The organism is Duganella dendranthematis, assembly GCF_012849375.1.
In the GTDB taxonomy this organism is placed as follows: Bacteria; Pseudomonadota; Gammaproteobacteria; order Burkholderiales; family Burkholderiaceae_D; genus Rugamonas; species Rugamonas dendranthematis.
This window is the reverse complement of sequence record NZ_CP051684.1, coordinates 6,168,019-6,225,689: the sequence shown is the minus strand read 5'-3', so window position 1 is coordinate 6,225,689 and position 57,671 is coordinate 6,168,019. Positions and strand designations below refer to the sequence as shown.

The window sequence follows — 57,671 nt, the reverse complement described above, 5'->3', positions numbered from 1 at the left end:
CGCAGCGAGTAGGCTGCACCCATGCCGGGACTCAGCTTCAGCACCTGCTCTGTATCGGCCATTACATGAGGGTAGTCGTGCTGCTCAAAGTAGGCATAGCTACGCTGCATGAGGGTGAAGGTGTGATCCGGTTCCAGTTGTAGCGAGCGGGTAAAGGCATCGACGGCTTCGGCGTACTGTTTGCGTTCGTAAGCCAGTGCGCCGCGCGCCCGGAACAGCAGAGGATTAGCGGCATTCAGCTCGGCCGACTGGTCGATATCCTGTTGCGCCAGTTTCAGTTCACCATTCCACGTGTAGGCAATAGCGCGCAGGCTATAGTTGTTGGCGTTTTTGGACTCCAGTTGCAGCGAGCGCGTCAGGTTATCAATGGCATCGCGTAGCTTGTGCTGGTCCAGTGCCGCCGCGCCGCGCTCGGCGTAGTCAGCAGCAGTGGGCGCAGGCGGTGGCGGCTTGCCTTTGGTGTCGGGATAAATGAGGCTGCCTAATATCATTGTGCCGATAAAAATCACCCAGATTAACGGCATCACGATACCGGTTGCAAAGTCCCGTTTGGCCAGTGAGACCATAAGAGGCAGCTTGCGCCAACCCGGCAACTGCGCATGGAGCGCGCGCCACTGCATGATGTTTGGCGCGCTGGCGACCATTGCCAGCCAAGTCGGGAAGCGTGCGATCAACTGCTCCAGCAGTGGCGTATCGTTAATTAACTCTCTGGTGCCGGGCGGTGAGCCGTCACGCAGCCGAAGCAGCAACTGGCGCTGTTCATAACGCACCTCCGGCGCCTGCTGGTCGAAGGTTGCGCGTTCGTTGATGGCGACATCCAGCATCGCGCCGGCCTGGCCGAGGCGGCGGACGCGGCGGCGGTCATCGCTCCAGCCGAAGATTGTGACGGCGGCGACCAGCAGGGCTTCGTGGCCAGGCTGCCAGCCGTCGGCCAACAGCGTGGCGATGTGATACTCGAACAGTTCCCGCGCGCTGATGCCTACCAGCCGCTCATCAGCCAGGCCGTGACGCAGCGCTTGCTGCCATGGGCAGTCGTCGTCGACCGGAAGGGCCGGCATGAGCTGCTGGAATTCGGAAAATACCACGCGGGCCTGTGTGGCCGGATCGTCTTGCTCGGGCGATGGCGATGGCGATGGCGCTTGCGGTTGCTCGTTGGCGATTGTGGTGACGGCATCTGGCGCATCAGCCACGATGGCAACTTCCTGCCCGGCGTCGCTGCGATGACGCACCCACAGCAGCGCGCTGTCGTAAGCCTCACGCAGAGACTGGAAGGCCGCAGGATCGGCTTCCTGGTCGATCTGTTTTAGCCGCGTGGCATAGGCGCGCCGGATTGCGCGCTCGTCGGCGTCCGGGGCCAGGCCCAGGAACTCCATAAAAATTAGCGTGTCGTGCATAAGGTTTACTGCTGCGTGTAGCTGGATTGCTCGACGTCGTCCAGCACGGTAATGAACTGATGGCGGATGCTGTCGATCTGATGTTTTTCCTGCGTCTCCAGCACTTGCTCGAATGCGCGGATATGCCCTCCCAGCCAGTCACGCTGGTGTCCGCGCAGCTGCTGGTACAGGCGTTCGGCGCGCGCCAGCAAAGTACGGTGTTCGAGCCGGTCGCGTGGATGGATTTTCAGCTCGGAGAGCAGGGCAAAGCGCGCAACAATATCGGCTTCGGACAACAGACCCGGGTTATCCTCGATGACCAGCGTGTGTTTTTCCTGCGACGCCAGGATGGTGGCCTCGACTTGCAGCAAGCCATTGATGTCGTAGGTGAAGCGGATATCGATGCCGCCCGCGTCTACGCTGGTGCCCGGCAGCGCGCAGTTCAACGTGCCCAGGCGGATATTGTCTTTCGCCAGGCGTGCTTCGCCTTGGTATATTTGCAGTTCCAGTTGCTTTTGCTTGTCGCTGACCGGGTAGTAGCGTTTCACACGGCTCACCGGCACCGGCGTGTTGCGTTCGATGATGGGATCGAAGTGGCCGCTGGAGTAGCTGCCGTCGCCCAACTGCATTGCCACGCTGATGCCCAGCGAGTAGGGCGAGACGTCGGTCATCACGACCTCGTCCAACGCCGCATCGCGCATTTTCAAGCCCACCTGCACGGCGGCGCCGAGCGCCACCACCTCGTCTGGACTGATTTCGGAGGATGGAAAACGGCCGAACATGCGCGCCACCAGCTTGCGCACCAGCGGCATCCGGGTGGCGCCGCCTGCCAGCACTACATTGTTTAGCTCGGCGCTGCGCAGGCCGGCATCACGCAGCGCGCGTTCCACCGGGCCGCGCAGACGTTGCAGCAAGCCAGCGCTGATGCGCTCCAGCGCCGCTTCATCCAGCTCCAGCACATAGTCGGCCTTTTGATGCTGGATGTGGATGCTGGCGTTGGGGGCGTCACTCAGCACGCGTTTGGCCGCCTCCGCCTGGAAGATCAAGCGCTGCATGAAATACGCATCGCTGCGCAGCGTCGCCGGCAGCGCGTGGTGGGCGAAGAAATGGTTGACCAGTGCGTGGACAAAGTCCTCGCCGCCAAGCGTGTTGTCGCCGGCCGAAGCCCGCACCTCCATCACCCCTTCGAACAGGTCCAGCACGGAAACGTCGAAGGTGCCGCCACCCAAATCGAACACCAGGAATTTTGTTTCACTGCCGCGCAGATGGATGCCATACGCCAGCGCGGCGGCGGTGGGTTCATTCAACAGCCGTTCGACCTTCAGGCCGGCCAACTGACCGGCGGCGCGCGTGGCCTTGCGCTGCGCATCGGAAAAATAGGCTGGCACCGTGATGATGGCTTCTGTGACAGGATGGCCCAGTGCCGCTTCGGCATCTTCTTTTAATGAGCGTAACACCAGCGCCGACAATTCTTCCGGGCGGAACTGGCGATGACCGAGCTGGATGGCTTTGTCGCTGCCCATGTAGCGCTTGAACACAGCGGCAGTACGGTCAGGATGGGTCTGCAACCGTTCGCGGGCGGCGCGGCCCACCAGGATGGTGCCGTCTTCGTCGAGACTGACGCACGATGGCGTCAATACTTCACCCAGGCTATTGGGCAGCAAGCGGGGCGCGCCGTTGTTCCATACGGCAATTAAACTATTGGTTGTACCAAGGTCGATCCCGACGATCATGTTGGCTTCCGGAAAAATTAGCAAGTTTATCACGGAAGGCCAGCATGTCCAGCCCTTAATTCAGATGAACCAGTCCGCGCTTGGCGGCCACCATGGCGGCCTCGGTGCGGGTGCAGACGTTGAGCTTCGACATGATGCTCTTGACGTGGAACTTGACGGTGCCGACGCCGATGCCGGCGGCGCGGGCGATGACCTTGTTGCTCATGCCGGTGGCCAGGTGCATCAGAATATCGCGCTCGCGCGGGGTTAGCTGGTTGCCGTGGATGCGGCTGGCCAGCTTGACGGCCAGTTCCGGCATCATGAATTTCTTGCCTTGCAGGACGGCGTGGATGCAGGTCATCAGATCGTCGAGCGGGGCGCTTTTCAGCATGTAGGCATGGGCGCCGGCGCGCATGCTGCGGTCGGCATCGTCTTCACCGTCGTGGCCGCTGAGGATGATGACCTTGGCGTCCGGATGCTGGGCACGGATGCGGCCGATGGCTTCGACGCCGTCGCAGCCCGGCATGTTCAGGTCCATCAGCAGCAGGTCGGGGTGCAGGCGGTCGCACATCTCCATGGCTTCCTTGCCATCGCAGGCCTGGCCCAGCAGCGTGAACTTGCCGTCGGACTCGATCAAGGCGGCCATGCCGGCGCGGATCAGCGGGTGGACGTCGGCAATGAGAACGGATGCGGTATTCATGGTCTGGATCTCCAGGTGAGGTTGATGAAGTCATTCTCGTCAACCTCGGCCGCGCCGTATAGTTATACGTTGGTATAGGCGGACCCGTCAGCGAATCTCCTTGGCTTGCGCAATCGCGTCACGCTCGCATTCCTCGGGCGTTTTGCTGCACGCGGCGAGCGCCTCGGTGTACTTGAGGGTCTGCTGCAGTGCAGTCAGGTCGTCGCGGAATTCGCGCGCGGAGCCAGGCTCTTTCTCCATTTGCCGGGTAAGGTCCGCCACATTGGCCTTTTGACGTTGGATGATGGCGGCGCGGATGCGCGCCAGTTCGGCCGCCGGCGGCGCCGGCATGGCAGCCATGTCATCCGACGCTGGCCGCTCGACGAGTTCGATCTTGCCATCCGCGCGCACCGCCACCGCGAGCTTGTCCGGCTTGTCGTACTTGGGCACCGGCAGCGTGACAGTCCTGGCTTTGCCTTCCGGCGGCGAGCGATATTCAACGTTGAGGCGCAGCGCGGCATGCCATTTTTGCGGCAGGTAGTAGCAGCAGCTTTGCAGGCTGGCCATGTAGGGCGCCAGCGGATCGGTATCGACCGCATTGTCCTTGTTGCGCGGGTCGCTGACGCCGACCTGCACCGCCTTCGCGCTGAAATTGAGCGTGGTGATCGTGACGCGTTGTTCGTTCGCGTTAGGCTTGTACTTGCTTTCGCCACGCTCGCCACGTTCCGGGCGGCCGGTCAGCACGGGCCGGCGCAGCAATTGCGGCGAACCCAGTTGCACCATGTGCGCCAGATATCCCGTATCGGAGCGCCCGGCAACAGAGAGTGCGCCGGGCGGAACCTGATAGATCGCACCCATTCTTTCGATCCACAGGGTGCGCACGCGCGGGTCCTGCGGGAACGGACCGGGCAGCGCTTCCTTGGCCGGCGGCGTGCCGACACTGCCGAAAGCCGGTCCGCTCCAGGCGCTGTTGTAATTGGTCAGGACGGTATAGTCGTCCACTCCTTTCCAGATTTTGAACATGTCCGTTTGCGCGCCGGTGCGCGGATCGACGATGGAATAGATACCTTCGAAGAGATCAGGTTCGGCGGCGTGCCCGCTTACTGGCAAGGCGAGGCTGAGGGCGAGCAGGGAAGTCAGGCGCATAGGTCTTTCAGCTGGTTGAGTTGAACAAGAAACCGCTCAGCGGCGAGGGCTGGCGGCCAGGGTTCCCACGGCGTGCCGCCGTAGATGGCGTGCAGTGGGTCGGCGTGCAGCGGTGGTACGGTGATTTTCAGCGTCTGCTGTACTTCCGTGGCGGACCAGCCGGCGATGTGGACCGCTTCGCTGGCGGCGGCCAGGCGGTCGGCGAGCTTGTGGGCGGCGTGTTCTTTTGCTGTCCAGCCGGGCAGACCGTAGCGCAGGAAGACGGCGGCGTCGAGTTTCTGCGACAGGGTCTTGAAGGCCTCGCCCAGAAACGGCTTGAGCGGCGAGATGCAGTCGAAGCCCAGCAGGCCTTCTTCGGCATCGTGCAGCAGTTCGCGCAGCGCCGCCAGCGGCGGCAGCGTCAGGCCGGCTGCGGTGCAGGCGGCGGTGCGCACATGCATCACCGTCAACGAGTGTTGCGCCACCGATAGCGGCAACGGCCACGCGGAATGGCCGCCCCAGCGATACGTGCGCGCCAGCCCCAACGCCAGGTCGCTATCGTCCCAGTCGAAGGGCGTGGGGTCGAGTAAATCGAGGCGCCGTCCGGACGGCATGCGCACCCAGGCGCGCTGTTCTTGATGATCTTTGGCCATGGCAAATTCTACAATGAAAGCCACAATTTATTTTTGGCAATAGTATTGGATCTGAAATACACTTGACCGTTATTGACCTTTCTTTTTCCTCGGCCATGGCGACCAGACCCAACTACATTTACCAGGGCGGATCGGTGATGATGCATTCACCGCTGCAATTGAAAAACGCAGACATGTACGGCTTCTTCGTCAGGGGCGACCTGGCGAAATTGCAGGCCACGCTGGACGGCACGCTGAACGCGGTGGCCGGCGCGCGCATGCGCTTCAAGGCGATTTCGCCGTATGTGCTGATCACCTTCACCCAGGTCAACCACGCCGATTCGGCGGCGCCGGTCGATCACGCCAAGGGCTGGATCACGGAGATCGATATCGTCACCTGGATCATGGTCGGCGCCATGGATGACGAGGGCGAACTGGCGCACATTTACTATTACCCGGCGCACATCTTCGTTGACGATGCGATGGCGCTGATTAACGGCCGTGAGCTGTTCGGCTATCCCAAGTATTTGTGCGAATACGAAATCGGCGCGCAGCGCTGCGCCTTGTCGGCCAAGGGCTTCCATCCGTTTTCGCCGGAGACCAAAATCGCGCTGCATCCGCTGCTGGAGGTGAACGCCACGCAGGCCAACGGCGACGAGCGGGAAATCAGCAGCCTGCTGGAGTTGATCGAGCAGGCGATAGAACTGTTCGCGTCCATTCCCGATTTCTTCAACATGGATATCGCCGGCTGGGAGGACATCATCTCCCTGCTGCGTAATCCGCGCATCGATCAGATCTTCCTCAAGCAGTTCCCGGACAGCTTTGGCCTGAAGGCGGTGTACCAGGCCATTCTGGCGGCGCCGGCGACCATCGACAAGATCCACGGCGGCAAACTGCTGGGCCATGATTACGAAGCGGTGCTGCACGCCTTCGACAGCTTCCCGCTCAACGATACGCTGGGTCTTCAACTTGGCGCGCAGCAGGCCATCCTGCCGTACTACCTGAATTTCGATTTCACCGCGCAGCCGGGCGAAGAGCTGGTGGATAACTCGTCGGTCGCACCGCAGAAGATTGCGATCCTCGGCGGCGGCGTCAGCGCCATGACCACGGCCTACTATCTGACCGATCAACCGGGCTGGCAGAACAACTACGACATCACGCTTTACCAGCAAGGCTGGCGATTGGGCGGCAAAGGCGCCAGTGGACGCAATGCTGCGTACGGCCAGCGCATCGAGGAACATGGGCTGCACATCTGGTTCGGCTTTTACTCCAACGCGTTCAGGATGATCAAGGCCGCTTATGCGCAATTGGATCGTCCGCCCGGCGCGCCGCTGGCCACTTGGCGCGACGCCTTCAAGCAGCAGGATTACGTGGCCTTGTCCGAGAAAGTCGGCGAGCAGTGGCACAACTGGTCGATCACGTTCCCGACGCTGCCGGGCGAACCGGGTGAGGGCGACCAGAAGATCACGCTGTGGCAGATGGCCGTGGCCATGGTGAGCTGGATCGAACAGTGGATACGCAGCCTGGATCATCTCACCAAGGAGATGGAACTGGCGCCCCATCCCCACCATACCGGCATCATTCCTGACTGGCTGTATCACCTGGCCGAAGGCGTGACATCGTCGGCGTCAGAGTTGATGGATGATGTGTCGCTGCTGGCGGGCGCCTTGTCCGGCATGGTGTTCAACATGGCGGAAGATGCGGGCAAGGGCCAGCATCTGGCGCTGGCAGGCGCCATGGCGGGCGTGCGCAGCAAGCTGCATTCGCGCTACGCCAAACTGATTGCGGGCGCCGATGGCAATGTGGGCGATGAGATCCGCCGGCTGTTTATCTGCCTGGATCTCGGCATGACGATCATGAAGGGCGTGTTTGAAGATGGCGTGATACGCAACGGCTTCGATGTGATCAACGATATCGATTTCCGCGACTGGCTGCGCAAGCATGGCGGCGATGAGCAACTGGCCGTGAATTCTGCGCCGGTGCGCGGTTTCTATGACCTGATCTTCGCATACGAAGGCGGTCATTTCGACAAGCCGAACGCGGAAGCCGGCACCATGCTGCGCTCCATGGCGCGCATCGGCCTGGCCTACAAGGGCGGCATCATGTTCAAGATGCAGGCGGGGATGGGCGATACCATCTTTACGCCGCTGTATCAGGCGCTGTTGAAGCGCGGCGTGAAGTTCAAGTTCTTCCACAAGGTGGAGGAGCTGGTGCCGGACGGCGCGCAGATCGGCAGTATCCGCATGACGCAGCAGGTTCAGCTAGCCGGCGCCGATTACGATCCGCTGGTGCCTGTAAAGGGGCTGGATTGCTGGCCGGGCGCACCGCTATATCCGCAGATTGACGAGCTGCAGGCGCAACTGCTGCAAGCGAAGGAAATCAACCTGGAGTCGCATTGGACCGACTGGCCGGAGGTGTACCGCGAAGCTTTCGGCAAGGAGCTGCCAACGGTAACGCTGAAGCGCGGCGTGGATTTCGATCAGGTGGTGTTCGGGATTTCGATTGGTTCCTTACCGGTGCTATGCCCGCAGTTGCTGGCGCAAAGCCCGGCGCTGCTGACGACCACGGAGAAGGTGCAGACGGTGGCCACGCAAGCCTATCAGGTCTGGCTCAACAAGGATCTGACGCAGATGGGCTGGGCGCATCAGCCGGGCGGCCAGCAGCCGGTGTTGAGCGGTTTCACCGAACCGTTTGATACCTGGGCGCCTATGGATCAGTTGCTGGAGCGCGAGGACTGGCCGGCGCCGCTCGATCCGCGCAATGTGTCGTACTTCTGTAGCGCGCTCACGGTGGACAGCTATCCGCCCGCCAGCGTGCATGGCTTCCCGGCGCAAATGGCCGAAATCGCGAAACAGGGTGCGATCAATCAGTTGAGCAAGGAGATTGCGTCGCTATGGTCGGCGGCCGGGCCGGCGGGCGCATTCCCGTGGCAATGGCTGGTGGATGGTAGCGAGGCCACCGGCGTGCAGCGCTTCGATGCGCAGTACTGGCGGGCGAATGTCGATCCGTCCGAGCGCTATGTGATGTCGGTGGTCGGTTCGACCAGGTATCGCCTGCGCACCGACCAATCGGGCTTCTCGAATCTGTTCCTGACGGGAGACTGGATCAAGACCGGCATCAATGCCGGTTGCGTCGAGGCAGCGGTGATGGCGGGCATGCAGGCCTCGCGCGCGATCAGCGGTTATCCTGTGGTGATCGAAGGCGAATCGGACTTTTAACGCGACTTTTAGATCTGCTTGTGGAAGAAGGTGGTGCCGCAGTAGGCGCCATCCGGCATCAACGCGAAGTTAGGCACGCTGCCGACGGCCTGCCAGCCTGCGCGCTGGTACAGGCGCTCGGCATCGCCACCGGTGACGGTGTCCAGTACCAGCACAGTCTTGGCTTCGTCGCGCGCGGCCTGTTCGACGGCGGCCATCAACTGGGCGGCGAGGCCGCGGCGGCGGGCGTCGCGATGTACCAGCATTTTGGCGACATCGGCGCGGTGCGGCTGGTTGTCCGGCTGCGCGGTGATCAGCTGGACGGTGCCGAGGATGCGGCCCGCTGTGGTTTCCGCCACCAGCAGCACGCGCTCCTTGCGGGCAGCGGCTTGCAGCACGCCGTGCCAGAAATCCAGCGCTTTCTCGCGCGCGAGCGGCAGCATGAAGCTGACCGAGGCGCCGCCTTTCACGCAATCGATCAAGACGTCGGCCAATGCGTTTGCCAGCGGGGCTACGCGTTCACGCGCTTCGTCGGTGCTGATGCGGCGGACGACGATATCGGCGTCGATGGCGGTCATGGATTTCTCCGGGTAGTGGCTTGCGTGGCCAGCGCCACCAGGTAGCGTGCCGGCTTGTCGGAAGGGTTGTGATAGACGATGTGACGGTCGAGGCGCATGGCCAGCGTGTCGCCGGCTTTCAGGCGCCATTGCTGGTCGCCGGCGCTGATGTCCATCGCACCTTCGATCATCCATACCTGCTGGTGGATGTCGGCGTTGTGCGGCACGCTGTCGTAGGCTACCCGTTGGCCTGCTGGGAAGACCACATCCACTAATTGGAGCGGCGACGGCGCGGACGGCGACAGGCTGCGGCGCGTATAGCCAGAGCCTGGGTCGGTCCATACCGGTTGCTCGGCAACGCGGGCGACCGGCGACGGCTCGCTGTCTTCGCTTTTGTCTTCAAACAGGGTGGCCAGCGATACGCCTAATGCGCTGGCGAGTTTGTCCAGTACCGCTGCGGTAGGGCTGCTCTCGCCGCGTTCAATCAGCGAGATGTTGGAGCGGCTGACGCCACTGCGGGTCGCCAGCGCGTCCAGCGACAGCCCTTGGGCGTCGCGCAGTTCCCGCAGACGGCGGGCAATGAGAAGGTTGATGTCCATGGATTTCCATTTTACAGGAAATCCATGTCCAGTAAACTGGAATTATGAGTCTTTGCTGACGTTAGTGTGGCTGGAATCGTCGCCGCGCGCGCCGGCATTTTTGTCGCGGTGGGAGGCGGCGGTGGCCGCAGCGGAGGCGCTCTGCTGATTGCGCTGATCTTCGCGGTTGTGGTTATCCTGGCGCAGCGCGCGTTCGGAGACTTCCTTCGGATCGTGCTGGAGGTTGCCGGCAGGCGTGTCGTTGCCTGGATGGCCGGTGGCGTGATTGCCGCTCTCGGACATGCCTTGCGTATTAGGATCGTAGCCGTCCTGCGGCATATTGGCGCCGGGTTTAAAACCGCGTGGGTCTGGTTTGTTTGGTTGGCTCATGATGGGTCTCCTGTGATGTCTAAGGGTGTAGCGCTATGCTAAGCCCGCCGTTTGGTGCGGTGCGTAGGTGCACACGCCGTGGCCGTGTAGGAGCGTGCGTGAGCGAACGGAGCAACGTACGGCTGCGTGCCAAGCTTGTTTTACACAAGGAGGTCACATGCCGGAAGTAAGACAAGGACAGGCGCCAGAAAAGCTGGAGCGCAAGGAGTTTCGTTTGCAGTTCATGCGGTCGTTCGTTGATCCGAGGTTTGAGCAGGCCGCGGACGCGCTGGCGCAGGTGGAGGAAATCGCCTGGCGTAATTATGATGAGGGACGCAAGGCGCCGATCACGCAGAAGGCCGGTAGTGAGTTCGCCGATCCTGACTACGATATGTCGGTGGAGTGGAAGGCGACGCGCGACCGGCTGCTGGCGGCTGAGCAGCGGCAGAAGGATGCGTCGACGCAGTCGCGCGTGTTGCTGATCATTGGCGCGGCGCGCAATGACGGCAGCTGTCCCGGGGAGATATCCAAGACGTATCGCATGAGCTTATGGGCGAAGGAGGTGCTGACCGCTGCGGATATCGAGGTCGATATATTGGATCTGAGTTTGCTGACGTCGGCCTATGATCAGCATATCCATCCGTGCAAGGGCTGCGTGTCGACTGCCATGCCGTTGTGTCATTGGCCATGCAGCTGTTATCCAAATCACGGTGAGCGCCAGGTGAATGACTGGATGGCGGAGATCTACGAGAAGTGGGTGGCCGCGCATGGCGTCATTATTCTGACGCCTACCTACTGGTATCAGGCGCCGTCTGTGCTCAAGCTGATGATCGACCGGCTGGTGTGTGCGGATGGCGGCAATCCAGATCCGACCACCACGCATGGCAAAAAGGCTGCCGAGGCCAAGGCGCTGGAGCTGGCCGGGTGGGATTATCCGAAGCACCTCGCCGGACGCGCGTACGGCCTGGTGGTGCATGGCGACGTGGCCGGCATTGAAGGGCTGCGGCGTGGCCTGGCCGACTGGCTGGACTGGATGGGATTGATCGATGCGGGCAAGCAGTCGGCGTTGGATCGGTATGTCGGCTATTACGAATCTTATGCCGACAGCCACGCGACGCTGGATAAAGACGAGGCGTTTCAGGAAGAGGTGCGCAATGTGGCGCGCTCGGTCGCGGTGGCGGTGGAACAGCTGCGCCGCGGTGCATTGCACAAGGCGGACGAAGATATCAAGCCGGCGCGGCCAAAGTAAGGGGCCAGCCAGCGATGAGACGCGGCCGGCGCGAGGTGGCAGCCCGCGTTCAGCTTAGCGCTTGCGCGCCAGCGTCACGCCGTCGCTGATCGGCAGCATCGACAGATCGATGCGCTGATCTTCGCGTAGTTTGATGTTGAGCGCTTGCAGCGCGGCGGTGTCCGGATCTTCGGCGCGGGCGGCGACGCGGCCGTCGCGCAGCGTGTTATCAAGTACCATCAGGCCGCCAGGACGCAGCAACTGCAGGCAGCTTTCGTAATAACCGTCGTAGCCCACCTTGTCGGCGTCGATGAAAGCAAAGTCGTATAGCCCGGCCTCGCCGTCGTTCAGCAATGCCTGCAACGTGTCCTGCGCTGGCGCTAGTCGCAGGTCGATCTTGTCGGCCACGCCGGCTTGCTGCCAGAACGGCTTGGCGACACTGGTGTATTCATCGCTGATGTCACAGGCGATCAAGCGGCCTTCCGGAGGCAGCGCCAGCGCCACCGACAGCGCGCTGTAGCCGGTGAACACGCCGACTTCAATCGCATTGCGCGCACCCATCAGCTTGACCAGCAGCGCCATGAACTGGCCTTGCTCCGGCGAGATTTGCATGCTGGCGCGTTCATGCCCGCGCGTGGCGGCGCGCAGCGCGGTTTGCGCCGGATGCTCGCGCAGCGAATGCGCAAGGACGTAGTCATACAATGTATCGGTCAAATTTAATGTGCGGTTGGACATGCTGGTAGCTCCCTGAATATGTGAGCCAGAGTGTAGCAGCGTCCGCGCCAACACGGCTCACGCTTGATCAGTTGCCTGCGTTACCACCAGCCGCGAGAAGCTGGCCACGCAACCGACCGCCGCAAACGCCGCTGCCAGCATCAGCGCATACGACGTGCCGCGCAAAGGCGACAGTGTGAAGCAGTACGCCACCAGCGCCGCACCCGTCGCCTGGCCGATCAGCCGCGCAGTGGCGACAATGCCGCTGGCGCCACCCGCGCGCGACGGCGGCGCGCTGCCCATGATCGCTTTCAGGTTCGGCGCCTGAAAGAAGCCGAAGCCGATACCGCACCACGCCATGCGCCAGCCGATATCGAACACGGTTGGATTCGCCGGCAGCATCACCATCGCCACCAGCCCGGACGACAATAAGGCGGTACCGATGCCACCCAGCGCGCCGGGCGGATAACGGTCGCTCAGGCGGCCGGCGATCGGCGCCATCACCGCCACCAGCACCGCCCATGGCGTCAGCAGAAAACCGGTTTCAATCGGCGAGCGGCCCAGCGTATGCTCAAAATAAAACGGCAGCGAAACGAATGCCAGTCCTTGCGCGGCGAAGGTGCACACCGCCGTCAACGCCGACAGCGCGAACAGCGGTCGTTTGAACAAATCCACCGGCAGCATCGGCGCCGCATGGCCGGCCTGGCGGCGCAAGAGCAGCACAAACAGCACCAGCGTGGCGATCACTTCCGGCAGCAGTCGTTGCCAGCCTTCCTGGTGCGCGGCGTCGCCGAAGGTGAGGATCAGCAGGCCGAAGGCAAACACGTTGAGGATGGCGGTGGGCGCGTCGATCTTGTGGCTGGCGCGGTGCGTGTGCGGCAGCGCGCGGCGGCCCAGCAGCACGGCGATCACGCCCAGCGGCACGTTGATGGCGAACAGCCATGGCCACGAGGAGACCGCCAGGATCAGCGACGCGGCGGTCGGGCCGACCGCAAAGCCCACCGCCACCACCAGCGAATTGAGGCCGAAGCCGCGTCCGTGCAGTTTGGCGGGGAAGATGGAACGCACCAGCGCGGTGTTCACGCCCATCATCGCGGCGCCGCCTATCCCCTGGAACAGCCGCGCCACCACCAGCGACGGCAGCGACCACGCCAGCGCGCAGGCCAGCGAGGCGGCGGTGAAGAGCGTCAGGCCAATCAGGCACACGCGCCGGTAGCCGATCACTTCACCCAGTGCGGCAAACGGCAGCAGTGTGGCGACCATGGCCAATTGATAAACGTTGACGATCCAGACCGAGGCAGCGGGCGTGGTAAGCAACTGGTCGGCGATGGCGGGTAGGGCGGTGTTGGCGATTGCGGTATCGAGCGCGGACATGCCGACGCCGATGGCAACCGACAGCATGGCAAGCCAGCGCGCATCGGGCGGCAGGCCGTCGCGCGCAGCCAGCGCGCTATCTTGAGGGTTCATGGAAAATCCGATGCAAGGTGAACTAAGCCTCTCATTGTCGCGGAAAACGCGAAACTTTGCTGGACCCTGCTCAGGTGCTGGTGCAGGCGTTGCGCAGATCGGCGCAGGCTTTGTCCAGCGCCGCTTCGACGTCCGGCAGCATGTCGATGACCTCCACCAGGTCGCCGGCGCTGGCGGCGGCTTCCATTTCGTGGCACAGCGAATGCAGGTGCGTGGAGTTGAGGTAGCCGGCGCTGCCCTTCAACGCGTGGATGGCCGCCGCAGCGGCGTTGCTGTTGCCGGCGACGACTGCCGCCCGTGCCGTCTCCAGCCGGCGCGGCGCCTCGTCCAGGAAGGCCTGGGTGATGCGCTGCATATGCTTGTGCGACAGGCCGGCCAGCGGCATGATTTGCACCGTGTCCGGCGGGGCCTCCGCTTGCTCGATGCCGAACTGCTCGTCCAGCGACGCGGTGCGCTCGGCCGCCAGTTGCATCGCATCGGTGGGCCGCAATGGCCGGCCGCGGCTCAAGTGCTGAGCGATGACTTTTTCCACCTGATCGTATAGCAGGCGTTCGTCAACCGGCTTGCTGAGGAAGCCGTCCATGCCACCGGCCAGATAGCGCGCGCGGTCATGGTCGCTGGCGTTGGCGGTAAGCGCGATGATCGGAATGGCCGGATCGAGCACGCGATAGTCTTCGCTGCCGCCGGCGCGGATCAGGCGCGTGGCCTGTTCGCCGTCCATCATCGGCATGCGGCCGTCCATCAGCACCAGATCGTAGGCGGCGGTGCTCAGCGCGTGCAGCGCCTGCAGGCCGTTTTCCACGATGCGGATGTCGTGCCCCATGCCCTCGAGCAGCGTGCTGACGATGATCTGGTTGGTGCGCACGTCTTCCGCGCACAGCACGCGCAGGCGGTAGGCGTGGTGCTCCTTGCGCGGCGCGGTGGCGGGGTCGATGGCCGGTGCAGCCCCCAACGCCAGCGGCAGCGTGAAAGTGAAGGTGGAGCCGGCGCCGACGCGGCTCTCGGCCATGATTGAACCACCCATCAGTTCCACCAGTTCCTTGCAGATCGCCAGGCCAAGGCCGGTGCCGCCGTAGCGGCGCGTGGTCGAATGGTCGGCCTGCTCGAATTTCTGGAACAGGCGTGGCAGCGTGTCCGGCGGGATGCCGGGGCCGGTGTCGCTGACATCGAAACTCACGCTGGCGCGGCCGTCGGCCAACTGCAGCGCCGAGGCGTCCAGCCGCACTTCGCCGCGGTCGGTGAATTTGATGGCGTTGCCCAGCAGGTTAAGCAGGATCTGGCGCAGGCGCGTCGGGTCGCCGCGCACGTAGCGCGGCAGGTCAAGTGCCAGGTCGGAGCGCAGCAGCAGGCTCTTGGCGTCGGCCTGCTGTTGCAGGATGCCGAGGGCGTCGTCGATCAGCGCGATCAGGTCGAAGTCCACCGTTTCGATGGACAGGCGGCCAGCGTCGATCTTGGAGAAGTCGAGGATGTCGTTGAGGATGGCCAGCAGCGATTCGCTGTTCTGCAAGCCGATACGCAGATACTCTTCGGTCCTGCCGCGCACCGACTGGTCGCGCATTGCGAATTTGATCATGCCGATCACGCCGGCCAGCGGCGTGCGAATGTCGTGGCTCATCGCCGACAGGAAGTCGATGCGGTGGCGGCTGACCACTTCCGCATGTTCCTTGGCCTCGGTCAGCTGGGCCGTGCGTTCGTTGACGCGCTGTTCCAGGTTGTTGCGCAGAAGGCGAATCTGGTCAGCCAGCGCAAACGCCAGCAGCACGCCGTCCAGCGTACCGCCGAGGAGCGTGAACAGCTGCGCATTGCTGACCAGCGCCGGGATCAGGCCGACGTTGGCCGGCAGGATGAACAGGCCAGGCACCATCAGCGCCACGAAACCGAACACGAAGAAGCGCGCCGGATAATAACCGCTGCGCCAGACGATGATGCCGGTGGTGAGCGCCATGGTCATCCAGATGGTGATGACGATGGTGGCGATGGTGTGAGCGTAGCTCAGCGCCAGGAAGCAGCTCGGCAGCGTCACCAGTGGCAGCACGATGTTGATGCGGCTCAGCGCATACAGGCGCGGCGCGGTTTCCTTCAGCCGCAGGAAGGTGGTGTAGAACAGCGTGCTCAGTACCGGCAGCAGGAAGAAGGGCACGTAATGCCAGTGCAGGTTATGCCAGCCGAACAAATCGGCCGACATGTGGAAGGTCATGCCCCACGCCACCGCGTAGCACAGCACATACAGCGAGTAGTACAGCGACGAGCGGTCGCGCGTGATCGAGTAGATAAAGAAGTTGAACACGGTGAGCGCCAGCAGCGCACCGATCGCGCCGATAATCAGCACGTTTTCCTTGGCCACCAGCTGCTGGTAGTCGGTGCGCGGCAGCACCGAGAATACCGGCGTGCGCGCGTAATAAGGGCTGGAGAATCGGATCAGCACCTGGTAGCGCTGGCCCGGCTGCAGGTCGATGTCCTTGCCATAGTGGAGCAGGTAGGCATGCGGCTGGCGGTAGCCGGTCATCATCTGGTGGATGCTGCCGTCTTCGTTGTATATCTGGATGTCGACCAGGTCGATCAGCGTGTCGTTCGGATCGATTACCCAGTGCTGCTGGCGGCTGTCGTTGCGCAGCTCTGCATACAGCCAGTAGCCGCCGCCCAGCAGATTGACCTTGGACGCCGCTGTGAGCTTGGCCAGCATGGCGGGCAGGCCGGCAGCGGTGACGGGATAAGGTTCGCCATTGTCGGCATACAGTTGACCGGCCTTGGCCAGATCGATGCTGGTGCTGGTCAGTGCGATGGGAGCGGCGGTGGCGCTGGCATGAGCGCACATCGCCAGCAGCAGGAGCAGGGCATAGCGGCGCAGGTACGCGGTGAAGCTGACTATCTTGCTCGCTTTGCTCATTCGTGGTCCGTGCGCCGGCTGTCCATGGTAGGTGGTGGTGTCATTTTAAACGAGAACTTAACGCTTTGGTATGATGACGGCTTTGCTCATCGGGACTATATCTTGTTTATTTCACCAGAACAGTTCATCGGATTCCTCGGCGCGGCGCTGCTAATTACCATTTCGCCGGGGCCGGATAACCTGATGGTGCTCAGCGTTGGCATGACGCGCGGACGTCGCCAGGGCATGGTATTTGGCCTGGGTTGCGCGCTGGGATGCCTGAGCCACACGTTGCTGGCAGCGCTGGGCGTGAGCGCCTTGATCAAGGCGTCGCCGCTGGCGTTTGGCGCGTTGAAGCTGCTGGGTGGCGGCTATCTGATCTGGCTCGGTTACGGCGCCCTGCGCAGCCGTGGCGGCGCGCGGGTGGACGGCGCCGGATTGCCTGATGAAAGTCTGCGCAAACTGTTCACCAAGGGGCTGTTCGCCAATATGATCAATCCGAAGGTGGTGCTGTTCTTCCTGTCGTTCTTACCGCAGTTTGTGGTGGCCTCGCGCGGCGACGCGGCGTGGCAGACGGCGCAACTGGGCCTGCTGTTCACGGCGCAGGCGGTGGTGCTGTTTGGATTGCTGGGCTATTTTTCCGGCGCGGTGGGGGCGTGGATCAATCGCACGCCGAGCGCCGGCAAGTGGATGGACCGGGTGGCTGGCGCGATTTTCGTCGGCCTCGGTTTACGCTTGATTATCGCCCGCTAAAAAAACTTTGATCGGGACGGCGTGATGTCATCAGGGCGTCATGCATGGCTGAGATACTGGCTTTGCTCTTTCAAGTCTCTCCCGATTTGAAACTTTCGGCCCGCGCCTCGCGAAGTGCGCGGGCTTTTTTTTATCTGGCTGTCAAGTCGAAGCGCAGTTCCATCGGATCCAGCACGGACATGGCGCCGCCCATGACGGAAAACGGCGTCAGGCCGAAATCGGTTTGCTTTAACTGGACCGTACCTTTGACGTTGATGACGCCATTTTCTTCACGCAGTTCGACCGGAATCGCCAACGTGCGCGTGACGCCGTGCAGTGTGATGGCCACTTGCAGCGGCTGGCCGGCGGTGCTGCGTTCCACGTGCACGGTGACCAGCGGATAGCGATCCGCGTCCAGCACTTTGGTCAGCATATTGTGGCGCGTGCCTTCGATGGCGTCGGCGGATGGCTGCTTTTCCAGGCCGGCGATGCGGCGCAGGTCTGCTTCATCTATTTTCATGTCATCGAGACGAAACTGGAAATCCGCTACATTGCGCGATGGCGAAACCGTGCCAGTCACCGTATGGCTTGCGACCACGTGGTCATGGCCGAGGCGCGCCAGTATACCGCCGCGCCGCACAGTGACGGCGATCAGCGATTGGGCGGTGTCGATGTGCAGTAGTGGGCCGGCGTCCCGCAGTGCCGGTGTGGCAGGCGGGGTGACAGAGGGCGGCGTTTCGGCGACAGCACGCGCGGTTGCGGGCGCCCTAGTTGGTGGCGGCAACTGCGTGCAAGCGCTCAGCGCACAGAGTGCTGCAAATACTGCATAGGTTAATAATTTAGTGTGCGTCATTTGGCCGTCATATTGTCCAATTATTATCGCTCCCGCTGGTGAACGCTTGCACCGTCCGACCCCGTGCCCAAGATGGCGTGGATGCTCTCGGTGCATGGCTCAGCAGGCTGGCCGGTGGCCTCAAACACCGGCACCATCCCCCATCTTTTGTACCTTAATGAAGTTCTAAGCCTGCGTTTTGCGATCGGTGGCAAAGTAGAACCCATAGCGCGAGGTTAAGCCCAGCGCCAGGTTGCCGGACCTATAACGCCCGGCACAATTTTAGTCCAGACGACACCATAGTCGGCGGACAACCCGACATCCCCACGCTTTCGAGCGTTTTGCGACCAGCACCGTCTCACGACGATGCTGGTTTTTTTTGCCTTTAGCCGGCGTGCTGCTTCAACCACGCGTCAATCTGCGGCAGACGCTTGGTGCGCACCTTGATGCGGTACTCGATCGCCGCAATCGCCTGCTTGGTATCGCCTTGCGCATCGGCCGGCAGGTACTGCTTGGCGTAAGCCTGCAGCTTGCCGATCATGGCCGGATCGGCCGAACGTCCGCCCAGACCAGGGAAGTAGCGGCTGCGCGAGGCGCCATCGACGATCTTGTCGATCTGGTCGCGGTGCGAGATGGCGAAGTCGAACGCCAGGTCCGGGTGGTTGCCGGCCACGTGGCTGATGATCGACGCGCCGGCGGTGGCGCCCGGTTCATCGGTCAGTGCCAGGTCCAGCGCGCGCTGCGCCTGGGCTTTGTCGTTGCTGGCGCCCAGCAGGTCATACAGCTGCGCCTTGATCATGTTCGATTGCTCGGCCTTGGCGGCGGCGCGCATCTGATCCCAGGTGGCGGCATCGGCACTGGTGGCGATCACGCTGAGGATAGGACGACGCAGCGCGGCCGGCATGGCCGACTTGTCGGTGGAGGAAGCGGCATAACGGCGGCGCGCTTCGGCGATCACGCTTTCGTCACCCACTTCGCCCAGCACGCGGATCAGCGTGTCGCGCAGGTTGGCTACAGGTGCTGCTTCATCCTTGGCGGCGGTCCAGCCAATGCGGGCAAACACTGGCGCCAGGCGCGCACGCGCAAAGCGGTCCAGCGCCGCACGCTGTTCCGGCTTGCCTTCGTAGCTGTCGTGCAGGCCGGCCAGTACGCCGGCGATCTTCTGCCACACCTGCGGCGCCGCGTCCACCGGCGCGCTGTTGGCCAGGTCGAGGAAGCTGGAGGCCGGCATCAAGCCGGCCATGCCCAGCGCCCAGCTATCCGACAGCAGGCCCAGTTGGTCGATGGTCGGCATGGTGGCGAAGCCCTTCGCCAGCGCGCCAAAGGCCTTGTCGGTGTACAGCGTGCGGTAGTAGCCACTCTGGCCGGCATTCACCAGTACCGCGCCGCAACCAGGCAGCGTCATGCTGGCCTTGCCGCCGCTGACCACCGTGCGCACGGTGGCGCCGCCGACGGTCTGGGCGATCACCGGCACGCGCCAGCTCAGTGGCTTCTTGTTTTCCTTGTCCTTGCTGAATTCACCCTGCGTCAGCTGGATGGTGGTCTTGCCATCCTTGCACACGGCATCGGCCACGCGGATCAGCGGCACGCCCGGTTGCAGCGTGAAGTCGTGGGCAATCGCGGTCACCGGCTTGTGCGCTGCCTTTTCCACTTCGCGCCACAGGTCGTCGGACACCGTGTTGCCGTAGGCGTGCTTGGCGATATAGCTGCGCACGCCGGCGCGCCAGCCTTCTTCGCCCACATAGTTTTCCAGCATGCGGATGACCGATTCGCCCTTGCTGTAGGTGATGTTGTCGAATGCCTGGCTGGCTTGTTCGACGGTGGCAATGTGCTGCACGATCGGGTGGGTGGTGGCCAGCGCGTCCTGCTCCATCGCGCCTTCGCGGGTGCCGACTGCGCGCAGTTCCCAGTTCCATTCAGGGTGCAAGCGGGTGGTGGTGCGCGATTCCATCCACGAGGCGAAGCCCTCGTTGAGCCACAGATCGTCCCACCATGCCATGGTCACCAGGTCGCCGAACCACTGGTGCGCCATTTCGTGCGCGGCCACCAGGAACGATACTTCCTTGTCCGACTGCGTGGCGACGCGCGGATCGAGCAGAATCGAATTCTCAAAGGTGAAGATAGCGCCCCAGTTTTCCATCGCGCTGAAAAACTGGCTGCGGCCTGGCGCGGCGATGTTGTCCAGCTTAGGCAGCGGATATTTGACGCCGAAGTAGTCGTTATACTCTTTCAGCACATCGCGCGACGAGTCCAGCGCAAACTGGGCCTGGCCCAGCGAACCCTTTTGCGTAATCACGCCCAGCTCCACGCCTTGCTCCATGGCGGTGGCGCGCTCAAATTCGCCCAGGCCGAAGAACAGCAGGTAGGTCGACATTTTTGGCGTGGTGGCAAACCGCACCAGTTCACGGCCGTCGGCCAGCTTGGTGGTGGAAGTCGCCGGCATATTGGACACGGCCATCTGGCCGGCAGGGACAATGGCCTCCAGCGCGAAGGTGGCCTTGTAGAACGGCTCGTCCCACGATGGGATCATGCGGCGCGCGTCGGAGTTTTCAAACTGGGTGTACAGGGCGCGCTTTTTGGCGCCGCCGTTGTCGTAGTCGAGCGAGAACAGGCCGGAGGCCTGGGTGCCGATCACACCCGTGTAGTCCAGCTTAAGCTGGTAGCTGCCCGGCTTCAGGGTATCGGCGAAATGGAAGGTGACGGTCTGCTTGTCGGCGTCGATATCGGTCTTGCTGGCGGCTTGCTGCGATTTGCCTGGGCCGGCGCTGATGGTGGCGGCGCTGAATTTCAGGTCGGCGGCGTTCAGGGTCAGGCTGCTGGTGGCTTGTTTGACATCGAGCGCGATCGTCACGCTGGCGCTAAAGCTGCTGTTGGCGGCATCCGGTGTCAGCGACACGGCGTAGTGCGTCGGGACGGCGGTGCGGGGAAGCTGGGTAGTGACCTGCGTAACTTTGGCGGCAGGGGCAGCGGCGACCAGGGTAGGGGCGCCGGCGGACAATCCCAGCAGCGCCATGACGGCGAGCGAAATCAAACTGCGTTGCATGCTTTTCCTTTGTAATGTGAGCCTTTTGGGCAAGCAAGCAATCTACGGCGAAGTGCGGACGCTGTCAAATCCCAAATAGGATTATGATCTTGCTACGTTCACTTTGGCATAAGGCACAGACATGATCGATTTGTACACGGCCGCGACTCCCAACGGCCATAAAGTCTCCATCGCGCTGGAAGAGCTGGAACTGACCTACACGCTGCATGCGCTGGACCTGATGGCCGGCGAACAGAAAGAACCCTGGTTCCTGGCGATTAATCCGAACGGCCGCATCCCGGCCATCGTCGACCGTGCCGAGGACAATTTTGCGGTGTTCGAGTCCGGCGCCATCCTGATTTATCTGGCCGAGAAAACCGGCGAATTGATGCCCACAGATTTCAAGGGCCGCTCGCAGGTGCTGCAATGGCTGATGTTCCAGATGGGCGGCATCGGCCCGATGATGGGGCAGGCCAATGTGTTCCACCGCTACTTCCCGGAGAAGATACAGCCGGCCATCGACCGCTATCAGGGCGAGAGCAAGCGCCTGTTCCGCGTGCTGGACGCGCACCTGGCGCAGCACGAATACCTGGCCGGCGATTATTCGATCGCCGACATCGCCAACTGGGCGTGGGTGCATACGCACAACTGGTCGGGCGTGACGGTGGATGACCTGCCGCACCTGCAACGCTGGTTGGCCGCGATTGCCGCGCGGCCGGCGGTGCAGCGCGGGATCATGCTGCCGCCGCGTGTGGAGCGCACCGATCCCACTACAGTAGGCACGATGTTGGAAAAGGGGCAATCGCGATGAAGCTCTATACCTCCGCCCGCGCGCCCAATCCGCGCCGCGTCGCCATGTTCATCGCCGAGAAAGGGCTGACCGGCATTGAACCGGTGCAGATCGATATCGGCGCCGGCCAGCACCGCAGCGCCGAATACCTGGCGCTTAACCCGTTCGGACGGGTGCCGGCGCTGGAGCTGGACGACGGCCGCGTGCTGTGCGAGACGCGCGCCATCTGCTCCTGGCTGGAAGGCTACGCACCCGAGCCTAATCTGATGGGCGAGGGCTTTGACGAGCGGGCCTTCATCGAGATGACGGACCGCCGCGTGGAACTGCATCTGTTCCTTGGAGCCGCCAACTGCATCCGTCACACGCATCCAGGCCTGGCGGCGCTGGAGCAGCCGCAGTTTCCGGATTACGGCGCGGCGCAGGCCGAGAAGATGCGCGAAACGGCGCGCTGGCTGGATGCAACCCTGGCTGGCCAGCCCTTTGTGGCCGGGCAGCGCTTCACCATCGCCGATATTACCGCGTTCTGCGCCTTGGAGTTTGCGCGTGGACTGATGAAATTCCGGCCGGGGCAGGAGGGATTGGCCCACCTTCAGGCATGGCGCGACCGCATTGCCGAGCGTCCCAGCGCGGGTGCGCTGGGCTAAGCGGTTTAAGCGACGCGTTTATACCAGGACTGATTGGCCAGCAGCGGCTTGTAGTGGCGCGACAGCGGGTCGTGATCGTCCAGCGGCCGGTCCAGCGCGAGCGTGCCGAATGGCGCCAGGCTGCCGTCGAATAGCTGCAACACGCGCTTGCGCAGCGCAGGCCCAAAGTCCGGCAGCGCGCGCTGGCCGAGGATCATCTGAAACTCATTGAACGAGGCGTCGGTCACCAGATTGTATTGCGCCCACGTGATGCGCCCGGCCAGTTGCGGCTTCAGCGTCGCATGCAGCCCGTCGGCATCGATATCGAAATAATCAATCAGCTTGCCGACGCCGCCGCTGCGCGCGTAGTTCGCTTGCAGCTCATCCAGCCGAGCCATCGGCAGGCTGGCGTGCTGCGCGTCGGCCAGCATGGTGTCGCTGGCGACGGTGGCGTAGATTTCTGTGCGCGGCGCCAGCTGCTCCTGTTCCAGCAGGATGGCCAGCGTCCAGGCCTGCTGCGGGCTGGCGCAATCGGCCAGCCACACGCGCGGCAGCGCGGCCCCGTGCAGGCTCACGCCCAGGGACCGCCGCAACATCGACACTTCCAGCGGATCGTCAAACATCAGCGCAGGCGCCACGTACAGCGCCCGCAGCAGGGTGTTGTACGTTTCGCCATCGTGCAGCACGCGCGATTGCAGCGCCGAGATGGTGGCCAGGCCGAGACGCAGCCGCAGCGCCTGAACCTTGCCCGCAACCATCGCCCGGTCGTACCCGCGAAAGTCGTAGCCATGGCATTGGTACAGCGCTTGCAGCAGCAGCTCCAGTTCCAGCTCCTCCACCGAGGAAGCAAGCAGCGATGGCATTAGTGCAGCCATACGCGCATCAGCGACAGCAACTGTGCCACATCCACCGGCTTGGTGATGTAGTCCGACGCGCCGGCAGCGATACACTTGTCGCGGTCGCCCTTCATCGCCTTGGCCGTCAGTGTAATGATCGGCAGCGATTTGAATTTAGGGATGCGGCGGATCGCGCGCATGGTGTCGTAACCGTCCATCTCCGGCATCATGATGTCCATCAGGACGATCTCGATGGTCGGATCGCGCTCCAGCACCTCGATGCCATCGCGGCCGTTTTCGGCGAATAGCACATGCATCTGCTGGCGTTCCAGCAGCGATGACAGCGCGAAGATGTTGCGCAAGTCATCATCGACAATCAGCACCTTGCGGCCCGCCAGGCCGCCTTCCGCCGCGTGGATCTCTTCCAGCATCTTGCGTTGCGCTTCCGGCAGGCTGGCCTGAGAGCGGTGCAGGAACAGTGCCGTCTCATCCAGCAGCCGCTCCGGCGAACGTGCATCCTTGATCACAATGGTCTTGGCGTAGCGTTTGAGCTTGGCCACTTCCTTGCGGTTCAGGTCTTTGGCGGTGTTGATCACCACCGGCAGATCGCGCAGCGATTCGTTCTTGCCGATGATGTCCAGCAGGTCGAAGCCGCTGATGTCGGGCAGCGTCAGGTCCAGCACCATGCAGTCGAAGTGCTGCTCGCGCAGCGCGTCCAGCGCCGCCTGGCCGGTTTCCACCGCGACGATGTGGATGTCGGAATCGCCGATCAGCGCCACGATGGAGTCGCGCTGCGCCGGTTCGTCGTCCACCACCAGCAGGCTGCGTTTGCCGCCCAGCAGGAACTTCTGGATGCGCGTGAATTCTTCCTGCAAGGCCTCCTTGCTGACCGGTTTATTCAGGTAGGAGATGGCGCCCAGCCGCAGCGCGCGTTCACGTTCGCGCAAGCTGGACATCACATGCACCGGAATATGCCGGGTACTCGGATCGCGCTTCAGGCGGTCCAGCACCGTAAAGCCGTCGATGTCCGGCAGGTCCAGGTCCAGCAGGATGGCCGATGGCAGGTAGTCACGCGCCAGGCTCAGTGCGGAGTCACCCTGCATGGTTACGACGCCCTTGAAGTTCTTCTCGCGTGCGAAGCCCAGCACGATCTGCGAGAAGCGCTCGTCGTCCTCGATGATCAGCACTGACGGGTCGCCTGGCGCGACCAGGCCGCGGTCATCGCTTCCGCTGTACTGGTCCATGTCGGCGTCCTGCTCATGACTGCCGCTGTGGTCCGCCAGCGCCAGTTCGGTCTGTGCCGGCAGCGTGTAGACTACCTGCGGCGACGGCGTCGGCAGGCGCACCTGCGGCTGGCGGTTGATGTCGTAGTTGATGAAGCCCGCGCGGTTATACGGCAGGAATAGTGTGAAGGTGGAGCCGCTGCCGACCACCGACTCGACACGGATCTCGCCGCCCAGCAGGCGCGCCAGCTCGCGCGAAATCGACAGGCCAAGGCCGGTGCCGCCGTACTTGCGGGCGGTGGAACCGTCGGCCTGCTGGAACGCCTCGAAGATCAGCTGCAGTTTGTCCGAGGCAATGCCGACGCCGGTGTCGGTCACCGCGAACGACAGCACGGCGTCCGCATGCAGCAAATTCGGGTGGTCGCTGGTGAAGCCGCTGTTGACCAGACTGATTTCCAGCGACACCTGGCCGTGCGTGGTGAACTTGAAGGCGTTCGACAACAGGTTTTTCAGCACCTGCTGCAGGCGCGTGGTGTCGGTCATCATGGCGGTCGGCAGGCTTTCCTTCAGTTCCACCGAGAAGCCGAGGTGCTTGGCTTCGGCCATGTGACGGAAGGTACGGTCGACGTAATTGCGCAGATTCTGGAAGCGGTACTCCGACACGTCCAGCGTGACCGTGCCCGACTCGATCTTCGACAGGTCCAGAATATCGTTGATCAGCGTCAGAAGGTCGGAGCCGGATCCGTGAATGGTCTTGGCGAATTCCACCTGCTTGCCGGACAGGTTGCCGTCCGGGTTATCGCCCAGCTGCTGCGCCAGAATCAGCAGCGAATTCAATGGTGTGCGCAGCTCGTGCGACATATTCGCCAGGAATTCGGATTTGTACTTCGACGACAGCGCCAGCTGGGTGGCTTTCTCTTCCAGCGCCAGTTTGGCTTGCTCCACCTCCCGGTTCTTGCGTTCCACCTCGATATTCTGCTCGGACAGCAGGCGGGCTTTTTCGGCTAGCTCCTGGTTGGTCTGTTGCAGTTCCTGCGCCAGCGACTGCGATTGGGTCAGCAGCGATTCGGTGCGGCTGTTCGCCTCGATGGTGTTCAGCACCACGCCGATCGATTCCATCAGCTGGTCGAGGAAGGACAGGTGGGTTTCGGTGAAGCGGTCCAGCGACGCGATTTCGATCACCGCCTTGACCTGCTGCTCGAACAGGATAGGCAGCACCACGATATTGGTGGGCGGAGCCGCACCAAGGCCGGACGACACCACGATGTAATCGCGCGGCACGTCGGTCAGCCAGATCCGCACTTTCTCCAGCGCGCACTGGCCTACCAGGCCTTCGCCCGGCAGGAATGAGGTTGGCAGCTTGCGGCTGGAGCGGTAGCCATAGCTTGCGATCATGCGCAGGCGCGCATCGCTGTCACCGGAATCCATCATATAGAACACGCCATGGTGGGCCGACACCAGCGGCGCCAGCTCGGACAGAATCAGCTTAGTCACGGCCTGCAAGTCGCGCTGGCCTTGCAGCAAGCGGGTGAAGCGCGCCAGATTGGTCTTCAGCCAATCCTGCTGCGCGTTCTTCAGCGTGGTGTCTTTCAGGTTACGGATCATTTCATTGATGTTGTCCTTCAGGTAGGACACCTCGCCGCGCGCTTCCACCTGAATGGAACGCGACAAGTCGCCACGGGTCACGGCGGTTGCCACCTCCGCAATCGCGCGCACCTGGTTGGTCAGATTCGCCGCCAACTGGTTGACGTTCTCGGTCAAGTCCTTCCAGGTGCCGGCCACGCCGGACACGTTGGCCTGTCCGCCCAGCTTACCTTCCGTACCCACCTCACGCGCCACGCGGGTCACCTCGGAAGCGAAGGAGGACAATTGGTCCACCATCACGTTGATGGTGTCTTTCAGTTCCAGGATCTCACCCTTGACGTCCACCGTAATTTTTTTCGACAAGTCGCCGCGCGCCACGGCCGTGGTCACCGCCGCGATGTTACGCACCTGGCCCGTCAAGTTGGACGCCATGAAGTTGACGTTGTCGGTCAAGTCTTTCCACGTCCCGCCGACGCCCGGCACGTATGCCTGTCCGCCCAGCTTACCCTCGGTGCCCACCTCGCGCGCCACGCGCGTCACCTCGGAAGCGAAGGAGGACAACTGGTCGACCATCACGTTGATGGTGTTCTTCAGTTCAAGAATCTCACCCTTGACGTCCACCGTGATTTTCTTCGACAGGTCGCCATTGGCCACTGCGGTGGTCACGTCGGCGATATTACGCACCTGGCCCGTCAAGTTACCCGCCATCGAGTTCACGCCGTCGGTCAAGTCCTTCCAGGTGCCGGCCACGCCGGGCACGTTGGCCTGACCGCCCAGCTTACCTTCGGTACCCACCTCGCGCGCCACCCGCGTCACTTCCGATGCGAAGGAGTTCAACTGGTCGACCATCACGTTGATGGTGTTTTTCAGCTCGAGAATCTCGCCCTTGACGTCTACCGTGATTTTCTTCGACAAGTCGCCATTCGCCACGGCGGTGGTTACGTCGGCGATGTTACGCACCTGGCCCGTCAAGTTACCCGCCATCGAGTTGACCGAGTCGGTCAAGTCCTTCCAGGTGCCGGCCACGCCCTTCACCTGCGCCTGGCCGCCCAGCTTACCTTCCGTACCCACCTCGCGCGCCACCCGCGTCACCTCGGAAGCGAAGGAGGATAGCTGGTCCACCATCACGTTAATGGTGTTTTTCAGTTCGAGAATCTCGCCCTTGACGTCCACCGTAATCTTTTTCGACAAGTCGCCATTCGCCACCGCCGTCGTCACCGCCGCGATGTTACGCACCTGGCCCGTCAAGTTGGACGCCATGAAGTTGACGTTATCGGTCAAGTCCTTCCAGGTGCCGCCGACGCCCGGTACGTAGGCCTGGCCACCCAGCTTACCCTCGGTACCCACCTCGCGCGCCACCCGCGTCACTTCGGAAGCGAAGGAACGCAGCTGGTCCACCATCACGTTGATGGTGTCCTTCAGCTGCAGGATCTCGCCGCGCACGTCCACCGTGATCTTTTTGGACAAGTCGCCGTTGGCCACAGCGGTGGTCACCTCGGCGATGTTACGCACCTGCGAGGTCAGGTTACCCGCCATCGAGTTCACCGAGTCGGTCAAGTCCTTCCAGGTACCGGCCACGCCTTTGACCTGCGCCTGGCCTCCCAGCTTACCCTCCGTGCCCACCTCACGCGCCACCCGCGTTACTTCGGACGAGAAGGACGACAGCTGTTCCACCATCGTATTTGCGGTCATCGCCGCGCGCAGGTACTGGCCTTTCAGCGGGTGACCGTCCACCTCCAGCGCCATGGTCTGCGACAGGTCGCCTTTTGCCACGGCGCCGATCACGCGCGCCATTTCGGAGGTCGGCCGCACCAGATCGTCGATCAGCGTATTGACGGAGCTGAGGATGGTGGCCCAGCCGCCGGTGGTGTTGGTCATCTCGGCGCGCTGCGTCAAGCGGCCTTCGCGGCCTACCACCCGGCTTACCTCCGTCACTTCGCGCACCATGCGCGATTTGGTGTCGATGATGTCGTTCAGCGTATCGGCGATCTTGCCGGCCATGCCTATCCAGTCGGTTGGCATGCGCACTGAAAAGTCTCCTTTTTTCAGTGCCATTAGCGTGGAAAGCAAAACCTTTGCGTCCAGCTGTTCGCCCAAGTCGGTCATATTATTCATGTCTTATTCCTCGTTGCTTAGGAGGGTAGGTGAGTTGATGTTATTGATATCGCCGGTTTGTTCCAGCAGGCCTGCCGCCGTCAACGGCGGATAAAACAGCTCGCCCTGGCAGATATGGCAGCCCATGTGCTGCAGCACTTCCATCTGCAGGCGCGTCTCGACGCCCAGTGCGATCACGCGCATCGACAGCGCTTTCGCCAGATGCACCACGGCCGCCACGATGTCGGTGCCGCCTTCGTCATTGCCGATGCCGTGCACGAAGCTACGGTCGATCTTCAGCGCGTTGAGCTGCCAGCGCTTGCACGCGGCCAGCGACGAACGCGCGCTGCCGAAATCGTCCAGCGCCGTGCGCACGCCGGCGCTTTGCAGCTGCATCAGCAATTGCGCCAGCGGCTCGGTGGGGCCGAGCAGCAGCTTTTCATTCAGTTCGATGCCCATGCTGCCCGGCGTCAGGCCGTGCTTGCGCATCGCCGGCAGCAGCGCGTGCAGCAGGTCCGCGTGCAACTGCGGCGTCGCCAGATTGAGCCAGATGCACAGCGGCGGCCCTTGCACGCCATTCGCGCTGCCGCTCAGGCTTTGCCACAGCGACGCCTGCGCACAGCTTTGCGCGATGACCCACGCGTCGATGCGGTCGAGCAGCGTGCGCTCCTGTACCTGCGGCAGGAATTGCGCCGCTTCCAGCAGCCCATGCACCGGATGGTGCCAGGTCAGCAGCGCTTCTGCGGCGATCACGCGGCCGCTGCGCAGGTCGACCTGCGGCTGGTAGCGCAGCTCCAACTGATTGGCCGCCAGCGCCTTGCGCAGGTCGAGCGTCCACTGTTCCCGTTCGCGCTCGCGTACATTTAGCTGTTCGTGGAAGAACTGCACTGGCGCGGCGGTGTTCTGTTTGGCGTGATACATCGCGGTGTCGGCGTTCTTCATCAGCGCTTGCGCGTTGGCGCCGTCTTCGGGATATAGCGCGATGCCGATGCTGGCCGCCGTTTTCAAGCGATTGCTGCCGATGTCGAAGGGCAGGGCGCAGGCCAGTTCGATCTTGCGGCCGACGCGCGCGGCGTTGGCGGAAGCGGATTTACCTTCGATCAGCACCACGAATTCGTCACCGCCCAGACGGGCGACGATGTCGGCCACCCGCACCGCCGCCGACAGTCGCGCCGCCACCTGGCGCAGCAATTCGTCGCCCGCTTCGTGGCCGTAGTTGTCGTTAATCTGCTTGAACTTGTCGAGGTCGAGGAATAGCAGCGCGAAGCCGACGCCGCTGCGATCGGCCGTGGCGACGGCGTGCTCCAGCTGCTGGATCAGCGCGCGGCGGTTGAGCAGGTTGGTCAGCGCGTCGCGCGTGGACAGGTCATGCGCGCGCTGTTCCGCCTGTTTGCGTTCCTTGATTTCCAGTTCCAGTTCGGCGTTGATGCGCTCCAGATCCTGCAGGCGCTGGACGCGCAAGTCCTGGTTGAGGCGCGCCAGTTCGTCGCTCTTGATGCGCAGTTGCAGATTCTTGGCCGCCATCTCGACAAACACCGCCACCTTGGCTTGCAGGATTTGTGGAATAACCGGCGTGAACAGATAATCGGCCGCGCCTTTCTGGTACGCCTTCAGGCGGTTCATCTCGTCCGCGTAGTGGGCGGTGATGAAGATGATCGGTGTGCCGGCCGAGCGCGGATGCGAATGAATCGCTTCGGCGGTCTCAAAGCCATCCATGTTCGGCATGCTGACGTCCAGCAGGATCACTGCGAACTCATGCAACAGCACTTGGCGCAGCGCTTCCTTGCCCGAACTGGCGGTGATCAGCTCGTACAAATGCTGATCGGCCGCATCCAGCAGCAGGCTCTCCAGCGCATACAAGCTGGCTGGATCGTCGTTGACAAGAAGAACTTTAGGAATATGCACGGCTGGGCTGGTTTTAGACTATCGCTTTGGAAGGTAAAAGATACTCTTGTGGAGTGCGGAGTCAAGCAATTTTGTGCGCTGCCGCACCATAACGGCAGGCACCATTTTATCGTTTTAATAACTGTGATTCCAGCTTTTCTAGCAAGAAAAATATTAATGGAATTAAATTTTCTACTGCGCACGATTGGCTGGTGATCAGGGCGACAATTGCGTCACCCAGACAGGCGCGCTCCACAGCATTTTTCCGTCATCCTGCGTGACTCTTGCGTAATAAAAGTGTTCGCCGGGTAACGGCGCGAAAGTGCGTTTGCTCTTCGTGCTGATGGCGGCGACCTTGCCATTGCGGCCGGGGACGCCGTGGAAGATGCTGAACGCGGCGATGCTGCGGCCGGCGGTGCTGGCGTAGTCCGCTTTCAGCGTCAATTTGCCGCGATTCTGGAAGCTTTCGCCCATCATGTGGCCGTTGGCGGTGAAGATCAGCTGGCTGTGTTTGTCCATCGTGGCGTAAGTGCGGCGGGCTCGCAAGGCATCCAGCAGGCCGGCTTGTGTGAGCGGCGTGCTGCGGGGCAGCAGCACGGCCGTTCGGTTTGAGTACGCCGCACCCCAGTTGGCACAGTGATTGTCCTGGTTGCTGCTGAAGGCGAGGTGGTAGCCGGCCTCCAGCAGCGCGTTGCAGCCGGTTTCGAAATTGCTGCGGCGTGGCTCGTTTTCGTCAGTGCTGGTTGAGTAGGCGCTGCTGTTCATGACTTCGCACAGCAGCATGCTGGCGTCGCCGGCGGCGCTCCAGGCCAGCGGCTGGCCGTTGATGGCGAACTGGTCGCGTTGCGGATGATTGAACTGGCCGAACCAGTGATGTTGGCGCAGATGCTGGTACAGCGTCTGGTAGTCGCTCCTGGGCGTTTCTTCGTCGGCCAGCAGTTCGCCCTGGGCGTTGCGCTCCCAGCCGAGCAGGGCGTCGGCGTTGAGGATGTTGATGTGACCACCGTGGCTGATCACGCCCCATTCCTGGCCGTACAGCGCGAGGAATGGTGTGTGATCGGTGCGCCATTGCGCGGCCTGGCGCAGGCCGTCCTGAAACAGGGCGTGGACGGCGCTGGCGGCGGCGGCCCGGTTGGTGCCGTCAGAGCCGTCGAACATGTGATTGTGCTCGGAGGTCATCAGGAAGTCGAGGCCGTGTTGCTGGGCGTAAGCGTAGGCGTCGGACGGGCCGAAGGCGCCGTGCTGCGGTTCCTGCGCGCCGGTGCACTGATCGAGCACGCCGCCACCGTCGCTGTGGTTGGTCTGGCTGTGCAGGTTGCCGAGATAGATGTCGTACAACTCGGCGGATGCCGTCGCCGTCGCCGTCGCACGCGAATGCGCCGCACCGTCGGCCATCGATGCCGCCAATGCAGTCGCCACATCAGCCGCCGCCCCGGTCGCCGCGCCAGCGCGTGCTCTCGCCGCAGTCCTCGTAGCGGGCTGGCGGACGGTAGACGCGCCAACCGCCACCGGCCAGCTCTGCTCGATCTCGCCGCCGCCGTCCAGACTTGCCGACAACCTCATCCTGTAGACGCCTTTGGGCACGTCCTCCCGCCAGCGTACAGTCACCTCCACCGGTTCGCCGGCGACCGTCCGCGTGCCCTGCCAGCTGTGCACCGCTGTTTCATCATGCCGGGGCAGTAGCGTGAGTCGCCAGCGCAATGAGCGCACCTCTGCCGGCGCCGTGAAGTGCAGCGTCATCACCCGCTCGCCCCGCTCATCTGCGTGAAACGGAACTTGTAACACGGCATCAAACTCATGCCGTTCCTCATCCGCATGAAGCGAACGTAAGATCGTCGCTAGCACGATGCATGTAATGGATTTGCGCAGCATAATTGCCTCCATGAGACAGCCTCATCTCTTAGAGACATCCTTGCTGCATATGGTTCCGTTTGAAATGCGTTAATTCTCACCAATTCTTTCACTGGTTCCAATTCCGCATTGATAGTATGCTGCTGTGATGCAAATAATTTTCTACCAGATGCATGTTTAAATCGGCCAACAACCGCCAAGCAGTGCGCAGCACACGCCTCATGTTCTGGGGAGTGGGATTTGTCTTGGCCAGCGCCATGGGCACCATCCTGTACGGCGCCGCGAGCCGCACGGTTGATGACGATGCGGCACAGAGTTTCGAGCATCTCGCGCGCAGCACCCAGTACAGCATCTCGGCCCGCATCAAATCCTATGCCGACCTGACGCGCGGCCTGGCCGCGCTGTTCCAGACCTCGGACAACATCAGCCGCACCGAATTCCGCCAGTACGTCACCAGCCTCGATATCCCGCGCAACTTCCCGGCGATCGAAGTGCTGACCTGGGCGCCGCTGATCGAGGACGCGCAGCGCGAGCAATTCGTCGCCGGCGTGCGCGCCGAAGGTTATGCGGACTTCGACATCAGCCCGCCCGGACGCCGCCCGAACTACGAGGTGTTGAACTATTTCGAGCCGGCCTTCCTGCCGCAGCGCTTTGGCCTCGACATCAGCGCCATCCCGCTCATTTCCGATTCGCTAGCGGCGGCGCGCGATAGCGGTGACATCGCCGCCACGCGCTACCCGATCCTGCTCAACACGCCGAAGACGCAATTCGTCCAGGGTGTGCGGCTGCCGGTGTATCGCCGCAACCAGCCGCTGTCGACGCTCGACCAGCGCCGCGCCGCCTATCTGGGATCGGTCGGCGCGGGCTTCAGCATTGCCCGGCTGGTGCAGGGCGCCATCGACGAAATGACAGTGCGCCAGGTGCACCTGACCTTGTACGCCGACGGCAGCCCCAATGTCGAACATCGCCGGCTGGTCATCGAGCGCGGCGACCGACTGCTGTATAGCGACACCGGCGCCACAGCGCCGACGCCACTGTCCCCCGGCCTGCGCGAGGAATACCTGGAGACCGTGCTGCCGATCGACTTCAATGGCAGCTTGTGGAAGGCGCAGTTCCGGGTCCGCAAGGACGCGATGCTGACCGGCTTCGACCTGTACTTCCCATGGATCGCTGCGCTGACCGGCTTTGCCGGCATGCTGCTGTTGTACAGCTACGTGTTTGTGCTGTATGCGTCGCGCCGGCGCGCCATCAAGCAGGGCGTGCTGCTGGATACGGTGCTGAACCACGTCGACGCCCACGTTTATATGAAGGACCAGAGCCGCCGCTATATCTACGTCAACGCGCGCATGGCCGAGTGCATGGGTATGGAGGTGCGTGACATCGTCGGCAAGCTGGATCGGGATTTGAAGCCGGACGCCGAAGCGGATGCCGAATGGGCACTCGAACGGCCGGTGTTTGCCGACGGCGTCAAGCGCTCGGGCGAGGTGCAGTTTGTTGGCAAGGACGGCGTGGTGCAGCATCTGTGGACGGTCAAGGTGCCGGTGGAACTAGGCCGTTCGTATTCGGCGGTGATCGGCTTGTCGACCGACGTCACGGCGCTGCACCAGTTGAAGGAAGAAGCGGATATCGCCAACCAGGCCAAGAGCGACTTCCTGTCGAATATGAGCCACGAGATCCGCACGCCGATGAACTCCATCATCGGCATGGCGCACCTGGCGCTGAAGTCCGTCACGCATCCCAAGCAGCGCGACTATCTGCAAAAGATTTATCACTCCGGCCAGCACCTGCTGGGCATCATCAATGACATCCTCGACTTCTCCAAGATCGAAGCCGGCAAGATGGATCTGGAGGTGCTGGACTTTACGCTGGATGCGCTGCTGGCCAATATCTCCAGCCAGCTGGGCGAAAGCGCGCAGGCGCGCGGGCTGGAACTGGTGTATGAGATTTGGCCCGGCCTGTCGCATCAGCTGCGCGGCGATCCGCTGCGGCTGGAACAGGTGCTGTTGAACTTCACCAGCAACGCCATCAAGTTCTCCGAAAACGGCAAGGTGGTCGTGCGCGCGCGGCCGGTGGAGGAGCGCGACAATCACATCATGGTGCGCTTTGAAGTGGTGGACCACGGCATCGGCATGTCGCCGGAGCAGGTGGAGCAACTGTTCCAGTCCTTCCACCAGGGCGACACCTCCACCACGCGGCGCTACGGCGGCACCGGACTGGGTCTGGTGATCAGCAAACAGCTGGCGGAGCTGATGGGCGGCGGGGTTGGCGTCGACAGCACGCCGGGCGAGGGCAGCACCTTCTGGTTCACGGCGCGGCTGGCCAAGGGCGTGCACTTCCTGGCGCCAAGCGACGAATCGGTGCAGCCGGATGTGCTGGATAATATACGCGGCGCCTCGATCCTGCTGGTGGAGGACAATATCTTCAGCCAGCAGGTGGGGCAGGAGCTGCTGGAGGATGCCGGCGCCACGGTGTGCGTCGCCAACAATGGCAAGGAGGCGATCGATCTGCTGCTCAAGGAGCGCTTCGATTGCGTACTGATGGACGTGCAGATGCCGGTAATGGACGGCTACGAAGCCACGCGCCTGATCCGCGCGCATCCCAAACTGGCCGCCACGCTGATTATCGCGATGACGGCCAACGCCGGCCGCGACGACCAGCAGCGCTGCCTGGACGCCGGCATGGACGAATTTGTGACCAAGCCGATCGCGCCTAAGCTGCTGTTCAATATGCTGTCCAAGTGGATGAGTCAACGCGCCAGGGTGGCCGCCAGCGCGATGCGCAAACCGGCGCCACCGCCGCCGTCGTACTTCTCGATGCCGGAGGGATCGCCGGTGCTGGCGCCGCCGCTGTTCGTGCCGCGCCAGGTGGCGCCATCGTCGGAGCCGGCGCCGGCGTCGATTCCGCCGCCTGCCGCCGCGCCGGCTCCGGAACCCGAGCCGCTGGCCGAGCTGTTTGACATGGACGCGCTGGCCCAGACCTTTGGCGGCAAACCGGACATGATGCGCAAGTACGCGCTGCTGTTCCTGACCTCTGCCCGCGACGGCCTGCAGGAGATGGACGATGCGCTGGCGATGGAAGACCTGGCGCATCTGGCGGAGCTGGGACATCGCATCAAATCGTCGGCGCGCGCGGTGGGCGCCATGCAGTTCGGGAACCTGTGCTACGCGCTGGAGCAGCTGCGCCACGACAGCGACATGGACAAGGCCCGGCGCCTGGTGCAGGAGCTGTACGCCATGCTGACTGTGCTCGATCAACATATCGAGCAGGAGCTGCTGGCATACGATCCGGGATAGAGCGATAATAGCGGGTCAAACCCACTAAAGAGCCCTATGCACTCTGGCATCACCCCCGGCCTGCTGATTTTGCACGGCAATCAGATGGAACAGTTGCGCGCCGCCGTCTTCCAATGGCTGCGTAACCACCCGCTCGGGGCGCTGGAGTCGGAAATCTTCCTGGTGCAGTCCAACGGCGTGGCCGAATGGCTGAAGATCGCGCTGGCCGAGGAAATCGGCATCTGCGCCGCCTCGCGCGTGGCGCTGCCGGCGCGCTTCCTGTGGGACGCTTACCGGGGCATGTTGGGGCGCGACCGCGTGCCGCCCATCTCCGCTTTCGACAAAGGTCCGTTGACGTGGCGCTTGATGCGTCTCCTGCCTACGCTGCTGGCCGATCCTGTATTCGCGCCGCTGCGCCACTTCCTGTCCGATGGCGAAGCCGAACGCCGGCTGCAACTGGCCGAACGGCTGGCCGACTTGTTCGACCAATACCAGGTCTATCGCGCCGATTGGCTGGATGACTGGGCCGCAGGCCGTGACCAGCTGCGCAGCGCGCGCGGCGATGTCACGCCGCTGCCGGAAGACCAGCGCTGGCAAGGCCAGTTGTGGCGCGCCGTGATCGCCGACGTCGAGCCGCATGAGCGCGACCTTGGCCGCGCCACCGTCCACACCGAATTCGTGCGCGCCAGCGCCGCTGGTGAAGAACCGCTGGGCCGACTGCCGCGCCGCGTGGTGATCTTTGGCGTCTCGGCGCTGCCGTTCCAGACCTTGCAGGCGCTGGCCTCCATCGCCCGCTACACGCAGGTGCTGCTGGCCGTGCCCAATCCATGCCAGTACTACTGGGGCGACATCATCGAAGGCCGCGATCTGCTGCGCAGCGCGCACCGCCGCCAGCAACTGCGTAATGGGCAGGACCTGGGCCAGATTCCGCTGGAAGAACTGCATGCGCACAGCCATCCGCTGCTGGCCAGCTGGGGACGCCAAGGCCGCGACTTCGTGCGTATGCTGGACGAATTTGACGAAGCCGCGCAAGCCAGTGCGGCAGAAAACGACGATGTGGCGCCAATGCGGGTCGACCTGTTTAGCGACGGCGACGGCGACACCTTGCTGACGCAGGTGCAGGCCGCCGTGCGCGAGATGTTGCCGCTGTCCGAGCATCCCCACGTTCCGCCGGCGGAGGACGACCGCTCGATCGAATTCCATGTCACCCACAGCGTGCAGCGTGAAGTGGAAGTGCTGCACGACCAGTTGTTGCAGATGTTCGCCGACGCGGAATATAGCGGCCGGCCGCTGCGTCCGCGTGATGTGGTGGTCATGGTGCCGGATATCGACACCTTCTCGGCCGCCATCCACGCCGTCTTCGCCCAGCACCGCCGCAGCGATGCGCGCTACATCCCGTTCGAGATCGGCGATGTCAATGACCGCAGTGTCAATCCACTGCTGGTGGCGCTGGAGTGGCTGCTGCGATTGCCGCAGCAGCGCTGCCGCCAGAGCGAAGTGCGCGACCTGCTGGACGTGCCGGCGCTGGCCGGACGTTTCGGCCTGCACGACGATGACCTGCCGACACTGGGCCGCTGGATCGAAGGCTCGGGCGTCCGTTGGGGCCTGGATCAGCAGCACCGCAATGGTTTGGGACTCGGTCCTGCCGGAGAGCAGAATGCCTGGATCTTCGGCGTTCGCCGCATGCTGCTGGGCTACGCCAGCGGCGCCGGAGATAGCTTTGCCGGTATCGAGCCATATGGCGAAATCGGCGGCCTGGATGCTGCGCTGGCCGGATCGCTGGCGCAGCTGGTGGAAGCGCTGCTGCACTGGCGCGCCGTGTTGGCCCAATCGCGTTCGCCGGTCGAGTGGGGCGTGCAGGCGCGCGCGCTGCTGGCCACCTTCTTCAACACCAAGGAAGAAACCGACCGCCTGACGCTGGCGCAGCTGGACGACGCCCTGAAAAAATGGCTGGACACCTGCGAAGGCGCGTCCTACGACGAATCCGTGCCGCTGGCCGTGCTGCGCGAAGCCTGGCTCGGACTGATGGACGAGCCGACGTTGAATCACCAATTCGTCTCCGGCGGCGTGACCTTTTGCACGCTGATGCCGATGCGCGCCGTGCCGTTCCGCGTGGTCTGCCTGCTCGGCATGAACGATGGCGACTTCCCGCGCCGCGCACCCAAGGCCGACTTCGACCTGCTGGCGCAACCGGGCATGGCGCGGCCCGGTGACCGCTCGCGCCGCGACGACGACCGCTACCTGATGCTGGAAGCGGTGCTGGCCGCGCGCGACAAGCTGTATATCAGCTGGGTGGGGCGCAATGTGCGAGACAACAGCGAACAGCCGCCGTCGGTGCTGGTGTCGCAGCTGCGCGATTACCTGATTAACGGCTGGGACATGAGTAAAGAGGATATGCACGCGCGCACCACGGAGCACGCCTTGCAGCCGTTCAGCCGCCGCTACTTTGAAGCCGGCGGCCTGTTGACCTACGCGCGCGAGTGGCGCGAGGCGCATGGCGAGGAAATCGCGGAAGACGAGGCGACCGAACTGCCGCCGTTCGATATCGACGACAAATTCCGCCTCAAACTGGGCAGCCTGCACAACTTCCTGCGCCAGCCGGTGCGCTTCTTCTTCCGCCAGCGCCTGGGCGTGATGTTCGGCGAAGCGGCGTTGGTTGGCGAGGATGAAGAACCGTTTTCGCTCAACGCGCTGGAACGCTATCTGCTCGAAGACACCTTGCTCGACGACGCCGAAACGCCGGAAGAAATCGACCAGGTCTACGACAAGCTGACGCAGCGCGCCGAACGGCTGGCGCGCGAAGGCGTGCTGCCGATTGGCCTGATCGGCCAGCAGTATCAGCATCAACTGGTGCAGGCGCTGGTGCCGGTGCGCTGCGCGTGGCTCACGCTGCGCCAGCATTACGAACTCGCCGCGCCGAAGGTGGCGCTAAATCTGGTGCTGGCCGGCGTGCCGCTGGACGACTGGATCGACCAACTGCGCAGCAACGGCAGCGAAACCGTGTGGCTGGCGCAGATGTCGTCGCGCGTGGCCGACAAGCAGGGCAAACCGCGCGGCGACAAGCTGATTGCCATGTGGCTGCGCCAGCTGGCGATATCTGCGGCCGGCATGCAGGTCACCGGCCACCTGGTGGCGCGCGACGCTATCGTCACCATGCAGCCGCTGGATCCCGAGCAGGCGATGGAAGCCTTGCGGGAACTGGTCTGCCTGTGGCGGGACGGCATGAACCGTCCGCTGCCCACCGCCTGCAAGACGGCGCTGGCGCTGGTGCAGGAGGGCGATCCGCGCGCAGTGTACGACGGCGGCTTCGACATCGGCGGCGAAAACGAAGACTTGTGCCTCAAGCGCATGTGGCCCGACTTCAGCGCCTTGAGCGCCGAGCCGGATTTCGACGATGTCTCGCGCGCGCTGTATGGCCCGCTGGCCGACTGGATGGAACAATGCATCACCATAGAAAAGATTGAAGGCGAGGACGCAGCATGAGTAACATCGCCAACCAGCTCGCGCCGCTGACTTTCCCGCTGCACGGTTCGCGCCTTATCGAGGCCAGCGCCGGCACCGGCAAGACCTGGACCATCGCCGCGCTGTACGTGCGGCTGGTGCTGGGCCACGGCGGCGACCACGCCTTCCCGCGCCCGCTACTGCCGGCCGATATCCTGGTGATGACCTTCACCCGCGCCGCCACGCGCGAACTGTCCAACCGCGTGCGCGAACGGCTGGTGGAGGCGGCGGCGTATTTCCGCGAACCGGCGCCACGCCAAAGGCCGGACGAGTACCTGGAGCAGATTCTCGAATCCTATCCCGACCACGGCGCGCAGCAGCAGGCCGCGCACCGCCTGCAACTGGCGGCGGAAACGATGGACGAAGCGGCCATCTTCACCATCGACGCCTGGTGCCAGCGCATGCTGCGCGAACATGCGTTCGACAGCGGGAGCCTGTTTGACGAAGAACTGGTCAGCGACGAGCAGGCGCTGTTCGAGGATGCGGCGCATGATTACTGGCGCCAGCAGGTCTATCCGCTCAACGAAGTCTCCCTGGAGGCGCTGCTGTCCTGCTGGGGCGACGTTGGCGCGTTGAAGAAATCGATCCGTGAACTGGTCAAGCGCGCCGACATCATTGGCGATGCGGCTGGCCGTGGTGAATCGCTGGGCGTGTTGATCGCCACCGTGCAGCGCGCGCAGCAGGCGCAACTCGCGCAACTGAAGGCCGGCTGGTACGAGCGCGCCGACCGCATGGAGCAGTGGATCGCATCGCACCGCGCGGTCGATCCCAAGTGCTTCAACGGGAACAAGATGCGGCCGGATTCGCTGGTCACCTGGTTCAACGGCCTGCGCGAGTGGGCGCAGAATCCGGCCAGCGTCAAGCCGGATATTTTGGACACGGCCTGGAACCGCCTCACGCCGGAAGGGCTGGAAGATGCTTTCGCCAAGAACTTCAGCACCGCGATCCCGGACGATTTCGACGCCACGCAGCCGCTGAAAATCGCGCTGGCCGAGATCGAGCCGCTGTCGCATGCGCTGTATCGCCACGCGGCGGCGGCGGTGGCCGACCGCATGGCGGAGCTGAAAAAACGCAGCCGCCAGTTCGGCTTTGCCGACATGCTGGACCGCCTGAACGCAGCGCTGCAAGGCGAAAATGGCGCCGCGCTGCGCAAGCGCATCACCGACCAGTATCCGGTGGCGATGGTTGATGAATTTCAGGATACGGCGCCGAATCAGTACCAGATCTTCAACGAACTGTATCGCGTGGCCGACAACGATCCGCAAACGGGCCTCTTCCTGATCGGTGATCCGAAACAGTCGATTTACGGCTTCCGCGGCGCCGATATCCACAGCTACCTGTCGGCGCGGCTGGCCACCACTGGGCGGCACTACCAGCTGATGACCAACTTCCGCTCGACCAAGCCGGTGGTGGATGCGGTCAACCATCTGTTCCTGCATGCCGAAGGCCGCACAAAAGAAGAGGGCTTCGCGCGCGGCGCGTTCCGCTTCCGCGACCCGGTCACGCGCGATAATCCGCTGCCGTTCGACGCGGTAGGCGCCAAGGGCCGCAAGGAGCGCCTGGTGGATGCGGACGGCGACGTGCCCGCGCTGGTGATCGCGTGCAGCGCCACACAGGATCTCAAGGCCGAGCGTTACCGCGAATTCTTCGCCAGCCACTGCGCGGAAGATATCGTCGCCAAGCTGAATGATGTGCGCGCGGAATTCTTCGGTGGTGACGACGGCCCGCAACGCCTCAAGCCCGCCGACATCGCGGTGCTGGTGCGCGACCGCAAGGAGGCCGGCGCCATCCGCCGCTCATTGCAGCGGCGCGGCGTGCCGAGCGTCTACCTGTCGGACAAGGATTCGGTGACCGACAGCGAGGAAGCAGCCGACGTGCTGCGCTGGCTGTCGGCGGTCGCCAATCCGCTCGACGGCGCGCTGGCGCGGGCCGCTTTCGCCACGCGTACCGCCGGTCTGCCGCTGGCTGAGCTGGCGCGTTTGTCCTCGGACGAACTGGCGTGGGAGGAGCGCGTCGAACAACTGAAGGCGCTGCACATCATCTGGCAGCGGCAGGGCGTGCTGGCCATGCTGCGCCGCTTCATCCACGAACTGCAACTGCCGGCCGCCTTGCTGCAACAGGTGGGCGGGGAGCGTCGCCTGACTAATCTGCTGCACCTGGCGGAACTGCTGCAATCGGCCAGCCGCCAGCTGGATGGCGAGCAGGCACTGATCCGCTGGCTGGCGGAGCAGATCGAAGGCGGCGAAGGCGCCGGCGACGAGCGCGTGCTGCGTCTGGAGAGCGATGCGGAACTGGTCAAGGTGGTCACGGTGCACAAGTCGAAAGGCCTGGAATATCCGCTGGTGTACCTGCCATTTGCCGTCACCGCGCGCAAGGTCGAGCGCCGCAACCGCAGTTTCTTCGAATTCAGCGACGACGACGGTATCCGCCGCATCGACATGGCGCTGACCGAGACCGCGCTGGAACTGGTGGAACGCGCGCGCTTGCAGGAAGACCTGCGGCTGATGTACGTGGCGCTGACGCGCGCGCGCCACTTCCTGTGGCTGGGCGTGACCGCGCTGTCGGCGCGCAAGGCCGGCGACAACACGCTGCACGATTCCGCGCTGGGCTACCTGCTGACCGGTGGCGCGCCGCTGCCGTCCGACCTGATGATGGAGCGCTGGGAGCATGCCTGCAAGGGCTGCGACGATATCAGCATCGCCACGCTGGCGATGGACGACAAACAGATTACCCGCCTGACCCGCGTCGAGCATCGCCAGCCCTTGCTGGAACCGCAGCAGTACGGCGGCCATTTCGAGCGCGATTGGTCGGTGGGCAGTTTCAGTTCGCTGGCGCGGCGCACAGGCCCGACCGGCACCATTAGCGCCGACGGTCCGGTGCCGCGCGACGCCTTGCAGGAAAAGCTGCTGGAAGACGGCGACCAGCCGGCCATGACGCAGTCCACGCGGGTGGAAGACACGCCATGGCATCGCTTCCCGCGCGGCTCCGTGCCCGGTAACTTCCTGCACGAGCAGCTGGAGTGGATGGGGCAGGAGGGCTTTGCCGTCGTCGAACAGGAGACGTTTGAAGCGCGCCTGACGCGCCGGGTGGAGCGCGCCGGCTGGGGCAACCGACTGGAGGACACGCTGGCCTGGCTGCGCGAAATCGCCGTCACGCCGCTGCCGCATCTGGATGCGCCGCTCAGCGCCATCGTCGCGCCGCTGCCGGAGATGGAGTTCTGGTTCCCGAGCGAGCGTCTGGCCACCGGTGCGCTGGACCGCCTATGCGCCACGCATCTGCTGGGCGGCGCAGTGCGGCCGGCGCTGCCGGAGCGCGAGCTGCATGGCATGCTGAAAGGCTTCTGCGACCTGGTGTTCGAGCACCAAGGCCGTTACTGGATCCTCGATTACAAATCCAATGCGCTGGGCGGCAACGACGCCAGCTACCACGAGCCGGCGCTGATCAACGCCATGGCCGATCACCGTTACGACATTCAGGGTGCGATCTACATGCTGGCGCTGCACCGGCTGCTGCAAAGCCGCCTGGGTGACGCATACGATCCCGCCGAGCAGCTGGGCGGCGCGATCTTCATGTTCTTGCGCGGCATAGGCAATGCGCAGACGCGCGGCTGTTACTGGATCGCGCCGGACGCCGAATTGTTGGACGGGCTGGATAATCTGCTGGGTGCAAGTCATGAATGATGAATTTTTCGCGCAGGTTGATGCGCTGACCGAAGCCGGCCAGCTGCGCCGCCTGAGTGGCGCGTTTGCGCGCTTTATCGCCTCGGTCGGCGACAGTTCGCCGCAGCTGATGGCGGCTTGCGTGCTGCTGTCCGAGCTGGAAGGCCGTGGCCACAGCTGTTTGATGCTCGATGAGCTGAACGACGATCCGGCCGCGCTGCTGGGCTGGAGCGACGACGAGTGGAGCGCGCTGCACGCCGCAGCCGGCGACTGGCCGGCCGACACCGACGCCTGGTGCGACCTGCTGGCGCGCTGCACGCAAGTGTGGCCGGTGGGCGGCGATCAGTGGAATCAGCCGTTGGTGTTGGATGGCGAGCGCCTGTACCTGCGCCGCTATTGGCTGGACGAGCGGCATGTGGCCGAATCGGTGCGCAGCCGCGCGTTGGGCGGCGTGCTGGCGGCCGATGACGACGCGCGCACAGATGACATCCGCCGCTGGCTGGACAACCTGTTCCCGCACGCGCCGCGCGGCGGTGTCGATTGGCAGAAGATCGCCTGCGCGGTGGCCATGCGCGGCAAGTTGGGCATCATCACCGGCGGGCCGGGTACCGGCAAGACCTACACGGTGGCGCGTTTGCTGGCGCTGTTGTTTGCGACGGCGGGTGAGCGTCAGGCTGGCTTGCGCGTGGCATTGGCCGCACCGACCGGCAAGGCGGCGGCGCGGCTGAAGCAGTCGATTGATACGGCGCTGGACGAGCTGGCCGAAAAGGTGGGCGACGAGCTGCCGCTGCGCGAACTGGCGGCCCGCATGGGCGCCGCGCGCACACTGCACAGCTTGCTCGGTGCGCGGCCGGACACGCGGGCGTTCCAGCACCACGCCGGCAATCAGCTGGAAGTCGATGTGCTGATTGTGGATGAAGCGTCCATGATTCACCTGGAAATGATGTCGGCGCTGCTGGCGGCGTTGCCGGACACCGCCACCTTGATTCTGCTGGGCGACAAGGATCAGCTGGCGTCGGTGGAGGCGGGGGCGGTGTTGGGCGACTTGTGCCACAACGCCGAAGCTGGTGAGTATCTGCCGGAAACCTTGTCGTATGTGCACGCCGCGACCGGACAGCAGGTGCCGGCCCGCTTTGAAGGCCATGGCGGACCGATTGCCCAGCAGACCGTGATGTTGCGCGAGAGCCGGCGTTTCGGCGGCCCGATCGGCGCGCTGGCGCTGGCGGTGAATGCCGGTGACGCGGCGGCAGCCGTCAATGTGCTGCGACAGGGCGAGGGCGGCAAGGTGACGTGGACCGATTCTGCACAGTCGGCGGATCTGCTGCAGCTGGCGTTGGATGGCTACCGGCCCTATTTGCAGCTGATTAAAAGCGCGCCAGCCGGGGCCGAGGGCTGGGAGAGCTCTGTCCTGAAGAGCTTTGAACGCTTCCGGATCTTGTGTGCGGTGCGCGAAGGCGAGTGGGGCGTGTCCGGTTTGAACGACAGCATCGAGCAACGATTGCAGTCGGCGGGCTTGCTCAAGCGGACTGGCGAATGGTATATCGGGCGGCCGGTGATGGTGACGCGTAATGACTATGCGACCGGTGTTTTCAACGGCGACATTGGTTTGACGTTGCCCGATCCGGCGCGGCCGGGAGCGTTGCGGGTGTATTTCTCGGAAGGCGAAACGGTGCGCAGCGTGCTGGCCACCAGGCTCAGAAATGTGGAGACGGCGTTTGCGATGACGGTGCACAAATCGCAGGGATCGGAGTTCGCGCACACGGCGATGGTGCTGCCGAAAGACGGCGGCGGCATGCTGGCGCGGGAGTTGATTTACACCGGCATCACGCGGGCGCGCGACTACTTTACGTTACTCACTCCAAACGGTCAGGTGCTGCTGGATGCGATTGCTCAGCGCACCCAAAGGGCGAGCGGCTTGCGCTTGCAGCTGGCCGGTTAAGCCAACACTTGGCGTGATGGCGCCAGATTTTAGCGCTACCCCATATGCGTTTGCTTCGACGCCAGCCTTACCGCTGAGGGGTTTGACCCCGTACGGGGTCAAACCCCGCGTGGCCGTGCGGGTCAGGCGGTAATCACATCGCGCGGCGGTTGCGCTTGCTGCGTTTGACGGCTTTCTTCTTGGTCGTGACCGATGCCTTCATGACTTTTGGTCGTGGCTCATCCGGTCCGGCGATCAGGCGGCGAATCTTGATCGCATCCATATTGCGCACCGAGTTGGCGCCGGCGTTCAGCAGCACCAGAGTGTTGTTCTTGCCACCCGATTTGAAGCGCATCACCAGGCAACGGCCGGCCTCTTCGGTGTAGCCGGTCTTTGACAGGCCAACATCCCAACCCTTGGCGCCGACCAGGCGGTTGGTGTTGTGATATTCGACCTTGCGGCCCTTGATGTTGATGATGTCCTTGGTATCGGTGGTAATCCGGCGAATGTCCGGATAGGCCGACGCCGCCGTCGCGATCTTCACCAGATCGCTGGCAGTCGACATATTGTGCGGCGACAAACCAGTTGGTTCTTCGATCACGGTCTGGCTCAAACCCAGCGCCTTGATCTTGGCGCGCACCGCCATGCGGAAGGCCGGCAGGCCGCCCGGATAGGTACGGCCCAGCGATGCAGCGGCGCGGTTGTCTGACGACATCAGCGCCAATTGCAGCACATCCGAGCGCGACAGCTCGGCGCCGACCGGCACGCGCGAGGCGCTATGCTTGAGCATATCGACGTCGGCGCGGTCGATTTCGATCATTTCGTCCATGTTCGGCTTGGAATCCAGCACCACCATGGCGGTCATCAGCTTGGTCAGCGACGCGATCGGCACCTGGGTGTCGGCGTTCTTTTCCAGCAGGACTTTGCCGGTGCCGTCTTCAACGACCAGCACCGACTGCGAGCCGAGCGGTACGGCGGCAAAAGTTGCCGCAGTAAACGAACTCAGCAATACAGCAACAATTTTCTTCAGCATATAAGTATTCGGGAATAGGGAGTCTATCGGACACGTCTGGGCGACGCGGCGCGCGTAAAAGGTATGGCTATACGGCAATATTCTCTAGGGATAGACAATATCATTAAAGTGGCTTCTCGTCTATTGTGTCTAAGTCCCGGATTCTTATATTTTTTTTAGGCTTTAAGACAGTTAAGCCAGCTTTAAGCAAAAAAGCCCTGAGACGGGAGCGCTCAGGGCTTTTTTCCGATTTCCGGCCACGGCGGCAGCCGGGGCGGGGTGTTGCTAATTGCCGATCTTGGCGATGGAAACTTCGGTCGATTTCACCAGCGCGATGACTTCGCTGCCGACTTTCAGGTCCAGGTCGTGGATCGAGCGCGAGGTGATCACCGAGGTGACGATGCCGTGCTGGGTTTCCACATCGACTTCCGAAACGACGGGGCCAAAGATGATTTCCTTGATCTTGCCCCGGAATTGATTGCGTACGTTAATTTCAGAAATGGCCATCGCGCTTCCTTTGTCTGGTTGATTTTACTACGCTTCCAGATTACGGGGCGGACGGCCATTTGCAAACGAATCTATCCGAATAATCTTATTTGCGGATTATTTGTTATAGATTTTGTCGAACTCGCCGCCGTCGTCAAAGTGCTTTTTCTGTGCTGCTTTCCAGCCGCCAAACACGTCGTCGATGGTGAACAGCGTGACCTGGCGGAAGTTGGCGTTGTACTTCTTGAAGGCTTTCTCCGAGCGCGGGCGCAGCGAGTGCTTGGCGATGATTTCCTGGCCTTCCTCGCTGTACAGGAAGTTGATGTAGCCGGTGGCCTGCTTGCGCAAGTTGCGCTTGTCGACCACGCGATCCACCACCGCCACCGGCGATTCAGCCAGGATGGAGATCGACGGGTAGACCACGTCGAACTTGTCGCCGAACTCTTCGCGCACCAGGTTCACTTCGTTTTCAAAGGTGACCAGCACGTCGCCGATTTCACGCTGAGTGAAGGTGGTGGTGGCGCCACGGCCGCCGGCGTCCAGTACCGGCACGTTCTGGAAGATCTTGCCAACCAGGTCGCGCGCCTGCGCTTCTGTGCCGCCTTTTTTGATCACGGCGCCCCAGGCGGCCAGATAGGTGTAGCGGCCGTTGCCAGAGGTTTTAGGATGCGGAATGATGACTTTCACGCCCGGCTTGGCCAGGTCGGCCCAGTCCTTGATCTGCTTCGGATTGCCCTTGCGCACCAGGTACACCATGGTGGAATAGAACGGGGATGCATTATTAGGGAATTTCTTGGCCCAGTCCGGCGCCACCGCACCGCGTTCGACCAGGATGTCGATATCGTTGGCCTGGTTCATGGTGACCACCGAGGCTTCCAAGCCGTCCGCGACCGAGCGCGCCTGCTTGGACGAGCCGCCGTGCGACTGGTTGACACTGACGGTCTCGCCGGTGGTTTTCTTCCAGTCGGCGCTGAAGGCCGGGTTGATCTCTTTAAAGAGCTCGCGGGTGACGTCGTACGCGGCGTTCAATATCACAGTATCAGCAGCTTGCGCTTGAGGCAGACCAAACAAGGTGGCGGAAGCGGCCAGGAATGAGGATAAGACGAAGCGGCGCGTGGTTTTTTTAGTAGTCATAATGAGCTTTCGTAATATAGAACGTCCATGGTGTAAAATTTCGCCGCGAAAAGATACGAATTTTTCGTTATATGCTTATCTTTGGACTAAAAACCGCATATGGATTTTTGAAATCATTCGTGGGCAAAGGCGGGTTCACCCTCTAGTCTGGCAGTGTCCGACGGCCTTACTCAGCTTGGTGTATAGTCGTTACCAGCACTAAAAGTAATGTTTTGTGAGCGTACATGATTCTTGAAATTCGTATTGCTGCTTCGTCAGATGCGGAGGCAGCGTGCAATGTATTGCGCCGTTCTATCCGGGAATGCTGCGAACTGGATCATAAAAACGATCCCGCCATCCTTGATGCCTGGCTAGGCAATAAAACTCCGCAGATGGTGGCGAACTGGTTCAGTTCGCCCACGAATTTTTCGCTGGTGGCTGTCAGCGAAGGTACAGTCGTCGGCGTCGCCTTGCTGACCGGGGCCGGCAAGCTCGCCTTGTGTTATTTGCTGCCGGAAGCGCGCGGCCAGGGCGCCGGCAAGGCGCTGCTCAAGCGGATGGAACAGCAGGCCTGCGACTGGGGCGTCAAAGCGCTTCAGCTGCACAGCACGGCCACCGGCCAGCAATTCTTCGCCCAGCAGGGCTATACCGACGCCGGCAAGGTGCGCTCGCCGTATGGCGTGGAAACCGTCTTCTTCTGGAAACAGCTGGATGAGGAGGCGACCTGTCCGAACGCCCCCAAGCGCAAACGCTTCTGTAACTGTAATACCGCTTGATCTCCTCCGCCGGGCAGCGTCCGATTCAATTGGATCACTCTTGCCCTAAAAATAATTATCGGGTTAAATGCGCGTTGCTAAATACTAATTTTTAGTATTCGATATCACCACGCGACCGATAAATTACCCATGCCAGCCTCGCTCGAAAGTTTCTTCCAGGACAGCCGCTTATTGCGGCTGAGTACGCCTTTGGGGCCGAATAAGCTGGTGGCGGAGTGCTTGCGCGGAAGCGAAGCGGTGGGCGAGTGCTACGTGCTGAACATGACCGCCGTGTCGTCCGATCCGGCGATCGCGCTGAAGTCGCTGATTGGCCAGCCGGTGCTGGTGGAATTGCAGACGGTGGGCGGCGATGGCTGGCGGCCATTTCACGGCCATGTCACCGCAGCAGAGTGTCTGGGCGCCGACGGTGCGCTGGCCCGCTACAGCCTGACCGTCGGCCCATGGTATGCGTTCACCGCCATCGGCCGCGACAGCCGCGTGTTCCAGGACAAGACGGTGCTGGAGATCCTTGATGCGATTTTCGGCGGATGGCAAGCGCTGGGTACGTTGGCGCCGGCCTGGCGCTTCGATGTGCGCGACCCGGAGGCGTATCCACGCCGTTCGCTGACTTGCCAGTACCAGGAATCGAATCAGGCCTTCGCCGAACGGCTGATGCTGGAAGAAGGCCTGTTCTATTACTTCGAGCACCAGGGTGATGCCGGCAGCGACACGCTGGGCAGCCACACGATGGTGATCGCCGACCATAACGGCAGCTTCCAGCCGAACGCGCAGCCGATGGTGCGCTTCACCCAGCCCGGCGCGGTGATGCTTGAGGACAGCATGGACCGCTGGCGCACCGAACTGCGCTGGATAGCGGATGGGCTGGAAATCGCCAGCTGGGATTACCGCAGCAATGGCACGCGGCCGGTGACCGCCGCCGGCGATAGCGCGGCCGCCGGTGCGCTGCGACTCAGCAGCCGCGATGCGCCGGGCGCTTACGCCTACACGTCACGTGAACACGGGCAGCGTCTGGTCGACCAGCAATTGCAGGCGATGGAGGCCGAGCGCGAAGTCCATGTTGGCGCCGGCACGGTACGCACCATGGCGCCCGGCACGACTTTTACTTTGCAGGGGCAAGCGGTGCTGGATCAGGCCGCAGGCGACGACGCGCGCCGCTTTGTCGTGTTGAAGGTGGTGCACCTGGCACATAATAATCTCAGCGCCAACGTCCGGCAGCAGGTGGTGGGCGCGCTGGGCATCGGTGCGCTGGAGCAAGCTATCGCGGCGGACGCCGGCGACAGCCTGCATGCGGTCGGCCAGACCATCGCCGAACGGCCGCTGTATCGCAACCGGATCGAAGCGATCCTCGTCAGCACGCCTTACCGCCGCAGCGATGTCGATGGACACGGCCGCCTGCTGCATCCCAAGCCAACCGCCAGCGGCCAGCAGACCGCGATTGTGGTCGGGCCGCCCGGTGCGGTGGTGCATACCGACCGCGATCACCGCATCAAGGTGCAATTCCATTGGCAGCGCGGCGAACAGAGCCACAGCCGCCTGAACCATCCTTCCGCAGACACCCACAGCGGCGCGCCGGGTGATGACAGCGCCGGCACCTGGGTGCGGATCGCCACGCCGCTGGCACCGGTGGCCGGGGCCAACTGGGGTTCGGTGGCGGTGCCGCGGGTCGGCACCGAGGTGTTGATCGATTTTATCGATGGCAATATCGACCGGCCGGTGGTGATCGGCAGCGTCTACAACGGCAAGGGGCAGGACGACGCGCAGCATAACCAGCTGGCGCAGGGCGCCGGTGCGGCCATCGGCACGGCGCCGGCCTGGTTCCCGGGCGTGGCCGGTGCGCACGCGCATCCGGCGGCGCTGTCGGGCATCAAGTCGCAGGCGATGGCGGCCAGCCAGGCCGGCAGCGGCGCCTACAGCCAGATGGTGTTCGACGATAGTCCCGGGGAGGCGCGCGTGGCGCTGCAGCGGCACGCCGGTCCGCACGTTGGCACGGATGAGCTGAACATGGGCCATCTGCGCCACCAGACTGATAACCAGCGCTTGCAAACGGCCGGTTTTGGCGCCGAGCTGAAGAGCGAGCATGCGACCGCGCTGCGCGCCGGTCGCGGCATGTTGCTGTCCGCCGATGTGCGCAATGGCGGCAGCGGCGCCCAGCTCGATTCGCGCGAGGCGCAGTCGCAGATCCAGCAAAGCCATGCACTGCAAACCAGTCTGGCGGATGTCGCCAAAAAACAGAACGCGGTATTCAGGCCGGCTGAAGGCGCAGCGGTTGCGCCGGTGGCGGATAGTGGCAAGGACGAACTGCCGGCGCTGGCGGAGCTGGCGAAAAGCGGCGAGGTGATCGGCGCCGTGCAGCAGGTAGAGGCGCAGGCTGGCGGCGGCGCAGGGCAGGTCAGCGCCTACAGCGCGGCCCAGCTGCAGCTGTCGACGCCGGCCGGTATCGCCGCCGTCACGCCGGCCAGCGCGATTGTCAGCGCCGGCGGCACCGGCAGCCTGACCGCCGGACAGGACATCAATTTTGCCAGCCAGGGCAACAGCCTGCATGCGGTGCGCAACGGCATCAGCCTGTTCAGCTACGGCAAGGCCACCAGCGCGGACAAGCCGAATCAGGAAACGGGCATCAGGCTGCACGCAGCGAGCGGCAAGCTGAGCACGCAAAGCCAGACCGACCAGACCTCGCTGACCGCCGACAAGCTGATTACCGTGGCGAGCGTCACCAAGAGCGTCAGCGTGCGCGGCAAAGAGCATGTGATGCTCACGGCGCAAGGCGCCTACCTGAAGCTTGAGGGCGGCAACATCATGATCCATGGCCCGGGCAAGATGGAATTCAAGGCCAGCATGAAGGAGCTCACCGGTCCGCTCGACGGCTCCTTGCCGCTGCCGAAATTGAACGAGGCCGGCAAGGTGGTCTACGACCTCAGTACCAAGGTGGTGATTGACCGGCAGCTGCAGGATTTGATGGAAGCGGTCGGCGGCGGGACGTTGCCATATCGCTTCCTCGATGCGCGGGGCAAGGTGGTGGCCAAAGGCGTCGTCAATGACAAGGGCACGACGGAGCGCGTGTACCACCCGGTCGCCAACGAGTTGACGGTGCAGTTTGGCGAAACCGGCGATTGGACTCAGGTGATCCACGACGACGATTCTGGCTGTGGTTGCGGCGAGGAGCATGGTGACGATCATGACCACGAACATGATCAGCCGGCCGCCCAGGCCAGCGAGCCTGCGGCCACAGCGAGCGCTGAATCGGCAGAGGATGCAGGAGCGCACGATGAGGGCAGCGCCAGTTCGCTGCCGGGCTTCGATCCGGCGTTTGCGCTGCAACTGCTCGACCACTTGGTATTCAACCAGGCCGACGTACTAAAAGCAATTCAGGATGGAGAGGAATAGGATGGGCATGCGAAGTAAATTTGGGGCGGTAGCGATGATGATGGCATTGGCCGGTACGGCGTTCGCCGCCACGATCAATCCGGTGCCCGCGGCCACCCAGCTCAAGCTGGCGGAAGGCTATACCGACGTTAAGACTGGCGACATGACGCTGCGCATCGTCAAGGCGCATGTCGGCAGCCCGGACGCTAGCGCGTTCGATACCTTCACGGTCTATGTGCTGCCGCGCAAAGCAGGCGAGTCCTGGCTGCAGGCCACCGTGCCAGGCCAGAAAGGCCTTGGCTACAACCTGCGCACTTATGAAACGGCCGACGCCAACGTGCAGTCGATCGCTTTCTACCAGCAGGGTGGGCAGCTGTATGCAGTGCAGGCGGCGCGGCCCAGCGGTGGCGCCGAGGTCAATTTGGCCAAGGCCCATGTTGATATCAAGGTCTTCAAATTCAATCGCGACTGGGACGTGCCGAAGTTCGACAATGAAGGCGCCATGACCACCAAGGGCAGCTTCCATGACGCGGCCGACGCCTTGCCTGGCGAATTCTTCACCCATTGATCGCGGACTGAGCCATGTTTGTACGCGCTACTTATTACCGTGAAAAAAAGACCGTCCATTACTTCGACGAGAATGGCGAGGAGACGCTGTACATCGGTGGTTCGTTTGCCTGGCGCATGCATAATCCGGGTAACCTGGCCAAGCCGGGAAAGCGCGTCATCACCACCTCGATCGGGCTGGCGCAGCGCACCTCGGACAAGCACAGCATCTTCCTGATCTTCCCGGATAAGGAAACCGGCGAGAAGGAACGCATCCGCCTGATGAAAGAGGTGTATGGCAAGGACAGCATCGCCGACATGATGGAACGCTACGCGCCGCGCAACGAGAACGATACCGACGGCTACATCGCGTCGATCAGCAAGGCGGCCGGGGTGTCCAAGGATACCGTGCTCAACGACCTGACCGATGACCAGTTTTCGAAACTGGCGGCGGCGATGGGGCGGCACGAGGGCTATATTCCCGGCACCATCGTCAAGCTGGGCAAGCCGGCGGACGTGGCGCTGAAGGACAAGCTGCAAAAGCCGCTGGCAGACCAGCAGGTGAAAGCTAAAAGCGGCGACAAGGAAGTGCCGCTGCGTACCGACCACGCAGGCAACTTGCCGGTGATGTATCCGGATCTGTTCGGCAATGTGTCGCTGTACTATGACACCGGCTTCCGCCAGCTGGAAAAAATCGGCGACGTGCTGTCTGAACATGCAAACTCGGCGATGACATTTGTGGCGCCGTATTTCACGTTGAAGACGGCGCCGCGCGTTCACGAATCGGGCAAACCGGCGCCCGCGCCCGAGGTGCACATCGTCAAGGCCAATGAGACGCTGGCTGGCATTGCGGCCAAGCATGGCGTCAGCGTGGAGGCGATGGTCAAGGCGAATAATCTGAAGAACCCGGACAAGATTTTTGAGCGTCAGCATTTGCGCGTGCCGGGCAAGGGCGCTACTGCACCCGCTCCAGCCCCGGCTCCAACGCCGACGCCGACGCCAGCACCGGCACCAAAGCCGGCGCCAGCACCAGCGCCCAAGCCCGCACCAGCCCCGGCTCATGCACCAGCACCAGCGCCGAAGCCAGCGCCGACACCCGCGCCGGCGCCGGCGCCCAAGCCCGCACCAACACCGGCTCCTCGGCCAGCCCCCGCGCCGGCCGTGGCAGTCGATCACCAGCATACCGACAAGGAGCACCCGGTAACGGTGGTCAGTTCGCCGACGCTGGAGTTAAGCGGCCGCCAATGGTGCGCCCGTTTCCCCGGCAGCAGCTCGCTCAATACGCTCAACGCCGCTTTCAAACCCAAAGCCGACAAGTTTATCGCCGCCATGCGGGCGGCCGGCATCACCGTCAAGCTCAATGCCACGTTGCGGCCAATCGAACGTTCCTACCTGATGTATTACGCGTTCCGCATTTGCAAGGGCGATGATGTCACCAAGATTCCGCCGCAAGATGGCGTCAATATCGACTGGGCGCATCGCGACGCCAAAGGCAAGGCCGACGTCGCTGCCGCCAAGGCTGCAGCGCGGGCGATGTGCGCGGGATATGGCGTGCGTCCGGATTCCGCGCGGCAGAAAGTTGGCCGTCCGGGACGCTCACGGCACAACTTTGGCGGCGCGGTCGACATGAACCTGTCCAGCTACGCGCACAAGACCATGAAAGACGCCAAAGGCGATGACGTTAAAATCGACGGCTTTTCCTCCCTGGTCGCCATTGGCAAGACCTATGGCGTCCTTTACTATCCCGCAGAAAATATGCACTGGTCCGATACCGGCCACTGATGAAGAAACTTATGTCTACTAAAAAATCACTACCTCTCCTTCTCCTGTCTTTCCTGTTCGGCTGCGGCCAGGCCGATAGCGCGCCGGTTGTCGGTTTGTGGGAAAACTACGCCGTCGTCAATACGCAGATGAAGGTACTGGCGCGGCCTAACTACGTCTTTACCGACCGTCAATTAACCGAGCCAACCGTGTTCACCGGCTTGCAGAACGACAGCGCCGAGATGGTGGTGGTGTGCTGCGTGAAGGTCAGCAAGCTGACGGCCGTGGATCTGAAGACCATCCTGCAAAAATATGCCGCTGATACTGACTTCACCCAGCATATGAAGAGTATCAAGGGCTTGCCATACGTGTATGAAGCCGAGCCGGTCGACAGCAAGCAGTGGACCAATCTGATGCAGACTGTAATGGGCATTGCGGCGAACAAGAACGATCCGTCGCCGTATTCGGTGCCTGTGATTGGCGCTGCATTCGAGAAAAAGGAAACGCTGCCGCTGGCGTTCCAGATCGGCGGCCAAAAAGCGCGCCTGACCTCGAAAAAGACGGCCGACGGTAATTCGATCAGCTACCAGTTCACGCTGGACGGCAAAGTCACCACCTTCTCCGAACCGGCCGAGCCGCACGACTGATGCGGGTCTGGTGGCCGCTTCTGGCAATGACGGCATTGCTGTTCGGCTGCGGTTGGGCCGATGGCGCGCCTGTCGTTGGGCTGTGGGAAAACCAAGCCGTCTTGGATACACAGCTAAAGGTGGTGGCGCGGCCAAACTATGTTTTCACGGATCGCCAGCTCACCGAGCCGACCGTGTTCACCGGACTGCAACCCCACGGCTCTGGGCAGATTGTGGTGTGCTGCGTGAAAGTCAGCAAGCTGACGGCGGTGAATTTGCATACCGTGCTGAAAAAGTATGCGGTCGACTCTGGTTTCACCGAGCATATGCAGGGCATCAAGGGGCTGCCATATGTGTATGAAGCCGAGCCGGTCGACAGCAAGCAGTGGACCCGCCTGATGCAGGTGGTGATGCGGATTGCGGCGAACAAGGAGGATGGCTCGCCGTATTCGGTGCCGGTGATTGGCGCTGTGTTCGACAAGACGGAAACGCTGCCGGCAACGTTCCCGGTTGGCAGCCAAAAAGCGCGCCTAACCGCGAGAAATACGGCGGACGGCAATGCCACCCGCTACCAGTTCACGCTAGATGGCAAGGTCACCACGTTCTCGGAGCCTTCCGAGCCGCACGACTGATCCCGGTCTAGTAGCACACCGCCAGTTGTCCCTCCGGCTCCAGCGCCGGGGCGGCGCCGACTTCCACGCCGCCGGCGAACAGCTTCAATTCTCCCGCATTGAAACGCGTCCAGTGTTCGTTGGAGGTAAGCGGCTGGGTGGCGATGACGGCGATGCGGTCGTCCAGGTGGTTGTGGCGGCTGAAGTCGATGCTGAGGTCGCAATCGATCAGGTGCGCCACCGAGAACGGGTACTCGCGCACCACCACGTGCAGGTCGGTGCTGCAATGGGCAAACACCAGGTCGCCATTCGACAGTATGAAGTTGAAGGTGCCGTAGTCGGCGATTTCGCCGGCCAGCGTTTCCAGCGCGGCGTACAGCTGGTGCCGCTCCGGCTGGGTGTCGAAGCGCAGCGCCAGGCCGGACAGCAGGTGGCAGAAGGCGCGTTCGCTATCGGTGTCGCCCCACGGTGCATACAGGCTGGGATTCGGATCGAACAGTTTCAGGTCGCCGTTGTGGGCGAACGACCAGGTCTGGCCCCACAGCTCGCGCGTGAACGGGTGGCTGTTTTCCAGCGACACGCGGCCCTGCGTGGCCTTGCGGATATGCGCCACCACGCTGCGCGCCTTGATCGGGCTGCGCTTGAACTGCGCCGCCAGCGGCGAGTGGATCGACGGTAGGTAATCGGTGTACAAGCGGCAGCCGGTCGGCGTGTGCAGGGCGATGCCCCAGCCGTCCTTGTGTTCGCCGGTACGGCCGCCGCGCTCGGAAAAGCCGGCAAAGGAAAAATCTACCGCAGCCGGTTTATGGCTGCTCATCGCGAGGAGTTGGCACATGGTGTACGACCTGGTTAAACGATGACCTCACGATAGCGGTCGCACTGCCCGGGCGGAACGAATGTTTTGGCATATCCATAGGCGAAAGCATTCGTTCAGCTTTCCTGCGCGCGGGCATACGCTGTCGACATTCTCAGTACCCGTAGAGGCGTTCCATGTCATTCCCCATCCTGCAAAAGTACCTGGCGCGTCTATCCGACGCCACCGGCGCTGCTTCCAGCATCTGGCTCGATCACGAGGGCAAGGCGCAAGGGCGGTTTTTTAATTGCACCATGAGTAGCGCGTTCCAGCCGATCCGCCAGCTGGACGGCGGCGCAGCGCAGGCCTACGAAGGGCTGGCGCGCAGTGTGTCGGCGCAGGACCAGGGACTATCGCTGTGGAAGCTGCTCGACCACGCCGCCAGCGACGACGAGTCGATCGAACTCGACCGGCTGTGCCGCATGCTGCACGCGATTAATTTCTTCCGCCAGGCTGGCGAATCGTCGGCCGACCTGTACCTGAACGTGCACGACCGCCTGCTGAGCGCGGTCAGCAGCAATCACGGCCATGCCTTCCGCCGCATCCTCGATGCGCTGGAATTGCCGCTGGGCCGGGTGGTGCTGCAATTGCCGGCGGCCACACCGCAGCAGGGCTGGCTGTTGAATTATGTGTCGGACAACTATCGTCGCAACGGTTTCCGCTTTGCGGTCAATGTGAACAGTCCCCGCGATGGGCTGGGCGTGCTGGATCGTTTGCGGCCGGACGTGTTCAAGCTCGACGCGCGCGAATTGCAGGATCAGAAGGGATTGCTGGAGCTATTGCAGCGCAGTGCTGCGTCCAATGTGGCGGTGGTGTTCAAGCGGGTAGAGACGGAGCAGCACCTGACGGCGTTGCGCGAACTTGGCGCGGCCGCAGGTGTGTCATTGCTGGTGCAGGGTTACTTGCTGGATGAGCCGCGCTCGGTGTTGCTTGGGGAACCGGCGCGGCGCGCAGCATGAGCCGCATTGCGCACACTGATTAGTTCAGTACCCATTTGTATTGCACTTGGGCCCAGACTGGCTCGGCGCCGTTGCTGGCTGGCTTGAATTTGCAAGCGGTGCTGGCGCGCAGCGATGCTTTGTCCAGGGCGACGTGGCCGCTCGACGAGATCACTTTGCTGTCTTTGACATTGCCGTTGGCATCTACCAGCACGGCCAGTTTGACGTTGCCTTGCAGTTCGTCGTCTTGCCATGCGTTGCGGTAGGCTGGTGCGTCGCATTCTGCATCGGCCAGACGTGGCGCGGTGGTAGCTGCGCTAGCTTGGTTCGACAGGGTCGACAGGGTGATCAGGGACAGGGCGGCGATAGAACGGATGATCATGGTAGGCTCCAGTAGTTAGTTCAACGGGAAAACTTAATTCGATGAGTGAACTATACTGCGACGCACCATATATGAATACTTTATTGTTGGAATGCCTGCCATTAGCAAGCTGTATAACTCTGTGGTAAATTCTATTTCCGATACACAATATTCGTATCACTCACGCAGCTGTATCATTTCTTAAGCGTAAGTTAGGGTCATTTGTGTTTCCCTCTGCATAGGCTATAGTAACAACATTGCTTTTCACGGATAGACTATGGCATCGCGCAGAGCTTTCATACAGCAGGGGTTAGGGCTGACCGCTGCGAGTTTTTTATCTGTGCCCTTGATCGGCTGTGCCACCAGCACGCCGGTGCGGCATAGCAGCACGACGGCTTCCAGCAAGCCGGTCGTCAAACCGGCGGCGCCAGTTCAGGCGCAGGCGCAAAGCATGCCGCGCGCCGCCGACCAACTGGCCCCATCCGGCGCCGGCATGAACGGCATGGAACCGCCACCCGATATTTTCGACGCCCAGGCGCTTGACCTGGAATTCTGGCTGCGTCCGCGCACTATTGAAGTGGTGCGTCCGGCCAGCAAGGAGCGCGCCAAGTTGCTGTACTGGAAAGACGGCGAAATTATCGAATCGGCTTACCAGGACTTGTGCCATTTGCTGCGCGACGTCAACGGCGGCAACGAGACCCGCACCATCGATCCCAAACTGTTTGAAACGCTGTGGGGCACGCAAGCCTTCGTGCAGCGCTACGGTATCGATGCGCCGCTGGAAATTTTGTCCGGCTACCGCACGCCGGCTTCCAACCAGAAGCTGCGCGAAGCCGGGGTGCCGGCCGCGCGCCAGTCGCTGCACATGGTCGGCCGCGCCGCCGACATCCGCATCGCCACGCTCAAT

General features: G+C 62.8%; 39 protein-coding genes (2 of these 39 only partly in view). 17 read left to right on the top strand and 22 right to left on the bottom strand.

The annotated features are described in order from the left end of the window. From HH213_RS28455 to HH213_RS28435, 5 genes are all read right to left on the bottom strand, one after another. Positions 1 to 1,394, bottom strand: the 5' portion of a protein-coding gene (locus tag HH213_RS28455) for a J domain-containing protein (RefSeq protein WP_169114525.1). 841 nt of this gene lie to the left of the window's left edge; the window shows 1,394 of its 2,235 coding nt (coding positions 1-1,394); the start codon lies at positions 1,392 to 1,394; its stop codon lies beyond the left edge, outside the window. Between the two features lie 5 nt (positions 1,395 to 1,399). Further along, the gene (locus tag HH213_RS28450; RefSeq protein WP_169114524.1) at positions 1,400 to 3,106 is read right to left on the bottom strand and encodes a molecular chaperone HscC; all 1,707 of its coding nucleotides are present in this window, start codon (positions 3,104 to 3,106) and stop codon (positions 1,400 to 1,402) included. Between the two features lie 55 nt (positions 3,107 to 3,161). Beyond that, a complete protein-coding gene (locus HH213_RS28445) occupies positions 3,162 to 3,785 on the bottom strand; it encodes a response regulator (RefSeq protein WP_229263213.1) in 624 nt (207 codons plus the stop codon). Positions 3,786 to 3,872: 87 nt separating this feature from the next. Next, a complete protein-coding gene (locus HH213_RS28440; protein WP_169114523.1) occupies positions 3,873 to 4,910 on the bottom strand; it encodes a DUF3304 domain-containing protein in 1,038 nt (345 codons plus the stop codon). Further along, positions 4,901 to 5,542 carry a phosphohydrolase gene (locus HH213_RS28435; protein ID WP_169114522.1) on the bottom strand — a complete coding sequence of 214 codons (642 nt, stop codon included), beginning with the start codon at positions 5,540 to 5,542 and terminating at the stop codon, positions 4,901 to 4,903. The genes HH213_RS28440 and HH213_RS28435 overlap by 10 nt, the downstream gene beginning before the upstream one ends. Before the next feature lie 137 nt (positions 5,543 to 5,679). On the opposite strand from HH213_RS28435, the gene HH213_RS28430 reads away from it, so the two are divergent. Beyond that, on the top strand, positions 5,680 to 8,739 hold the full coding sequence (locus HH213_RS28430; protein WP_229263212.1) for an NAD(P)-binding protein: 3,060 nt from the start codon (positions 5,680 to 5,682) through the stop codon (positions 8,737 to 8,739). 8 nt (positions 8,740 to 8,747) lie between these two features. Here the strand turns inward: HH213_RS28430 and HH213_RS28425 are convergent, their stop codons facing one another. The 3 genes from HH213_RS28425 to HH213_RS28415 are packed head-to-tail and all read right to left on the bottom strand — an operon-like array spanning position 8,748 to position 10,243. Further along, positions 8,748 to 9,296, bottom strand: coding sequence for a GNAT family N-acetyltransferase (locus HH213_RS28425; RefSeq protein ID WP_169114521.1), 549 nt, complete (start codon positions 9,294 to 9,296; stop codon positions 8,748 to 8,750). Then, a complete protein-coding gene (locus HH213_RS28420; RefSeq protein ID WP_169114520.1) occupies positions 9,293 to 9,874 on the bottom strand; it encodes a helix-turn-helix domain-containing protein in 582 nt (193 codons plus the stop codon). The genes HH213_RS28425 and HH213_RS28420 overlap by 4 nt, the downstream gene beginning before the upstream one ends. 42 nt (positions 9,875 to 9,916) lie before the next feature. Continuing rightward, a complete protein-coding gene (locus HH213_RS28415; protein ID WP_169114519.1) occupies positions 9,917 to 10,243 on the bottom strand; it encodes a hypothetical protein in 327 nt (108 codons plus the stop codon). 157 nt (positions 10,244 to 10,400) lie between these two features. Between HH213_RS28415 and HH213_RS28410 the strand changes: the two genes are divergently transcribed. Continuing rightward, positions 10,401 to 11,471, top strand: coding sequence for a flavodoxin family protein (locus HH213_RS28410; RefSeq protein ID WP_169114518.1), 1,071 nt, complete (start codon positions 10,401 to 10,403; stop codon positions 11,469 to 11,471). A gap of 54 nt (positions 11,472 to 11,525) precedes the next feature. On the opposite strand, the gene HH213_RS28405 is transcribed toward HH213_RS28410, so the two are convergent. The 3 genes from HH213_RS28405 to HH213_RS28395 all read right to left on the bottom strand — a co-directional run bounded on the left by HH213_RS28405 (position 11,526) and on the right by HH213_RS28395 (position 16,518). Further along, positions 11,526 to 12,164: a class I SAM-dependent methyltransferase gene (locus tag HH213_RS28405; protein ID WP_229263211.1), complete on the bottom strand. Its 639-nt coding sequence runs from the start codon at positions 12,162 to 12,164 to the stop codon at positions 11,526 to 11,528. Positions 12,165 to 12,242: 78 nt separating this feature from the next. Next, positions 12,243 to 13,631, bottom strand: a complete 1,389-nt coding sequence (locus HH213_RS28400; RefSeq protein WP_169114516.1) for an MFS transporter — start codon at positions 13,629 to 13,631, stop codon at positions 12,243 to 12,245. A gap of 70 nt (positions 13,632 to 13,701) precedes the next feature. Beyond that, positions 13,702 to 16,518 carry a hybrid sensor histidine kinase/response regulator gene (locus HH213_RS28395; RefSeq protein WP_169114514.1) on the bottom strand — a complete coding sequence of 939 codons (2,817 nt, stop codon included), beginning with the start codon at positions 16,516 to 16,518 and terminating at the stop codon, positions 13,702 to 13,704. A gap of 102 nt (positions 16,519 to 16,620) precedes the next feature. Between HH213_RS28395 and HH213_RS28390 the strand changes: the two genes are divergently transcribed. Beyond that, complete coding sequence (locus HH213_RS28390) at positions 16,621 to 17,250, top strand: LysE family translocator (RefSeq protein WP_169114512.1); 630 nt, start codon at positions 16,621 to 16,623, stop codon at positions 17,248 to 17,250. A gap of 130 nt (positions 17,251 to 17,380) precedes the next feature. Here HH213_RS28390 and HH213_RS28385 read toward each other — a convergent pair whose 3' ends face one another. Together HH213_RS28385 and HH213_RS28380 are read right to left on the bottom strand one after the other, a co-directional pair. Continuing rightward, complete coding sequence (locus tag HH213_RS28385) at positions 17,381 to 18,082, bottom strand: YceI family protein (protein WP_169114510.1); 702 nt, start codon at positions 18,080 to 18,082, stop codon at positions 17,381 to 17,383. A gap of 364 nt (positions 18,083 to 18,446) precedes the next feature. Beyond that, positions 18,447 to 21,104, bottom strand: coding sequence for a M1 family metallopeptidase (locus HH213_RS28380; protein WP_169114508.1), 2,658 nt, complete (start codon positions 21,102 to 21,104; stop codon positions 18,447 to 18,449). A 121-nt stretch (positions 21,105 to 21,225) separates the two neighbouring features. On the opposite strand from HH213_RS28380, the gene HH213_RS28375 reads away from it, so the two are divergent. Both HH213_RS28375 and HH213_RS28370 read left to right on the top strand, forming a co-directional pair. Then, positions 21,226 to 21,894, top strand: a complete 669-nt coding sequence (locus HH213_RS28375; RefSeq protein ID WP_169114506.1) for a glutathione S-transferase family protein — start codon at positions 21,226 to 21,228, stop codon at positions 21,892 to 21,894. Then, positions 21,891 to 22,517 (top strand): glutathione S-transferase family protein, encoded by a 627-nt coding sequence (locus HH213_RS28370; protein WP_169114504.1) that lies wholly within the window; start codon positions 21,891 to 21,893, stop codon positions 22,515 to 22,517. Before HH213_RS28375 ends, HH213_RS28370 begins: the two co-directional genes overlap by 4 nt. Before the next feature lie 5 nt (positions 22,518 to 22,522). On the opposite strand, the gene HH213_RS28365 is transcribed toward HH213_RS28370, so the two are convergent. From HH213_RS28365 to HH213_RS28350, 4 genes are all read right to left on the bottom strand, one after another. Further along, positions 22,523 to 23,371, bottom strand: a complete 849-nt coding sequence (locus HH213_RS28365; RefSeq protein ID WP_169114502.1) for a CheR family methyltransferase — start codon at positions 23,369 to 23,371, stop codon at positions 22,523 to 22,525. Next, positions 23,359 to 28,254 (bottom strand): hybrid sensor histidine kinase/response regulator, encoded by a 4,896-nt coding sequence (locus HH213_RS28360; protein ID WP_169114500.1) that lies wholly within the window; start codon positions 28,252 to 28,254, stop codon positions 23,359 to 23,361. Before HH213_RS28360 ends, HH213_RS28365 begins: the two co-directional genes overlap by 13 nt. Positions 28,255 to 28,257: 3 nt before the next feature. Beyond that, positions 28,258 to 30,138: a putative bifunctional diguanylate cyclase/phosphodiesterase gene (locus HH213_RS28355; RefSeq protein ID WP_169114498.1), complete on the bottom strand. Its 1,881-nt coding sequence runs from the start codon at positions 30,136 to 30,138 to the stop codon at positions 28,258 to 28,260. 195 nt (positions 30,139 to 30,333) lie between these two features. Continuing rightward, positions 30,334 to 31,857, bottom strand: coding sequence for a CehA/McbA family metallohydrolase (locus HH213_RS28350; protein ID WP_229263210.1), 1,524 nt, complete (start codon positions 31,855 to 31,857; stop codon positions 30,334 to 30,336). Between the two features lie 356 nt (positions 31,858 to 32,213). On the opposite strand from HH213_RS28350, the gene HH213_RS28345 reads away from it, so the two are divergent. The 4 genes from HH213_RS28345 to recD are packed head-to-tail and all read left to right on the top strand — an operon-like array spanning position 32,214 to position 44,339. After that, positions 32,214 to 35,261: a CHASE domain-containing hybrid sensor histidine kinase/response regulator family protein gene (locus HH213_RS28345; RefSeq protein ID WP_229263209.1), complete on the top strand. Its 3,048-nt coding sequence runs from the start codon at positions 32,214 to 32,216 to the stop codon at positions 35,259 to 35,261. 36 nt (positions 35,262 to 35,297) lie between these two features. After that, complete coding sequence (gene recC, locus HH213_RS28340; RefSeq protein ID WP_169114494.1) at positions 35,298 to 38,723, top strand: exodeoxyribonuclease V subunit gamma; 3,426 nt, start codon at positions 35,298 to 35,300, stop codon at positions 38,721 to 38,723. After that, positions 38,720 to 42,421 (top strand): exodeoxyribonuclease V subunit beta, encoded by a 3,702-nt coding sequence (recB, locus tag HH213_RS28335; RefSeq protein ID WP_169114492.1) that lies wholly within the window; start codon positions 38,720 to 38,722, stop codon positions 42,419 to 42,421. The genes recC and recB overlap by 4 nt, the downstream gene beginning before the upstream one ends. Further along, positions 42,414 to 44,339 carry an exodeoxyribonuclease V subunit alpha gene (recD, locus tag HH213_RS28330; protein WP_169114490.1) on the top strand — a complete coding sequence of 642 codons (1,926 nt, stop codon included), beginning with the start codon at positions 42,414 to 42,416 and terminating at the stop codon, positions 44,337 to 44,339. The genes recB and recD overlap by 8 nt, the downstream gene beginning before the upstream one ends. Positions 44,340 to 44,472: 133 nt before the next feature. On the opposite strand, the gene HH213_RS28325 is transcribed toward recD, so the two are convergent. The 3 genes from HH213_RS28325 to HH213_RS28315 all read right to left on the bottom strand — a co-directional run bounded on the left by HH213_RS28325 (position 44,473) and on the right by HH213_RS28315 (position 46,950). Further along, positions 44,473 to 45,351: a serine hydrolase gene (locus HH213_RS28325; protein WP_110849516.1), complete on the bottom strand. Its 879-nt coding sequence runs from the start codon at positions 45,349 to 45,351 to the stop codon at positions 44,473 to 44,475. A gap of 264 nt (positions 45,352 to 45,615) precedes the next feature. Next, on the bottom strand, positions 45,616 to 45,837 hold the full coding sequence (locus HH213_RS28320) for a TOBE domain-containing protein (protein ID WP_110849517.1): 222 nt from the start codon (positions 45,835 to 45,837) through the stop codon (positions 45,616 to 45,618). Between the two features lie 96 nt (positions 45,838 to 45,933). Next, on the bottom strand, positions 45,934 to 46,950 hold the full coding sequence (locus HH213_RS28315; protein ID WP_169114488.1) for a sulfate ABC transporter substrate-binding protein: 1,017 nt from the start codon (positions 46,948 to 46,950) through the stop codon (positions 45,934 to 45,936). Between the two features lie 224 nt (positions 46,951 to 47,174). On the opposite strand from HH213_RS28315, the gene HH213_RS28310 reads away from it, so the two are divergent. The 6 genes from HH213_RS28310 (at position 47,175) to HH213_RS28285 (ending at position 54,633) form a co-directional block, all read left to right on the top strand. Then, positions 47,175 to 47,705, top strand: coding sequence for a GNAT family N-acetyltransferase (locus tag HH213_RS28310; RefSeq protein WP_110849519.1), 531 nt, complete (start codon positions 47,175 to 47,177; stop codon positions 47,703 to 47,705). Between the two features lie 129 nt (positions 47,706 to 47,834). After that, positions 47,835 to 51,089, top strand: a complete 3,255-nt coding sequence (locus HH213_RS28305) for a type VI secretion system Vgr family protein (protein WP_169114486.1) — start codon at positions 47,835 to 47,837, stop codon at positions 51,087 to 51,089. Positions 51,090 to 51,096: 7 nt separating this feature from the next. Continuing rightward, a complete protein-coding gene (locus tag HH213_RS28300) occupies positions 51,097 to 51,636 on the top strand; it encodes a hypothetical protein (protein ID WP_169114484.1) in 540 nt (179 codons plus the stop codon). Positions 51,637 to 51,650: 14 nt separating this feature from the next. Beyond that, a complete protein-coding gene (locus HH213_RS28295; protein WP_169114482.1) occupies positions 51,651 to 53,396 on the top strand; it encodes a LysM peptidoglycan-binding domain-containing protein in 1,746 nt (581 codons plus the stop codon). Between the two features lie 11 nt (positions 53,397 to 53,407). Next, the gene (locus HH213_RS28290; RefSeq protein ID WP_146235989.1) at positions 53,408 to 54,022 is read left to right on the top strand and encodes a hypothetical protein; all 615 of its coding nucleotides are present in this window, start codon (positions 53,408 to 53,410) and stop codon (positions 54,020 to 54,022) included. A gap of 26 nt (positions 54,023 to 54,048) precedes the next feature. After that, entirely contained in the window at positions 54,049 to 54,633 is a 585-nt protein-coding gene (locus tag HH213_RS28285; RefSeq protein ID WP_169114481.1) for a hypothetical protein, read from the top strand. Between the two features lie 7 nt (positions 54,634 to 54,640). On the opposite strand, the gene HH213_RS28280 is transcribed toward HH213_RS28285, so the two are convergent. Continuing rightward, positions 54,641 to 55,447 carry a class II glutamine amidotransferase gene (locus HH213_RS28280; protein WP_110849525.1) on the bottom strand — a complete coding sequence of 269 codons (807 nt, stop codon included), beginning with the start codon at positions 55,445 to 55,447 and terminating at the stop codon, positions 54,641 to 54,643. Between the two features lie 155 nt (positions 55,448 to 55,602). On the opposite strand from HH213_RS28280, the gene HH213_RS28275 reads away from it, so the two are divergent. Further along, the gene (locus HH213_RS28275; RefSeq protein ID WP_169114480.1) at positions 55,603 to 56,424 is read left to right on the top strand and encodes an EAL domain-containing protein; all 822 of its coding nucleotides are present in this window, start codon (positions 55,603 to 55,605) and stop codon (positions 56,422 to 56,424) included. Between the two features lie 19 nt (positions 56,425 to 56,443). Here HH213_RS28275 and HH213_RS28270 read toward each other — a convergent pair whose 3' ends face one another. After that, a complete protein-coding gene (locus HH213_RS28270; protein ID WP_110849527.1) occupies positions 56,444 to 56,785 on the bottom strand; it encodes an energy transducer TonB in 342 nt (113 codons plus the stop codon). Between the two features lie 256 nt (positions 56,786 to 57,041). Between HH213_RS28270 and HH213_RS28265 the strand changes: the two genes are divergently transcribed. Further along, positions 57,042 to 57,671 carry the 5' portion of a YcbK family protein gene (locus HH213_RS28265; protein WP_443093323.1) on the top strand. 126 nt of this gene lie beyond the right edge of the window, so the window shows 630 of its 756 coding nt (coding positions 1-630); the start codon lies at positions 57,042 to 57,044; the stop codon falls past the right edge of the window.

Excerpts from the sequence above, each read along its gene's own strand:
- HH213_RS28450 (WP_169114524.1), bottom strand. The coding sequence starts at position 3,106 with ATGATCGTCGGGATCGACCTTGGTACAACCAATAGTTTAATTGCCGTA.
- HH213_RS28445 (WP_229263213.1), bottom strand. The coding sequence starts at position 3,785 with ATGAATACCGCATCCGTTCTCATTGCCGACGTCCACCCGCTGATCCGC.
- HH213_RS28440 (WP_169114523.1), bottom strand. The coding sequence starts at position 4,910 with ATGCGCCTGACTTCCCTGCTCGCCCTCAGCCTCGCCTTGCCAGTAAGC.
- HH213_RS28435 (WP_169114522.1), bottom strand. The coding sequence starts at position 5,542 with ATGGCCAAAGATCATCAAGAACAGCGCGCCTGGGTGCGCATGCCGTCC.
- HH213_RS28430 (WP_229263212.1), top strand. The coding sequence starts at position 5,680 with ATGATGCATTCACCGCTGCAATTGAAAAACGCAGACATGTACGGCTTC.
- HH213_RS28425 (WP_169114521.1), bottom strand. The coding sequence starts at position 9,296 with ATGACCGCCATCGACGCCGATATCGTCGTCCGCCGCATCAGCACCGAC.
- HH213_RS28420 (WP_169114520.1), bottom strand. The coding sequence starts at position 9,874 with ATGGACATCAACCTTCTCATTGCCCGCCGTCTGCGGGAACTGCGCGAC.
- HH213_RS28415 (WP_169114519.1), bottom strand. The coding sequence starts at position 10,243 with ATGAGCCAACCAAACAAACCAGACCCACGCGGTTTTAAACCCGGCGCC.
- HH213_RS28410 (WP_169114518.1), top strand. The coding sequence starts at position 10,401 with ATGCCGGAAGTAAGACAAGGACAGGCGCCAGAAAAGCTGGAGCGCAAG.
- HH213_RS28400 (WP_169114516.1), bottom strand. The coding sequence starts at position 13,631 with ATGAACCCTCAAGATAGCGCGCTGGCTGCGCGCGACGGCCTGCCGCCC.
- HH213_RS28395 (WP_169114514.1), bottom strand. The coding sequence starts at position 16,518 with ATGAGCAAAGCGAGCAAGATAGTCAGCTTCACCGCGTACCTGCGCCGC.
- HH213_RS28385 (WP_169114510.1), bottom strand. The coding sequence starts at position 18,082 with ATGACGCACACTAAATTATTAACCTATGCAGTATTTGCAGCACTCTGT.
- HH213_RS28380 (WP_169114508.1), bottom strand. The coding sequence starts at position 21,104 with ATGCAACGCAGTTTGATTTCGCTCGCCGTCATGGCGCTGCTGGGATTG.
- HH213_RS28375 (WP_169114506.1), top strand. The coding sequence starts at position 21,226 with ATGATCGATTTGTACACGGCCGCGACTCCCAACGGCCATAAAGTCTCC.
- HH213_RS28370 (WP_169114504.1), top strand. The coding sequence starts at position 21,891 with ATGAAGCTCTATACCTCCGCCCGCGCGCCCAATCCGCGCCGCGTCGCC.
- HH213_RS28365 (WP_169114502.1), bottom strand. The coding sequence starts at position 23,371 with ATGGCTGCACTAATGCCATCGCTGCTTGCTTCCTCGGTGGAGGAGCTG.
- HH213_RS28360 (WP_169114500.1), bottom strand. The coding sequence starts at position 28,254 with ATGAATAATATGACCGACTTGGGCGAACAGCTGGACGCAAAGGTTTTG.
- HH213_RS28350 (WP_229263210.1), bottom strand. The coding sequence starts at position 31,857 with ATGACGCTGCACTTCACGGCGCCGGCAGAGGTGCGCTCATTGCGCTGG.
- recC (WP_169114494.1), top strand. The coding sequence starts at position 35,298 with ATGCACTCTGGCATCACCCCCGGCCTGCTGATTTTGCACGGCAATCAG.
- recB (WP_169114492.1), top strand. The coding sequence starts at position 38,720 with ATGAGTAACATCGCCAACCAGCTCGCGCCGCTGACTTTCCCGCTGCAC.
- recD (WP_169114490.1), top strand. The coding sequence starts at position 42,414 with ATGAATGATGAATTTTTCGCGCAGGTTGATGCGCTGACCGAAGCCGGC.
- HH213_RS28325 (WP_110849516.1), bottom strand. The coding sequence starts at position 45,351 with ATGCTGAAGAAAATTGTTGCTGTATTGCTGAGTTCGTTTACTGCGGCA.
- HH213_RS28320 (WP_110849517.1), bottom strand. The coding sequence starts at position 45,837 with ATGGCCATTTCTGAAATTAACGTACGCAATCAATTCCGGGGCAAGATC.
- HH213_RS28315 (WP_169114488.1), bottom strand. The coding sequence starts at position 46,950 with ATGACTACTAAAAAAACCACGCGCCGCTTCGTCTTATCCTCATTCCTG.
- HH213_RS28310 (WP_110849519.1), top strand. The coding sequence starts at position 47,175 with ATGATTCTTGAAATTCGTATTGCTGCTTCGTCAGATGCGGAGGCAGCG.
- HH213_RS28305 (WP_169114486.1), top strand. The coding sequence starts at position 47,835 with ATGCCAGCCTCGCTCGAAAGTTTCTTCCAGGACAGCCGCTTATTGCGG.
- HH213_RS28300 (WP_169114484.1), top strand. The coding sequence starts at position 51,097 with ATGCGAAGTAAATTTGGGGCGGTAGCGATGATGATGGCATTGGCCGGT.
- HH213_RS28295 (WP_169114482.1), top strand. The coding sequence starts at position 51,651 with ATGTTTGTACGCGCTACTTATTACCGTGAAAAAAAGACCGTCCATTAC.
- HH213_RS28290 (WP_146235989.1), top strand. The coding sequence starts at position 53,408 with ATGTCTACTAAAAAATCACTACCTCTCCTTCTCCTGTCTTTCCTGTTC.
- HH213_RS28285 (WP_169114481.1), top strand. The coding sequence starts at position 54,049 with ATGACGGCATTGCTGTTCGGCTGCGGTTGGGCCGATGGCGCGCCTGTC.
- HH213_RS28280 (WP_110849525.1), bottom strand. The coding sequence starts at position 55,447 with ATGTGCCAACTCCTCGCGATGAGCAGCCATAAACCGGCTGCGGTAGAT.
- HH213_RS28275 (WP_169114480.1), top strand. The coding sequence starts at position 55,603 with ATGTCATTCCCCATCCTGCAAAAGTACCTGGCGCGTCTATCCGACGCC.
- HH213_RS28270 (WP_110849527.1), bottom strand. The coding sequence starts at position 56,785 with ATGATCATCCGTTCTATCGCCGCCCTGTCCCTGATCACCCTGTCGACC.